Origin of the sequence: Hymenobacter sp. BT188 (assembly GCF_014333585.1) — a bacterium.
Lineage (GTDB): Bacteria > Bacteroidota > Bacteroidia > Cytophagales > Hymenobacteraceae > Hymenobacter.
This window is the reverse complement of the sequence record NZ_JACSCW010000005.1, coordinates 402,193-459,863: the sequence shown is the minus strand read 5'-3', so window position 1 is coordinate 459,863 and position 57,671 is coordinate 402,193. Positions and strand designations below refer to the sequence as shown.

48 protein-coding genes (1 of these 48 running past the window's edge) are annotated in these 57,671 nt (G+C 55.4%); 32 read left to right on the top strand and 16 right to left on the bottom strand.

Translation table 11 applies throughout. The features are described 5' to 3' along the window. The first annotated feature begins 290 nt into the window (after window positions 1-290). From ruvX to H8B13_RS21600, 11 genes are all read left to right on the top strand, one after another. On the top strand, window positions 291-701 hold the full coding sequence (gene ruvX / locus H8B13_RS16790) for a Holliday junction resolvase RuvX (protein WP_187311955.1): 411 nt from the start codon (window positions 291-293) through the stop codon (window positions 699-701). After that, window positions 698-1,321 (top strand): peptide deformylase, encoded by a 624-nt coding sequence (locus H8B13_RS16785; RefSeq protein ID WP_187311954.1) that lies wholly within the window; start codon window positions 698-700, stop codon window positions 1,319-1,321. The genes ruvX and H8B13_RS16785 overlap by 4 nt, the downstream gene beginning before the upstream one ends. A gap of 31 nt (window positions 1,322-1,352) precedes the next feature. After that, the gene (locus H8B13_RS16780) at window positions 1,353-2,321 is read left to right on the top strand and encodes a zinc dependent phospholipase C family protein (protein WP_187311953.1); all 969 of its coding nucleotides are present in this window, start codon (window positions 1,353-1,355) and stop codon (window positions 2,319-2,321) included. Window positions 2,322-2,343: 22 nt separating this feature from the next. Continuing rightward, window positions 2,344-2,715, top strand: coding sequence for a DMT family protein (locus tag H8B13_RS16775; RefSeq protein WP_187311952.1), 372 nt, complete (start codon window positions 2,344-2,346; stop codon window positions 2,713-2,715). 103 nt (window positions 2,716-2,818) lie between these two features. Next, complete coding sequence (locus H8B13_RS16770) at window positions 2,819-5,140, top strand: patatin-like phospholipase family protein (RefSeq protein WP_187311951.1); 2,322 nt, start codon at window positions 2,819-2,821, stop codon at window positions 5,138-5,140. A gap of 35 nt (window positions 5,141-5,175) precedes the next feature. Continuing rightward, entirely contained in the window at window positions 5,176-5,778 is a 603-nt protein-coding gene (locus tag H8B13_RS16765) for a pentapeptide repeat-containing protein (RefSeq protein ID WP_187311950.1), read from the top strand. A 496-nt stretch (window positions 5,779-6,274) separates the two neighbouring features. Further along, entirely contained in the window at window positions 6,275-6,700 is a 426-nt protein-coding gene (locus H8B13_RS16760) for a hypothetical protein (RefSeq protein ID WP_187311949.1), read from the top strand. 147 nt (window positions 6,701-6,847) lie between these two features. Beyond that, a complete protein-coding gene (locus H8B13_RS16755; protein WP_187311948.1) occupies window positions 6,848-7,231 on the top strand; it encodes a hypothetical protein in 384 nt (127 codons plus the stop codon). A gap of 84 nt (window positions 7,232-7,315) precedes the next feature. Next, complete coding sequence (locus H8B13_RS16750) at window positions 7,316-8,167, top strand: hypothetical protein (protein ID WP_187311947.1); 852 nt, start codon at window positions 7,316-7,318, stop codon at window positions 8,165-8,167. 20 nt (window positions 8,168-8,187) lie between these two features. Then, window positions 8,188-8,868, top strand: a complete 681-nt coding sequence (locus H8B13_RS16745) for a response regulator transcription factor (RefSeq protein WP_187311946.1) — start codon at window positions 8,188-8,190, stop codon at window positions 8,866-8,868. Between the two features lie 81 nt (window positions 8,869-8,949). Further along, window positions 8,950-10,326, top strand: coding sequence for a sensor histidine kinase (locus H8B13_RS21600; protein ID WP_187311945.1), 1,377 nt, complete (start codon window positions 8,950-8,952; stop codon window positions 10,324-10,326). Here H8B13_RS21600 and pulA read toward each other — a convergent pair. The 4 genes from pulA to H8B13_RS16720 form a co-directional block, all read right to left on the bottom strand. Beyond that, window positions 10,310-12,328 carry a type I pullulanase gene (pulA, locus tag H8B13_RS16735; RefSeq protein WP_187311944.1) on the bottom strand — a complete coding sequence of 673 codons (2,019 nt, stop codon included), beginning with the start codon at window positions 12,326-12,328 and terminating at the stop codon, window positions 10,310-10,312. The two genes, H8B13_RS21600 and pulA, sit on opposite strands and share 17 nt — an antisense overlap. A 128-nt stretch (window positions 12,329-12,456) precedes the next feature. Further along, window positions 12,457-13,479, bottom strand: coding sequence for a hypothetical protein (locus tag H8B13_RS16730; protein ID WP_315985156.1), 1,023 nt, complete (start codon window positions 13,477-13,479; stop codon window positions 12,457-12,459). Window positions 13,480-13,634: 155 nt separating this feature from the next. Continuing rightward, window positions 13,635-15,026, bottom strand: a complete 1,392-nt coding sequence (locus H8B13_RS16725; protein WP_187311943.1) for a TonB family protein — start codon at window positions 15,024-15,026, stop codon at window positions 13,635-13,637. After that, window positions 15,004-15,405: a BlaI/MecI/CopY family transcriptional regulator gene (locus H8B13_RS16720; RefSeq protein WP_187311942.1), complete on the bottom strand. Its 402-nt coding sequence runs from the start codon at window positions 15,403-15,405 to the stop codon at window positions 15,004-15,006. Before H8B13_RS16720 ends, H8B13_RS16725 begins: the two co-directional genes overlap by 23 nt. A 173-nt stretch (window positions 15,406-15,578) precedes the next feature. Here H8B13_RS16720 and H8B13_RS16715 point away from each other — a divergent pair, with 173 nt between their 5' ends. After that, complete coding sequence (locus H8B13_RS16715; RefSeq protein WP_187311941.1) at window positions 15,579-16,823, top strand: alpha/beta hydrolase family protein; 1,245 nt, start codon at window positions 15,579-15,581, stop codon at window positions 16,821-16,823. Between the two features lie 159 nt (window positions 16,824-16,982). Here H8B13_RS16715 and H8B13_RS16710 read toward each other — a convergent pair whose 3' ends face one another. Continuing rightward, window positions 16,983-17,357: a hypothetical protein gene (locus H8B13_RS16710; RefSeq protein ID WP_187311940.1), complete on the bottom strand. Its 375-nt coding sequence runs from the start codon at window positions 17,355-17,357 to the stop codon at window positions 16,983-16,985. A 188-nt stretch (window positions 17,358-17,545) separates the two neighbouring features. Continuing rightward, a complete protein-coding gene (locus H8B13_RS16705; RefSeq protein ID WP_187311939.1) occupies window positions 17,546-20,029 on the bottom strand; it encodes a M1 family aminopeptidase in 2,484 nt (827 codons plus the stop codon). A gap of 338 nt (window positions 20,030-20,367) precedes the next feature. On the opposite strand from H8B13_RS16705, the gene H8B13_RS16700 reads away from it, so the two are divergent. The 6 genes from H8B13_RS16700 to H8B13_RS16675 all read left to right on the top strand — a co-directional run bounded on the left by H8B13_RS16700 (window position 20,368) and on the right by H8B13_RS16675 (window position 29,111). Next, window positions 20,368-21,669 carry an AAA family ATPase gene (locus H8B13_RS16700; protein WP_187311938.1) on the top strand — a complete coding sequence of 434 codons (1,302 nt, stop codon included), beginning with the start codon at window positions 20,368-20,370 and terminating at the stop codon, window positions 21,667-21,669. A 9-nt stretch (window positions 21,670-21,678) separates the two neighbouring features. Then, window positions 21,679-22,710 (top strand): 5-methylcytosine restriction system specificity protein McrC, encoded by a 1,032-nt coding sequence (locus H8B13_RS16695; RefSeq protein ID WP_187311937.1) that lies wholly within the window; start codon window positions 21,679-21,681, stop codon window positions 22,708-22,710. A 206-nt stretch (window positions 22,711-22,916) separates the two neighbouring features. Further along, window positions 22,917-24,569: a TldD/PmbA family protein gene (locus H8B13_RS16690; RefSeq protein WP_187311936.1), complete on the top strand. Its 1,653-nt coding sequence runs from the start codon at window positions 22,917-22,919 to the stop codon at window positions 24,567-24,569. A 60-nt stretch (window positions 24,570-24,629) separates the two neighbouring features. After that, window positions 24,630-25,967, top strand: coding sequence for a TldD/PmbA family protein (locus H8B13_RS16685; protein WP_187311935.1), 1,338 nt, complete (start codon window positions 24,630-24,632; stop codon window positions 25,965-25,967). A gap of 81 nt (window positions 25,968-26,048) precedes the next feature. Beyond that, window positions 26,049-27,701: a TldD/PmbA family protein gene (locus H8B13_RS16680; RefSeq protein WP_187311934.1), complete on the top strand. Its 1,653-nt coding sequence runs from the start codon at window positions 26,049-26,051 to the stop codon at window positions 27,699-27,701. An 84-nt stretch (window positions 27,702-27,785) separates the two neighbouring features. Continuing rightward, on the top strand, window positions 27,786-29,111 hold the full coding sequence (locus H8B13_RS16675) for a TldD/PmbA family protein (protein ID WP_187311933.1): 1,326 nt from the start codon (window positions 27,786-27,788) through the stop codon (window positions 29,109-29,111). A 76-nt stretch (window positions 29,112-29,187) separates the two neighbouring features. Here H8B13_RS16675 and H8B13_RS16670 read toward each other — a convergent pair whose 3' ends face one another. Continuing rightward, the gene (locus H8B13_RS16670; protein ID WP_187311932.1) at window positions 29,188-29,832 is read right to left on the bottom strand and encodes a porin family protein; all 645 of its coding nucleotides are present in this window, start codon (window positions 29,830-29,832) and stop codon (window positions 29,188-29,190) included. A 244-nt stretch (window positions 29,833-30,076) separates the two neighbouring features. Between H8B13_RS16670 and H8B13_RS16665 the strand changes: the two genes are divergently transcribed. The 6 genes from H8B13_RS16665 (at window position 30,077) to H8B13_RS16640 (ending at window position 38,578) form a co-directional block, all read left to right on the top strand. Next, on the top strand, window positions 30,077-30,700 hold the full coding sequence (locus H8B13_RS16665) for a DUF4159 domain-containing protein (RefSeq protein ID WP_187311931.1): 624 nt from the start codon (window positions 30,077-30,079) through the stop codon (window positions 30,698-30,700). Window positions 30,701-30,817: 117 nt separating this feature from the next. Continuing rightward, complete coding sequence (locus H8B13_RS16660) at window positions 30,818-31,795, top strand: AAA family ATPase (protein WP_133271331.1); 978 nt, start codon at window positions 30,818-30,820, stop codon at window positions 31,793-31,795. An 11-nt stretch (window positions 31,796-31,806) separates the two neighbouring features. Next, on the top strand, window positions 31,807-32,682 hold the full coding sequence (locus H8B13_RS16655; protein ID WP_187311930.1) for a DUF58 domain-containing protein: 876 nt from the start codon (window positions 31,807-31,809) through the stop codon (window positions 32,680-32,682). A 215-nt stretch (window positions 32,683-32,897) separates the two neighbouring features. Then, window positions 32,898-34,475: a BatA domain-containing protein gene (locus tag H8B13_RS16650; RefSeq protein WP_187311929.1), complete on the top strand. Its 1,578-nt coding sequence runs from the start codon at window positions 32,898-32,900 to the stop codon at window positions 34,473-34,475. Then, window positions 34,472-36,754 (top strand): DUF4175 family protein, encoded by a 2,283-nt coding sequence (locus H8B13_RS16645; protein ID WP_187311928.1) that lies wholly within the window; start codon window positions 34,472-34,474, stop codon window positions 36,752-36,754. The genes H8B13_RS16650 and H8B13_RS16645 overlap by 4 nt, the downstream gene beginning before the upstream one ends. A 12-nt stretch (window positions 36,755-36,766) precedes the next feature. Further along, window positions 36,767-38,578: a hypothetical protein gene (locus tag H8B13_RS16640; protein ID WP_187311927.1), complete on the top strand. Its 1,812-nt coding sequence runs from the start codon at window positions 36,767-36,769 to the stop codon at window positions 38,576-38,578. A gap of 154 nt (window positions 38,579-38,732) precedes the next feature. Here H8B13_RS16640 and H8B13_RS16635 read toward each other — a convergent pair whose 3' ends face one another. Next, window positions 38,733-38,963, bottom strand: coding sequence for a hypothetical protein (locus H8B13_RS16635; protein ID WP_187311926.1), 231 nt, complete (start codon window positions 38,961-38,963; stop codon window positions 38,733-38,735). A gap of 133 nt (window positions 38,964-39,096) precedes the next feature. Here H8B13_RS16635 and H8B13_RS16630 point away from each other — a divergent pair, with 133 nt between their 5' ends. The 4 genes from H8B13_RS16630 to H8B13_RS16615 all read left to right on the top strand — a co-directional run bounded on the left by H8B13_RS16630 (window position 39,097) and on the right by H8B13_RS16615 (window position 41,926). Then, window positions 39,097-39,684, top strand: coding sequence for an RNA polymerase sigma factor (locus H8B13_RS16630; protein WP_187311925.1), 588 nt, complete (start codon window positions 39,097-39,099; stop codon window positions 39,682-39,684). Window positions 39,685-39,733: 49 nt separating this feature from the next. Beyond that, entirely contained in the window at window positions 39,734-40,891 is a 1,158-nt protein-coding gene (locus tag H8B13_RS16625) for a serine protease (RefSeq protein ID WP_187311924.1), read from the top strand. A gap of 236 nt (window positions 40,892-41,127) precedes the next feature. Next, window positions 41,128-41,469: a hypothetical protein gene (locus tag H8B13_RS16620; RefSeq protein ID WP_187311923.1), complete on the top strand. Its 342-nt coding sequence runs from the start codon at window positions 41,128-41,130 to the stop codon at window positions 41,467-41,469. A gap of 244 nt (window positions 41,470-41,713) precedes the next feature. Further along, a complete protein-coding gene (locus H8B13_RS16615) occupies window positions 41,714-41,926 on the top strand; it encodes a hypothetical protein (protein ID WP_187311922.1) in 213 nt (70 codons plus the stop codon). A gap of 128 nt (window positions 41,927-42,054) precedes the next feature. Here the strand turns inward: H8B13_RS16615 and H8B13_RS16610 are convergent, their stop codons facing one another. Next, window positions 42,055-42,741: an SOS response-associated peptidase gene (locus H8B13_RS16610; protein ID WP_187311921.1), complete on the bottom strand. Its 687-nt coding sequence runs from the start codon at window positions 42,739-42,741 to the stop codon at window positions 42,055-42,057. Window positions 42,742-42,954: 213 nt separating this feature from the next. Here H8B13_RS16610 and H8B13_RS16605 point away from each other — a divergent pair, with 213 nt between their 5' ends. Together H8B13_RS16605 and katG are read left to right on the top strand one after the other, a co-directional pair. Continuing rightward, window positions 42,955-43,983 (top strand): SMP-30/gluconolactonase/LRE family protein, encoded by a 1,029-nt coding sequence (locus H8B13_RS16605; RefSeq protein ID WP_187311920.1) that lies wholly within the window; start codon window positions 42,955-42,957, stop codon window positions 43,981-43,983. Between the two features lie 248 nt (window positions 43,984-44,231). Beyond that, window positions 44,232-46,487 carry a catalase/peroxidase HPI gene (gene katG, locus H8B13_RS16600; RefSeq protein ID WP_187311919.1) on the top strand — a complete coding sequence of 752 codons (2,256 nt, stop codon included), beginning with the start codon at window positions 44,232-44,234 and terminating at the stop codon, window positions 46,485-46,487. A gap of 289 nt (window positions 46,488-46,776) precedes the next feature. Here the strand turns inward: katG and treF are convergent, their stop codons facing one another. From treF to H8B13_RS16585, 3 genes are all read right to left on the bottom strand, one after another. Beyond that, on the bottom strand, window positions 46,777-48,363 hold the full coding sequence (gene treF, locus H8B13_RS16595; protein WP_187311918.1) for an alpha,alpha-trehalase TreF: 1,587 nt from the start codon (window positions 48,361-48,363) through the stop codon (window positions 46,777-46,779). 264 nt (window positions 48,364-48,627) lie between these two features. Beyond that, window positions 48,628-50,421 carry a serine hydrolase domain-containing protein gene (locus H8B13_RS16590; RefSeq protein WP_187311917.1) on the bottom strand — a complete coding sequence of 598 codons (1,794 nt, stop codon included), beginning with the start codon at window positions 50,419-50,421 and terminating at the stop codon, window positions 48,628-48,630. A 398-nt stretch (window positions 50,422-50,819) separates the two neighbouring features. Beyond that, a complete protein-coding gene (locus H8B13_RS16585; RefSeq protein WP_187311916.1) occupies window positions 50,820-51,833 on the bottom strand; it encodes a glycoside hydrolase family 43 protein in 1,014 nt (337 codons plus the stop codon). 214 nt (window positions 51,834-52,047) lie between these two features. Here H8B13_RS16585 and pta point away from each other — a divergent pair, with 214 nt between their 5' ends. Further along, complete coding sequence (gene pta, locus H8B13_RS16580) at window positions 52,048-54,138, top strand: phosphate acetyltransferase (protein ID WP_187311915.1); 2,091 nt, start codon at window positions 52,048-52,050, stop codon at window positions 54,136-54,138. A 128-nt stretch (window positions 54,139-54,266) separates the two neighbouring features. Here the strand turns inward: pta and H8B13_RS16575 are convergent, their stop codons facing one another. The 4 genes from H8B13_RS16575 to H8B13_RS21320 form a co-directional block, all read right to left on the bottom strand. Continuing rightward, window positions 54,267-54,836, bottom strand: coding sequence for a hypothetical protein (locus H8B13_RS16575; RefSeq protein WP_187311914.1), 570 nt, complete (start codon window positions 54,834-54,836; stop codon window positions 54,267-54,269). Window positions 54,837-55,247: 411 nt separating this feature from the next. Further along, a complete protein-coding gene (locus H8B13_RS16570) occupies window positions 55,248-55,535 on the bottom strand; it encodes a hypothetical protein (RefSeq protein ID WP_261990417.1) in 288 nt (95 codons plus the stop codon). A 94-nt stretch (window positions 55,536-55,629) separates the two neighbouring features. Beyond that, window positions 55,630-55,929: a hypothetical protein gene (locus H8B13_RS16565; RefSeq protein ID WP_187311913.1), complete on the bottom strand. Its 300-nt coding sequence runs from the start codon at window positions 55,927-55,929 to the stop codon at window positions 55,630-55,632. A gap of 378 nt (window positions 55,930-56,307) precedes the next feature. Beyond that, window positions 56,308-56,769 carry a hypothetical protein gene (locus H8B13_RS21320; RefSeq protein ID WP_261990416.1) on the bottom strand — a complete coding sequence of 154 codons (462 nt, stop codon included), beginning with the start codon at window positions 56,767-56,769 and terminating at the stop codon, window positions 56,308-56,310. 369 nt (window positions 56,770-57,138) lie between these two features. Between H8B13_RS21320 and H8B13_RS16555 the strand changes: the two genes are divergently transcribed. After that, window positions 57,139-57,671, top strand: the start of a protein-coding gene (locus H8B13_RS16555) for an acetate/propionate family kinase (RefSeq protein ID WP_187311912.1). Its footprint extends 670 nt past the window's final position; 533 of the gene's 1,203 nt are visible here — the first part of the coding sequence; it begins with the start codon at window positions 57,139-57,141; its stop codon lies off the right edge, out of view.

Sequence of the window (57,671 nt, the reverse complement as noted above, 5' to 3'; positions counted from 1 at the left end):
CGGGAAAACCATGCCTATTATTAGCTGTGTATTGATTTCAAATAACAATACAATTTTATATTTTGTAAGACATATTTATAATATAATAGGGCTAAACAGACGTATCTATGCTTCACAATGCTATCTTTCCTGAATGGTTTATTATATAAATTTTTCAATAAAAAGAATCACTAGTGATTCCAGCTTGTATTAGCTTAAATCAAGCGGACGCGCCCAGCATTACAGATGAGGGCTGTATCTTTGAGGCGGCTAGCGGGATTACTGCACGCCCTTTATTTTACCTTGAAGCGATGAGCCGAATTCTTGCCATTGATTACGGCAACAAGCGCGTGGGACTGGCCGTGACGGACCCGTTGCAGCTCATTGCGACGCCCCTCGAAACCATCCACAGTCAGGACCTGTTGGCTTACATACAGGCGTATCATCAGCGCGAGCCGTTGGCGGCCATTGTAGTAGGAATGCCGCGCACCTTGCTCAATGAGCCAACCGATGTGACAAGCGCTGTGGTTGGTTTGGTGCGGCGTTTGCGGCGCGAGTTGCCGGATGTGCCGGTGCACGAACTCGACGAGCGCTATACCTCCCGCATGGCGCACGCGGCCATGCTGGCTGGGGGGCTTTCTAAGAAAGACCGGCGCGACAAAGCCACGGTTGACCGCGTGAGTGCCACGCTTATTTTGCAATCTTTCCTTAATTCCCGATGATTTACCCCATCGTTGCCTTCGGCGACCCAGTATTAAAGACGCCTGCCAAAGACATATCAGTAGATGTTGATGCTCTGGAGCTGAAACAGCTCATTGCCGATATGTATGATACCATGTATCACGCTCGTGGCGTGGGCTTGGCCGCTCCGCAGATTGGACGCAGCGTGCGCTTATTCGTTATCGACTCGGCACCTATGCTGGACGACGAAGATGAGGACGACGAAGAAACTGCTGAAGCTCCGTCAGCCGACGAAAATGCCCCCCAGGATCAGCCCGTGAAGCGTGCTTTCATTAACCCCGTGATGGTAAGTGAAACCGGCGAGGAATGGGGCTTCGAAGAGGGCTGTCTGAGCATTCCGGGCGTGCGCGAGATGGTGTATCGGCCGGCCAATATCGTACTGCGCTACGAGGACGAAAACCGCGTGGTGCACGAAGAAGCCTTCTCCGGCATGACGGCCCGCGTTATTCAGCATGAGTACGACCATTTAGAGGGCATTCTGTTCACCGACCATTTATCGGGCTTCAAAAAGCAATTGCTGAAGGGTAAGCTTACGCGCATTAGCAAGGGCGATGTGAAGGCCGACTATCGGCTGCGCTTCGCGGGACAAGGGCGGCGCTAAGCCAATAGAAATTGCCCCCCAGCTACCGGTCATGAAGAAACTCCCGTTGCTTTTGTTGCTTTTGCTGCTGCCTTTGCAGCCGCGGGCATGGGGGTTCTTTGGGCATCGAATGATTAATCGGCTGGCGGTATTTACCCTGCCAACCGAACTGCTGAGCTTTTATAAAAAGCACATTGATTACCTCACCGACCATGCCACTCGGCCCGACCAACGTCGGGCCGTGGTGCCAGGCGAGGCGGCTCGTCACTTCCTAGATATAGATGCGTACAGCGACAGCGCCATCGTACGTTTGCCCCGCAACTGGGCCGACGCTGTAGCCAAGTATGGCGAAGACACCTTGCAGCGACACGGCATCGTGCCGTGGCATGTGGCGCGCATGCAACTCCAACTAACGGAAGCCTTCCGTACCCGCGACGCCAACCGCATTCTGCATCTTTCCGCTGACTTGGGTCACTACGTGGCTGACGCGTGTGTGCCGTTGCACAGCACCCGCAATTATAACGGCCAGCTAACCGGCCAGCGCGGCATTCATGGATTGTGGGAAAGCCGCCTGCCGGAGTTGCTGAGTGCCAACTATGATTTCTTTACCGGCCCGGCGCCTTACTTGGATAACCCCGCTTTTAGCATTTGGGAAGCGGTGGGCCGATCCAATGCTGCTGTAGACTCGGTGTTGCGGTTTGAGCAAGAGTTGACCGCTCGCTTTCCCAATGACAAGAAATACGGTTTTGAGGAGCGTGGTGCCCAGGGTGCCGTGCGGGTGTATTCGCGCGAGTTTAGCCGGGCTTACCACGAGCGCCTGCACGGACAAGTAGAACGGCAAATGCGGCGGGCGGTGCAGCTAGTGGGCGCGTTCTGGTACACCTGCTGGGTAAATGCCGGTCAGCCCGATCTGAAAAATTTGCCCCCCAGCATTTCCGCCGCCGAGCAGCGCCGCTTGGATAAGGAAAGCACGGAGCTAAAAAATACCCCCCAGCGCAGTATTCCGGGCCACGAGGACTAAACCGGAAACCCCTCCTACACCTATGAAAGCCCTATACACCATTCTGCTGCTCACCGTTTCCAACCTCTTTATGACGTTTGCCTGGTACGGACATTTGCAATTCAAGAAGATAACTTGGCTGCATGGGCTGGGGTTAGTTGGCGTGATTCTAGTGAGTTGGGGCTTAGCGTTTTTTGAATACGTGTTTCAGGTGCCGGCCAACCGCATTGGGTTTGAGGAAAATGGCGGACCATTCAACCTGTTTCAGCTTAAGGTTATTCAGGAGGTCATTTCGCTGAGCGTATTTGCGCTGTGCGCGGTGTACATTTTCAAAACCGATAAGCTGGCCTGGAACCACGTGGTGGGCTTCGGGCTGCTGGTGGCGGCGGTGTATGTCATCTTTCGCAAATGGTAAGCTGAACGGTGGTACCGTTGGAAAGCGGTAATTTGCTCACCAGTCGCGCCAAATGATGCCGACTCGCTGCCCCTAGGGGGCTTTTTTGTGCTACTTCCTATCTATGCTACGTAACTGGTTTCTTTTTTTCGGCCTTCTGATTATGGGGCTCGGCGGACCCACCCTGCCGGCTCAAGCGCAGAAAGTTGGCTTGGTGCTAAGCGGGGGCGGCGCCAAAGGTTTGGCACACGTGGGCGTACTGAAGGTTCTGGAAAAGAACAAGATACCGATTGATTACATCATCGGCACAAGCATGGGCTCGGTGGTAGGCGCTATGTACTCAGCTGGCTACTCGCCTGCTGAAATTGAGGAAATTGTGATGGACCCCGACTTTCAATACTGGGTGTCAGGCGAGCAACTCCAAGATAAAGCCTTCAACTACCTGAACGCTGATGCCTCACCGGCGGCCCTGCGCGTGGGCGTGGCCATCGACTCGTCGTTGAACACGCGCATCTCGCCCAATCTGATCAACGACGTTAACCTAAACTTTGCCCTGGCCAAGTTTCTGGCTCCGGCAGCCGCTGCCGCCAACTACGACTTCGACAATCTGTTTATTCCCTTCCGCTGCCTCGCCGCCGAGGTATTTACCCGTCGTCAGGTAGTACAGGAAAACGGCTCGCTCGCTGACGCGGTGCGCAATTCGATGGCTGTACCACTGGTGTTTCGGCCCATCCGCAACCCCGATGGCCGCTACCTTTTCGATGGAGGCATTTATAACAACTTCCCCACCGACGTGATGCGGTCTGCGTTTCAGCCCGATATTATTATTGGGGTGAACGTGGGCGACGTAGCCTACAAAAAATACCCGTTTGAGAAGGACGATGAGCTTTTGCTGGGCTCCATCGTGTTTTTGGGCGCCGACGTGGCCGATACGCTGGCCGTAGGGCCGAACGGGGTATTCATTCAGCCCGACCTGGAAGGCTACGGCGCCACCGACTTCGACAAAGTGCGCGAGCTGATCGAGCTGGGCGAAAAGGCGGCGCAGGATAAGCTCACGCAGATGCTGCGCCGCATTCCGCGCCGCGTGGATACGCTGGCGCTGGCCCGCCGCCGCCGCGAGTTTCAGAATTCGGCCCCTGGTCCGGTTTTTAAACGCATCACGGTGCAAGGTCTGGCCGAAAAGCAAAACACCTACGTAAGTCGGTTTTTTCGGCGAGAGGGCCGCAGCTATACAATCGACGAGATTGAGGAAGGCTACTATCGCCTCGCGGCCGACGACTTTTTTCGCAATATCTACCCGCGCATTCGCTATGATCAGGACCGGCAGGGCTATGTATTCAACATCGATGCCCGCCAGAATAATAACCTCTCGGCCGAAGCAGGTTTCGTATTGGCTACGCGAGCTGTGGATAATATTTATGTGGGTCTGGAATACCGTTGGCTGACCAAATACCTGTACTCTGCGGCCGCAAATGCCAATTTGGGGCGCTTCTACAATGCCGTGCAGGGCCGGTTCCGGGTCAGTATTCCAGAGAAGCTGCCCTTCTTCGTGGAGCCCAGCGTGACCTACAACAACTGGAGCTACCAGCAGACTGGCGGTCTGCTTGGCCGTGACATTCAGAATACGCTTATCGAGCAGAGCGACCTGGCATTGGGCGTACAGATCGGGATTAGTCCCCGCTACCGCAGCCGTGTTTCGTTGGAGGCTGGCTACTTTGGCAACCAGGATAACTACGCCAATACGCGGGAAGTATCATCCAGCGACGTGCTGGACCGCACCAGCTTCCGCGGCCTGACGGCGGCAGTGCGCTATAGCCGCAACTCCCTGAACCGCAAGCAGTACCCTACAGCCGGACGTCGGGCTTTGGCTAGTATACGCGGCGTGCAAGGCACCGAAATATATAGCCCGGGCTCTACCTCGGTGTTTGAGAACGAGTACCGCGACGACCACCAATGGCTGCAGTTTTCAGCTACCGCAGAGCAGTACTTTATGCTGCCCAGCAAAAAGCAGATCTGGGGTTATTTTGGAGAAGTAGTAATCAGTGGGCAGGCCCGCTTCGCCAACTTCCGCTCGTCTCAGACGACCTCCCCGGTATTCTCGCCGCTGGTTGATTCGCGTACGCTGTTTCTGGACAACTACCGTTCGCCGCGCTACGCTGCTGCTGGTCTGCGCTTCTCGCAAAGCCTGCTGGCCAGCAAGTTGGAGTGGCGTTCCGAAGCCTTCGCCCACCTTGTGTACAAGCCCTTGCGTGACAGCGAAGGTCAGCGGGCCATCCAAAAATCCGGTTTCGACCGGCCTCGCTTGACGGCTAGCACGGGTTTCGTGTATCAAACGCCCGTTGGGCCGCTAGCCTTGCACGGTATTTACTACGACGACTCAGCTAAGCGCTTTGGGGTGTTCGGCCATATCGGCTACCTGCTGTTTCACGGCCGTTCGCTGGACTAAGATATTCAACGAACTGTCCTCCTATTCCGAGTACCATGAAACCACGGCGTACCACTCCAGCGCTCAAACACACGCTCGTTTTTTCACCTGAGCGTGTGTTTGAGCGCTGGACGGCGGCTGAAATTGCCCCCCAGCAGGAGATGGAGCAATGCCGGTTCGTGGCCTGCGACTTCTCGAGGGCCAACCTGACCGATAAGCGCTTCATTGACTGCGTGTTTGAGCGTTGTAACCTATCATTGGCTACGCTGGCGGGTGCGGGCTTGCAGAACGTAATGTTTCGGGAGTGCAAGCTTTCAGGCGTGCAGTTTTCGGCCTGTCGGGATATGTGGTTTGAGGTGGAGTTTGCTCATTGCCAACTTCCATACGCTTCCTTCCACGGCAAGCGCATGCGCGGCGCCCGCTTCGCAAACTGCGTTCTGACGGAGGCAGATTTTTCCTACACCGACCTCGCAGAAGCTGTGTTTCAGGAGTGCAATCTGACGGGGGCGATATTCGAGCAAACGCAGCTCACCGCCACTGATTTTACCACCGCTTCCGGCTTCCTCATCGACCCTGATATGAACGTTGTGAAGCGGGCCCGCTTCAGTCTGGAGGGCTTGCCCGGCCTGCTCAGCAAGCACGAAATCATTGTTGCGTAACGGCAATCTGCTTGCTTGGTAAATCCTTATTTCTCCACTAAAATCGTGGCGGTACAGGGGGGCATTTTAGCGTGAATGGCTTGCGGCTGGGCTTAATGTGAGTACCACTGAAACTGTGGGGTAAACAGAGAAATAGAGAAGCTAAGCGTTTCTACTTCAGGTCCCTCCTTCCATTATAAGTAAACTAAGTAGTCAGTCTGACACAAAGTTTGCTAAGGCGCTAGGCGTTCTTTATAAAGTCTTAAAATACTTATGTGAGTCGGCATAATGACAGCCCGGAAATAAGCAAATACTACTGGCGACAAACAGTAACAACGGTTGTTCTTGGTAGCGAATTTGCTGACTGTACAAAAATTTAAGTCAGCAGAATCACAATCGAATTTATATAGGTGGGGGGCTTTTTCCGAATACGGCACTTATCATTTTCACATCATCTTGCCGTGATAGGTTTACAGCACACTTTGACACTTACCCCACTTCTAACCCATTAGTACTTATGAAAAAGTTTCTGTTTTCCGCCGCTCTGCTAGCCACTACTGTACTGCTTACGCCTGCTACTGCCTCGGCCCAGGGTGAGCGCCCCGACAAAGCCCAGCGCCCTGCCAAAACGGAGCGTCCTGAGAAAAAAGAGAAGAAGAACACAAAAGATGCAAGCGCAACGGCTCCCGTTAACCACGGACAAACGGTAAGCGATGTAGCCCAAAATACCACCCTCACCGGCGCCGACAAAGGAGCCGGTGTAAGCGCAGTGGCCAGCGAAGGCCGCTCAGCCAGCAAAGGCAAGAGCACCGCCCGTCCTGAGCGTATTACCCGTGGCAAGCAAAGCGCACGCGGCAATGCCAACCGTGCTGCTCACTCGGGTGGTCGCGGTCCGGCAGCCGGTAGCCACCAGACAGGTGCCAGCCATCAGGGTGGTAACTAGTCGTCACGGCTTGCCCAAGCGCCACGTCACCGGCCCGAAGACGGTGGTTAACTCCATCGGCTTCGGGCTGGGTCTGTGGACCAACTTAACCGAGGTCCGAACCCTTCAATAATTACTTTCCCGCGCCCACCAGGCAGTATAGCAACGATGAAATCTCTCCTTTCTCTACTCGTAGTAGCTTCCTTGTCGCTGCTGATAAATCAGGCGCAGGCGCAGGCACCCGTGATCGGGAAGCTTAGCCGTTCGGATACTCCTACGCTGCTGGCTTCCGCTGTAGTGCCGGGGCAGGGCGATAAGTCTGCTACAGCCCAGGGGGCGGGCTCTTCAGCGCCGATCAAAGCGGTGCCCCAGACAGAGGCTAAGCGTAAGCCCAAGCGGGTAACCGACGCCACTGCACCAGAGCAGCGTGCTACCAGCCGCTCGGCCCGCGGAGCTCGGCCCGAGCACAGTGCCCGTAGCGCCCGGGGTGGTACCGAAGCAGGTCGTGGCGCTAGCCGGGCAGCAGGCGCCGGGCGCGGGCGTGGCAACTAGCATCTTCATCTTCTTTCTTCACGTTCTATGATGTGGTTGCATAAGCCGTATGCTTGGCTTATCGGAGGCGTACTGACAATAGGCATGAGTTTTCCCCAAATTTCCTGCGCCCAGGATGTAGGCAGTGGGCAACCCACCGGGGGCGCTACAGTGGCTCCCGCCATCGACAATAATGCCCCCCGTCGGGGCAGCATCACAGCCACCTTAAGTGCTGGCAACAACTCTTCCTTTTTTGGGCGTACCCAAACGGAGCGCTACCCGTATGCTGCCGCCGAGCTAATCTACAAAAGCCGCTTTGGCGTGTGGGGTTCGGCCGTGAGCTACAATCTGTTTTCTACCAGCAGCTTCGTGGATGAAACGGACTTGTCGGTGGGTTGGGACGTTGATCTGACCAAGAAAATAGACGCCTCCATCAGCTACTCCCGTTTTTTGTTCGCCGCTAACAGCCCGTTGGTAAAGTCCAGCGTCAATAATTCGCTCGATGGCTACCTGGGCTGGGACTGGGGATATGTATACTCACGCCTGAATACAAGCTACGTGTTTGGGGAGTCCAGCGACCTGTTTCTTATTCTCGACAATTCCCGCTACTTCGAGATTGACAAAGTGCTGGGGGGCTATATTGCAATAGAGCCCCGGCTGAGCGCCACTATAGGGACGCAGCGCTTTGCCCAAACCAGCCTGGTACAGCAACGGCAGCGTGGCAATGGTGGTCCGCCGGCCGGCCGTGGCCCTGGCACGGGAAGCCCCACCACTGAGACGAGCGAAACAACGCGCTTTCGCCTCCTCAACTACGAACTGCGCCTCCCCGTAACCTACGCCCGCGGCAAGGTATCGGTGCAGGCAGCCTGGCGCTACACCGTGCCAGTCAACCTGGTGCCCGATGATGTCTCAGTAGCCCGATCTTACCTGACCGCCAGCGTGTCGCTGACCTTATAAAAGCCCCCCAGTACTTTAGCATGACTGTCCTGATTGTCGAAGACGAACGTACGCTGGCCCGGGAGCTGGGCTTGTTTCTGCACCAGCAAAACTTCAACTGCACCGTGGCTCGCACCGCGCGCGAAGCCCGCGAACAATTGGCTGACACACCCTTCGACTTTGTGCTGCTGGACCTTGGTTTGCCTGATGGTGATGGGCTGCAGGTGTTGGCGGAAGCCAAGCAGAACGACCTGACGGCGGCCGTCATCATCCTCACCGCGCGTGGAGCCGTGGAAGACCGCATCCGGGGCCTGGAGCTGGGCGCCGATGACTACTTGGCCAAACCCTTTTCGCTGCCGGAACTGCTGGCCCGCATGCATGCCATTACCCGGCGGCGCTTTGGTCTGCACAAGCCCCACGTTGCCTGTCATGCCTTTGAGCTGGATCTGCAAACTCGCCGACTGCTGCACGCGGGCTTAGCGGTTCCTTTATCTACTAAGGAATTTGATGTGCTGAGCTACCTGGTCCTGAACCGTAACCGGGTGCTCACCCGGCTTCAGCTTACCGAGCATATCTGGGGCAACTTACCCGAAATGGGCTTCGACTCCAATTACATTGATGCCCATATAAAGAATCTGCGCAAAAAGCTCGGTCGCTACGCCAACGCCGATTGGATAGAGACTGTCCGGGGCCTGGGTTACCGGGTTACCTTGCAGCACTAACTAAGTGGTAAAACCGCAGAACACCACCCGGCCTCAGCCCTGACGGCGTAATTGTACCAGTGATTTTACCTGTTTAGAAGCGTGAAGCTCGGCACCAAGTTTTCTTTGTTTAATGCGTTGTCGCGGGTGGCTATTCTGCTGCTGCTGGTAGGCGTGCTGCCTCCTGTTATGAGCCGCCTGGCGCTACACAGCACAGATCAGCGTCTGCAGCAGAAGAAAGAAAAGGTTCTGCGCCTGATTCGGCGCACGGGTATTTCCACGTTTCTGGAGGACGACCAGTCGTCGTATGGCAGCTACAACCTGTTGAAGGAAGAATTTATATCGCTTGAGGAAATTCCAGCCGGCCCGACCATCAACCTTATTGAAGATTCGAAACGGGCCGTGGAAGATGAGATAGTGGAGTATCGGGTACTCAGCTATTCATTTGCTCAAAACGGGCAGAACTATCTGCTGGAAGTGGGCCGCAGCACGGGCAGCATCGGCGAGACGGAGCGCAACTTCCGCCAGTATGCGTTTTATATTCTGCTGCTGGCCATCGGCCTAACGACGCTGGCGGACTTAGCCTTTTTTCGCTATCTGCTGGAGCCGCTGAGTACCATCATCAGCCGACGCCTGCGCAACGTGCGCCACCCGGCGTCTTTTAACCTGGAGCCTCTGGCCACGAGCACCGACGACTTCCGGCACCTCGACGAGAGTTTGCTCACTATGATGCGCACCCTGCAGGAATCCTTTACCAAGGAGCGCAAGTTTATTGCCGATGCCTCGCACGAGTTGCTCACGCCGCTGGCCGCCTTGCAATACCGCTTCGATAATATGCTCGCCGACGATACTTTGTCGGAGGAAAACCTGCTGCGGGTAGTGGAGTCGCAGCGCACGGTGCATCGCCTGCGCACTATTATCAAGTCGCTGTTGATGATTTCTAAAATTGAGAATGACCAGTTCGCCCGCACCGATGAAGTGTCGCTTCAAGAGCTAACGGGCGAAGTAGCCGAAGAACTCTACGAACGATTGGAAGTCTACGGTCTCACCCTTCACCGCGTGGTGCAGCCCGATTTTGTCGTGCACCAGTGTAACCGCGGGCTGCTGTTCACGCTCTTGTCCAACTTAGTGAGCAACGCAGTGAAATATAACCGCGAAGGCGGGCAAATTCACTTACTGGGGCGGCCCGCGCCTGCTGGGATGGGCTATATTCTGGAAGTGCGCGACACGGGGCAGGGTATCCCCAAGGAACAGGTCGCGCGCCTATTTCATCCCTTCGATAAAGGTCCTAGTGCCACCCAAGACAGTTACGGACTGGGCTTATCCATCGTCAAAACGATTGCCGATTTGCACGGTATTCACGTTGAGGTCAGCTCCATTGAGGGCTTAGGATCGTCTTTTCAACTCATTTTCCCCACCGTAGCATCATCTGCTCCAGCACTTTCGGTGCTCCCAAGCTCGGTTAGGGCTCCACTATAATTGTGGCGGTGCTGGGGGGCATTTTTAGCGCGAATGGCTCACGGCTGGGGGGCATTTTCTCGATGCCAGTCGGCATGAGTTGGTCGCCGCGCAATACGACCGTGTAGCTACCAGCCGGCACCGTGACGGAAGCAGGGGCTAGGTTGCCATTGAAAATCACTACGATATTCCGCCACGTGTCGCCGCCAGCGTGGTCGCGCAGACGGTAAGCAATGGTGCCGGGGGGCAAATCTGGCAGAAACTCAAGGTGCTGCTGAATTAGCTCATGGGTGGGCAGGCGAAAAGCCGGGTGAGCCCGACGTAAGGCCAGCAACTTCTGATAAAACGCATATACCGGCGCATAGCGGGCTTTGCGGCCCCAGTCAATTTGATTAACGCTGTCAGGCTGGTTGAAGGAATTGTGGGAGCCGCCTTTCGTGCGCAAAAACTCATCGCCAATAGGCAAAAACGGGATTCCCTGCGAAGTAAACACAATGGTATTGCTGAGGATATCGCGCTGAATCAATTCAGCTTCGGTCGCGCCCGGGTTCGATGATTTTAGCTTATCCCAGAGCAGCTGGTCGTCGTGGCAGGCTACGTAATTGATGGTTTGGGCGGGTGTGCCGGCCCAGGGCGCTTTGCTGTAATTTACCTTCAAGTAATCGACCTGCGGGTGCTCGGTGGCCGCCACAATGCCGAATTTTACGCTCTCCTCCAACCCCGGATGCCCGCTGGCGAAGCCCGGCTCCGTGCGCCGCGATACGTGTCCACGCACGCCGTCGCGCAGCTCGTCGCTGAAGGCGGCAATACGTTCCAGCCGCTGTACATTGGCTTTCACCGCCCGTGCCGTCTCGGGCAAGGGACTGGGGCCTGCGGTCCAGCCTTCCCCATACAGCAAAATACTGTGATCCTGCTGATCGAGGGCCACGCGCACGGCGCGCATGGTTTCGATATCCAGTACGCCCATCAGGTCAAACCGAAACCCATCGGCGTGATACTCGCGGGCCCAGTACGCCACCGATTCCACAATGAGCTTGCGCACCATAGGCCGCTCTGAGGCTATTTCGTTGCCGCAGGCGGTAGCGTTGGAGTAGCTGCCATCGTCATTGTGTCGGTAATAATAGCCCGGTACGAGCTGCTCGAAACTGGTGCGGGACGCATCGGTGGTGTGGTTATACACCACGTCGAGCACCAGGCGCAGGCCGCGCCGGTGTAAGGCCTGCGCCACCTGCTTCAGCTCCCGGATGCGGGCGGCAGGGTCGGTGGGGTCAGTAGCAAAAGAGCCTTCGGGCACGGAGAAGTGCAGCGGCTCGTAGCCCCAATTGTAGTGGTTTTCACTCAGCTTGCTTTCATCGATGGAAGCAAGGTCATTGGTGGGCAGCAGATGTACATGGCTGATACCCAGTTCCACCAGATGATCGAGGCCCGTGCTTACACCATCAGGCCCATGCGTGCCGTGCTCCGTTAGTCCCAGGTATTTACCCTTATGCTCAATCCCGGATTTCGGGTGCATGGACAGGTCGCGCAGATGTAATTCCCCGATTATTACGTCGGTGGGCTTGGCCAGCGTAGGGCGTTGGTCATCAAGCCAACCCATTGGGTTCACCGAGGCCGGATCGAGCAAAACGCCACGCTGTCCGTTGAGCCCCACGGCATGCACATAGGGGTCAGGTACTTCGGCCATTTTTTGCCCCCCAATGGTTGCCTGCACCACATAAAAGCGGCCAGCCGGCTGCGCGGGCAACGTAAAGGTCCAGGTGCCGCTTTCGGCCTTTCGCATAGCAAAGTCGGCCACCGACTCCCCTCCTATGCCATTAGTGTAAAGCTTGAGGTGCAGCGCTTCTGCCGTGGGGGCCCACACCCGCAACGTGGCGCGCCCCGCTTGGAATGTAAGGCCCAGATCCGGCCCGTAGTACACCGGATAACTGGTGAAGTCGGGGAGTGCGGGCAGGGCAATAGTGGCTGACCTTACGGCGCAGGCATTCAGCAATACTAGCACCGGCAACAATCTAAAAAGTTTCATAGAGCTAAACCGAAGGATCTAAGTTCGGTTTTCGCTCGCATTTAGTAAGATGAAACCAACTGTTTCTCAATAAAAAAAGCCCCCCGACATAAGGTTGGGGGGCTTTTTTATAAGCAAGTATTGCTGCTTTATTGATACTGAATATATAATGGCTTTGGCGTGAGGGCTAGTACTTCTGCCGGCGTCATGATGTGGTGCGGAGCGGGGCGGTTGTCGTACTCGTAGAACAGCTTGAAGCCGGTGTACTGCACGGGCTCTTTCTGAATGTACGCCTTATAGGAGTCCTTCTTCAGGGTTGGGTCGCCCCAGCCGTCCATATGCATCACGATCTGCACGCGGGGGTCGAGCTTGATATTTTTGTAGTTCGTAATCATGCCTTGGGTGAAGCGGTGCACGGTGAGCACCTTGGGGGGCAAATTGTTCTCGCTCACGATGCGAGCCAGAAACTTCACGGCGTAGTTCACGTCCTTGGCGTCGAAGGTACCGATTTTGCGGCCGGGCTTCACACCTTTGGTTTCCATCGCGAACTCCGGGTCGATGCCCATGTGCACGATAGGATCTTTCAAGTAAGGCTCCAGCTTGTGCAGTTCGTTTTCCAGGTTGCTCAGGCCCACCTGCACGTCCAGAAACACGATGCAGTTGTGCTCTTTGCCCCATTGAATAACTTCTTCAATAGTCGCTTTGGAGTTCATCAAACGGTATTTGCCGTCTTTGCCGGGCGCGGCCTGGGCCGTAATAGTCACGTTGTGTATAGCTGCCTGCACAGGAATGCTAGGGTCAGCGGCCTGCCACTCGGCCAGCACTTTGTCGAACTTGCGGAACATCTGATCCTTGGGCTCACGGCCCAAGATACCCATGCCTTTCGCCCGGATGTTGCCATAGAAAGCCACAATACGCTTGCCGGGCAAAATGGCCCCTGGTAGCTGGCCATTGGCTTTTACAATAGAGTCGGCCTTGAGTGAGTCGCGGCGCATGGCGGCAACTTTCAGCGCCGCAGAGTCAACGACAACTGGCTTAGCAGCCTCAACAGAAGCTTTGGCGGCGGGAGTTTCTCCATCGGTGCGGGTGCCGCAACCGGGTAAGGCAGACAGAGAAAAGAGGCTTAAGGTGGCGGCCACTACGGCGTGACGCGGCGAAAACGGTAACAACACTGAATAAATCTTGATTAGAAGGCCAAAACTATCTGCAAGTTAGGCCATTTCGGGCAGTTAGCGGTGACCTAAACGCAGAAAGGCCCCGACAAAATTCGGAGCTTTTCCAGCGGTTCCTCCTTATGTATAGGACTATAGAGCCCAGGGCTTACACTTTAGCACTTTGGCAAACTAACCAAGCCGCCAAATAAATTGCTGATCGGGACGGAGTAGGGTGCGAATTGAATAGGTACTACAAATCGCACTGCTACCGGCTCGCCATTCTGCTTGCCAGGCGTAAACCGTGGAAGCTGACGAACAGCATTCAGTGCCGCTTCGTCGCAGCCCGAGCCTATTCCCTTCTCAACGGACGCATCAGTTACGTTCCCCTCTTTATCTACTATAAAAGCGATAATGACTCTGCCCTTCACCTTGCTGCGCACGGCCTCGGCGGGGTACTTGAGCTTACTCTGAATGAAGGCGACAATATCATTATTGTTGCCCGTGCGAAACAGCGGCATTTCCTCTACACTATTATAAACACTGTTGGCTGTAGGAGGGGGCGGAGGTGGGGGCGCAGGCTCAGCATCGGGAGCTGGGGGTGGCGGCGGAGGCGGGGGTGACATTTCGGCATTCTGAGAAGAAGCGCGCTTAGATGGAGCAACTGGCTCCGTGTGTCGCTCACAGGCGACGGTAAACGCTAGTAAAGCCACTAGTGGCAGGGCAAGCCACTGTTTCCAGCGGCGGATGGGGGAAGTTTGGTGAATCATGGCAATGCGACGTAAGGTTTGGGAATGAGAAAACGAGTGCGCAAGCGGAAGGGAGAAACCAAGGCGGGTGGCTACTTGCCGGGCCAGTAGGTGAGTATATGAATGTGAAGGTGAGGTAATAGTAGTGTCGGCACTCAGCGCCGCCGCGTCGGCCAGATACTCGTGAGTGAGCGTAAGCGCCCGGGCGCACAGGTGCACAAATGGATTGAACCAGAGCACGGCACTCAGCACTTCCAGCAGCAGCCGGTCGTAGGTGTGGCCTTGCTGCACATGCGCCAACTCGTGCTGTAGCACTTGGTGGGCTTCCGCATCGCTAAGTGGTAACGATTCATCCCAAAACACGACCCGCCCAAATGAGCTGGATGGCAGCTGACCACCGGTACGCACCAGCGTGTAGCCAGCCTGTTTTTCGCACGGCCGATGACGAGTAGTCAGCCAAAGCCTGGCCAGCCCAAAACACAGCCGCGCCAACGTGGCCAGCACACCAATTATGTAGCCCACCATTACCCATTGCGACCAATGAAGTCCAACTTGGCTACTGGATGCGCCTACCTGGGCAGTTGGCAGCAGTACCGTTGCTATGCCTGGCACCAGTACCGTCGGGCCTGCTGCCCAACTGCTTGGCCAACCTAGCGGGAGCAACGGCAAGCTCGCCGCCAGCAGCGGCCCCAGCACCAGGAACGTCCGGTTGTAGCCAAAGCTCCGCTCACGGCGCAAGGCGAGGTGGTAACAGAGCCACCACACGCTCAACAGTACCGTGCTGAGCATCATCCATTTAAGCAGGCTGATTGGGTTCATCGGAGTCGGTGGTTGGAGGTTGGGTGGCATGGCGCAGCAGCTCATCGAGCTGAGCGGCATCGAGGTTTTCTTCCTTCGCAAAAAAGGACACCAGCTGCGGAAACGAATTCCCGAAATAGCCCCCCAGCAGCTTGCGCAGCGAGAAGCGACGGTACTCATCCTGCGCGACCAAAGCCTCATAGCGGTGCGTGCGGCCGAATGCTTCGTGCCCCACAAACCCCTTTTGCTCCAATATGCGGATGATGGTGGACACAGTATTGTAAGCAGGTGGTGGCGCTGGCATTTCGGCAACTACTTCTTTCACGAAAGAGGGGCCGCGCTGCCACAGCACCTGCATCACTTGCTCCTCGGCACGGGTTAGTTCAGGGAAGGTTTGCATGGGGGGCTTTTTTGTTAAGATGAATCTACAACTAATAAATTAGTTGAAAGTGATTATTGGTTCTGTTTTTTCTCAAAAGCTAATTAGGTAAGCCTTCCTGTTATCTCTGTAGCAGCACGAAATCTTTTGAGCAGATTGGTGTTATGAAGGCAGCTTGCCCCAACAACTTCCTAATGTCTTTGAAAATCAATAGTCGCCGCTTGCCTTACTTCACCTTCCTTTTCTGGCTGAGCCTGCTAGTGGCGCCCGGCCTGAGCTGCACCAAAGAACCGGCCTTAGAAGCCGCTGCGTCCGCCATTCCGGCAGCACCCATCACGCCGGTAGCGAGCAGCCGCCTGCTGAGCAGCACCCTGATTGGTGAGTACACGCCGAGTACGCTCGCTGGCCGCGTGCCCGATCTGCCCATCGTCAGTGCCCTGACCCAATATTCGATTCGGGTGTATAAGCTGACCTATACTACGCCCAATACAGATGGGCAGCCTGTGACGGCATCCGGTGCGGTATTGGTGCCCATGGCATCGCAGCCGCTGCCGCTGCTGAGCTATCAGCATGGCACTATTTCGCCCAAAGATGAAGCGCGAGCTCCCTCCTACTACCGCTCCGGCGGGGAAGTATGGACGGCCATATCGGTGCTGGCTTCTTCGGGCTACATGGTGGTGGCTCCCGACTATATTGGCTATGGCGCTTCCAAGAGCTTACCGCACCCGTATGAGCACGCGACTTCGCTGGCTTCGGCCTCGCTGGATATGATGCGGGCAGCGCGGGAGTTTTGCAAGCAGGAAAAGATTGAGCTGAACGATAAGAACTTCCTGCTGGGCTACTCAGAGGGCGGCTTTGCCACATTGGCTTTGCACAAGCTGATTGAGGAAAAGCACGCGTCGGAATTTACCGTTACGGCCAGCGCCCCCGGTGCGGGAGCGTACAATAAGTCAGCCTTCGCCGACTATATATTGAAGTCGGATCAGCCACTGAATTTTCTCAGCTCCTATGTCTGGGTGCTGGACACGTATAATCGGGTGTACAACATCAACCGGCCTTATACTACTTATTTCCAAGAGCCCTGGGCCACACATCTGCAAGCCAATCCGTTTGCGAAAGTACCTGAACAGCCCAAAGAGCTATTCACGGAACCCTTCCGGGCGGGTGTGCTAAACAAAACCGACCAGCCCATAACGGCCGCCTTCCGCGACAACGACATCTACGATTGGCGCCCGCGTGCTCCGCTGGCGCTATTCCACGGCACCGCCGATGATTACGTGCCCTTTTTCAACTCTGAACATGCTTACAAGGCCATGCGCGCCCGCGGTGCTACGCAAGTAGAATTGCGCCCCATCAAGGACGGCAATCACTTCTCTTCCGTGCCCCAATACACGCTGGAGGCGCTGGCCTTTTTTGGCGAGTTTCAGGAAATTAATTAACCTGCTTTCTTTGAGGATGGAAAAGAAGTATTGCAATGGCTGTCAATCATAGAAGTTTGCCACTACCAATTGATTGCACCAAAAAAGCCCCCCAGCCTTCCTCAATTGAGAGGCTGGGGGGCTTTTTGTGATGTTATGCCTATGTCTAGAATTGAAGTTTTAAGTCGAAGGGGATTGTCTGCTCTTTACGAAGGCTTGGCGCAGCCAAACGCCCGCCAGCGCAGCTAGTCCGCCAACCACTCCGCCCAGCACGGCCGTCACCAGCACCAGCAGCCAGCCGCGCCCCCCCAGCGGAATTAGCTCGGCTACGCGGTGACTGAGGTGGCCTTCGTTCTGCAAGTTCAGCCAGCTGGCTAGCACCAGCCAACCCAGCCCAACCCCAGCGAAACCTGCCCAAAAGGCCCCCCAGCCGGTGCGCGCTAGTACCATAGCGAGCACGAAGGCCACCGGCGTGATAACCCACCACGGGAGCACCAGTTGGGCAGCAGTAGCTACGATGAGAATCAGTAAGAATAGCTTTAAAGAACTGTTCATAAAAGAATATTCGAGGGTAGGCAAGGTACTTAGGTTGCTGGTTACACAACCAGAAACCAGCTACTTTGACGGTCATGTAGAGCGGCAGCGAAGCATCTCGCGTGCTGATGTTGCCAAGCTAAATAACTAAACACGCAAGATGCTTCGCTGCCGCTCTACATGACCACCTTTTGGTTCAGCACTGTTTTCTACTGCGCTTGCTCAATTTCCTGGACGGCTTTGTCTACTGCTTGTTGAGCCTGTGTGGCACTGGCCCCTTTTTTCTTCTCCTTTACAGCTTGCAGCAGAGGAATTATGGCTTTGTCGGCGCCTTGGCTTTTGAACTGGATGGCAACAGCTTTAATACGGTCGAGGCTTTCATTGAAAGCTGTTGGGTCATCTAGGCGTGTCATCATCCCGAGCATGCTTTCAAAAAGCATGGCTTTGGTGCGGGGGCTTCCCGCATCGAATTTGTCGCGGATATAGGGCCACTGGGCCGCGCCACCGTGGGCCGCATACACCTCAGTTATAGCAGTGGTGAGGCCATCTTCCTTGTTGGTTTCAAACGCTTTGGCCTGCACCAATGCTTTGGCTGGCCTCACTTCCGCTAACGCCCGAAGCGCAGCACCCTGCACGGCATAGGACTCGCTTTTGAGCTTCTGCGCAAACAGCTTTTCATCGCGCTTTTCCTTGAGCTTGCCCAGTGTCATCAAGGCCTCGGCTTGCACCACGGTTTCTTTATCGGAATTAGCCAGCTTGCGCAAAACAGGCGCCGCAGCTTTGCGCAAGGCTGCATTTTCGAGGTCTAATGACTGAATAGCCAACATGCGCAGGCCGTAGAACTTGTCGTTGAGACCGGCCAGCAATACGCCACGCGCGGCTGCTTCAGTGGGCTTAGCTTTAGCGGCCACAATGGCTTCGTGACGATCTACGAGTAGGGGGGCACTTTTGTACTGATAGGCATAAGCGGCCAATGGCTTGTTGTCCGTTTTTTGCCAAACCATCGTTTTGGTGGCGTCCACGTTTACCAGATCGGGCTGGGCGGCGAGCGGAAACTCCAGCGTTTCAGTGGCTTTGCGCAGCACTACGTTTCGGCGCTGCGATTTGCCCCCCACATACATATCAATGGCGAGCGGAAGCGTAAAAGGCTCGCCCGCCTGGGTTTGCTTTACGGTCACGGACTGCACTTTGCGAGCTGCGTCCCAGGAGTAATCGATTGTCACGACGGGGTGGCCGGGCGCGAAATACCATTGGTTGAAAAACCAGTTTAGATCCTGCCCAGATGCCGCTTCCAGCGCCAGGCGTAGCTGGTGAGCCTCGCCATTACCCAGCGCGTTTTGCTTCAGATATTGGTTCAAACCAGCAAAGAAAACTGGGTCGCCGAGGTGGGTGCGCAGCATTTGCAGGATGGCCCCACCCTTCTGGTACGACACGAGGTCAAACATCTCCTCTTTGTCTTCATAATTGAAGCGCACGAGAGGTTTCGCGGCGTCGCGGGGGCTGCTGAGGTAGCGGCGCAGGTAACGGTAGTTGTGCGCGTCGGCGGCATCCTGGCCATATTTGTGTTCGGCCCAAAGGCCTTCGCTGAAGTCAGCAAACGACTCGTTTACAGTCAGATTGCTCCAGCTTTCGGCCGTCACGTAGTCGCCAAACCACTGGTGAAACAGCTCGTGCGCAATCACAGAAAGCCCCCCAGCGTAGTCGCGGTCAATCATTTGGCGGGGGGTCTGCTGCACGAAGTCGCCGTGGAGGGTGGCGGTGGTGTTTTCCATGGCGCCGCTCACATAGTCACGCACCACAATTTGGGCGTACTTATTCCAGGGGTAAGCCACGCCGAGCTTCTTGGAGAAAAACTCCATCATCTCAGGTGTGTCGCCAAAAATCTGCTTGGCGTAGGGCGCGTAAGCAGGCTCGAGGTAATAATCGACGGCCTTACCCTGCCACTTATCCTTATAAATCTTGAAGTCACCGACGGCTAACATAAACAGATAGGGCGCGTGGGGCTGCTCCATCTTCCAGGTATCGGTGCGCAGACCCGCGCCGGCGGGCTTTTGGTTTACCAAGGCTCCGTTGCTCAGCGTGACATACTTACTCGGCACAGTCAGGCTGATTTCCGAAGTCGTTTTTTGGTTGGGCCGGTCGATGGTCGGAAACCACACCGACGAGGCTTCCGTCTCGCCCTGGGTCCAGATCTGGACGGGCTTGCCGGCCACGGCACTGTCGGGGTTGATGAAATACAGGCCTTTGGCGTCGGTGATGGCGGCGCTGCCTTTGGTTTTTAGCTCGTCGGGCTTAGCCGTGTACTCAATGTAAATAGTGTACTCAGCGCCGGGCTGGTACGCCTTACCCAAATTTACACGCAGGTTTTGCTGATCGGCGTAGGTGTATTTCAACGGCTGCTGATTGCCGCCATTCACCAAGGCCACGGTCTTGATATCCATGCCTTTGGCATCGAGACGTAGCGAATCGGTGACGTAGGCGTAGGGCTTCAAGGTTAGCCAGGCTTTGCCGTAAGCGTAGCGCTTTTTATAGTCAAACTGTAAGTCGAGCTTGGTGTGCACCAAGGCGTTGATTTTGCGGTCTGTTTCCCGGTATTTGGCGGGCGCGGCAGCCTGGGGCGAAGGGGCGGGAGTTTGGGCCAAGGCAACGGCGGTAAGTAATAGAGCCGCTGCGGTGGTGTACTGTTTTTTCATGAAAGAGAAACGAGCGAGTGGGAATAAGCAAAGAGTTAGTGTTGGGTATTCTGTATTAAGAACAATATGATTTCGGCCGTCATGCAGAGCAACGCGAAGCATCTCGCGTGTTTAGCATGAATGCTAACCTCACGACAGCACGCGAGATGCTTCGCGTTGCTCTGCATGCGTTCTTATAAGGTAAAGTGCTGCTATAGGCACCCTAGTTACTTAAAAGTTGCTTGCTTTCGGCTCCGAATACTCTTTTGCGCAAGCCCATCATTTTCAAAATTTGGTTTTGCCTCCTCACCGAACCCTTTCTGGTGTTGCATTCGTTTTGCTCCTACCTTTAAAACCGGATGTCCACCCCTTCTTTCGATCCTTCTCAACTCACCCGCGACCATGTGCTGCGCGCGCTCCGGCACATCGACCGGCAAGGGCTGAATTTGCCCCCCAGCACCGTTTACGACCTGGTGTATCGGGGCCGTCGCTACCCGCCCCGACCAGTGGCTCAGCTGGCCTACCGCTTAGCTACCGGCCAGACCGACGCCAAGTGGCCGCTGCCCGCTGGTGGCCCGACGAATGGTTTGCTCGAACACCTCGATTTTACGGTGGCCACCAAGCGCCCTAGTCTGGCCAACTCTCCTTTAGATAATGACGTGGCCACCCAGCAGGCCATGCAGGATTTATACACCGGTCGGCCCAGCGACACGGCTCCCATCGAAAAGGCGAAGGGGCAAAAACTAGAAGTACAGGAGCCCGTTTCCAGCTACAATTTGCCCCCCATAACGCCCTACGACCGCGCCACGGCCTTGCAGGAGCTGTTCGTGTCAGAGCAAAAACTTGATGACACGTTATCAGCGTTGCGGCGCCGACGCAATCTTATTTTATATGGCCCGCCCGGCACGGGCAAAACCTTTCTGGCCCGACGCCTGGCTTGGCTGGAGCTAGGCTCCACGGATATCACCCGCGTGGAGCTGGTGCAGTTTCATCCCAGCTACAGCTACGAGGATTTTGTGCAGGGCTTCCGGCCCGATGCCCAGGGTAATTTTCGGCTGACGCTGGGCGTGCTTTTGGAGTTTTGCCACCGAGCCACCCAGGAGCCCGACAAGCCTTATTTTCTGCTGATTGATGAAATCAACCGAGGCAATCTGAGCCGGATTTTTGGCGAGCTGTTTCTGTTGCTGGAAGCCGATAAACGTGGCCCTGCGCACGCGGTGCGTCTCCCGTATTCGCCCCCGCATGTGCCCCGGTTCTTCGTGCCCGAAAACCTGTACGTTATTGGCACGATGAACACCGCCGACCGGTCCTTGGCACCGCTCGATTATGCTCTGCGACGCCGGTTTGCGTTCGTGAAAATGCAGCCAGAATTTGGCGCGCCTTTACAAAGTTTTCTAACGCAAAAGGGTGTGCCGGCCGCTGTCATTACGCGGCTTGTGACGCGGCTCACGGAGCTTAATCAGGCCATCAGCGACGATCCCGATTTAGGTGAAGATTTTCAGCTGGGCCACAGCTATTTCTGCCAGCCACCCACTAATTCGGCGGCCGCTGATAGTTGGTTGACGCTTGTTCTGGAACAGGAAATTGCGCCGCTGTTGGATGAATACTGGCTAGATCAGCCCGCAAAAGCGGCGGCTCATAAAAAGCGACTGTTGCGGTAGTGTTGTGCCATGATTCCGATTCAGAACCTTTATTACCTGCTCTGCTACGCGTGGAACCGTTTGCCCGAGCAGGAGGAGTGGCTGACTTCGGAAGCGACGGCTTTTCATCGACCCGTGGAGTTGCTGGGGCGAGTACTGCTCATGGGCACGCGACGACTGTTGAGCCAGGGATTGCGGTCGGCCTACGTGGCGCGCGAGGAAGATCTGGCTGAGTTGCGCGGGCGCGTGTTGCTGGATGCTTCTCTATCGCGCGACTTGCTGCGGCGGGGCCGGGCCGTGTGCGCTTACGATGAGTTGGGGCCCGATACCCCTTTCGTTCGGCTATTGCTGGGAGCCTTGGATCAGATGAGCAGAGCGCGGCAAGTATCGGCTACTCTCCGCCAGGAGTTGCGCGCGGTGCGGCGGCGCTTTCCCACCGATTTGCCCCCCACGACACTCAGCAGCCATGCCTTGCGGACTGTGCGTCGCACCCGGCCGACGGGCCACGAAGCTTTACTGCTGAACGTGTGTGAGCTTTTGTACCGAAGCGCACTTCCTGAACCTGCCGCCGACGGCCGCACCCGCTTCATGGATTTTCGGCGCGATGAACGGCTGATGGCTCAGGTTTTTGAGGCGTTTGTGCGCAACTTCTACCGCTTGGAGCAGCGCCGGTTTCGGGTGCTATCAGAAACGATTAGCTGGCAAGCCGCCGCCGTTGAGCCCGAAGACCTGAGCATGCTGCCCGCCATGATTACTGACACTACACTGGAGTCTGCGGAGCGCAAGATCATTCTCGATACCAAATACTACCGCGCCGCGCTGCGCCCGCGCTACGACCGGCAGCGGCTAATCTCGCCGCATCTGTACCAACTGTACGCCTACTTGCAGAACCAAGATTTGTCCCCCATCCAACTGCTGGAAGGCATTCTGCTTTACCCTGCCGCTACTCGTGAAGTGGATTTGCGCTATACCCTCGGCGGCCACCCCGTTCGCGTCGTGACCCTTGATTTAAACCAGCCCTGGCCCGGCATTGCCGCTGACTTATTAAAACTGATTGAATAAGATGGAACGTCACTACCTCTCTCCATCTGTCATCCTTGAGCTAGCGGTGAAGGAGAGCAGCGGTGCGGACTATTTGTATCAATTCAATAGTGTATAACATTCTGTTCAATGCAGCCCCGGGGGGCATTCTTTGTCCTTGAAATTGAGTTTCTCCCGATTTCTCTCTAAACTTAAATCTTCACTCATCTTCCCAAAACCTTACCCTCTTGAAAAGACGTGATTTTGTAGGACTCTCGGCCCTGGCGGCGGGGGCTGTGTTCCTGCCCAATTTTCCCGGTTTCGGTGGCACGCTGGTTAGCCCAGAGCGGTTGCTCGAATCAGTTATGGATGCCGCGGTGAACAAGCGTTTGGCCGATGCGGCGCTCAATGCTGCTAAGTCAGCAGGTGCTTCGTACGCCGATGTGCGTATTGGCCGATATTTGAACCAGAGCATTTTCACCCGTGAAAAGCAGGTGCAAAACATTGCCAGCGGTGAGAGTTTTGGCGCCGGGGTGCGGGTGCTCGCAAATGGCACCTGGGGCTTCGCGGCTACCAATACGGTCACGGAAGCCGGCTTAGCTAAAGCTGCTCAGCTGGCCGTGCAGATTGCCAAAGCCAACTCCAAAGTGCAGAAAGAGCAGGTCAAACTGGCGCCCGTCAAAGGCCACGGTGAAGTGAGCTGGAAAACGCCGATTCAGCAGAACGCCTTTGAGGTACCTATTGCCCAGAAAGTAGAGTTGCTGCTGGCCGCTAATGCCAAGGCCTTAGATAACAGCGCCAACTTCGTGAACTCAGCGCTCTTCCAGATTAACGAGCAGAAGTACTTTGCCAGCACCGACGGCTCTTACATTGACCAAGATGTTCATCGCATTTGGCCAACGTTTGACGTAACGGCCATCGACCGCGCCTCCGGTAAGTTCCGGACGCGGCAGGCGCTAAGCGCGCCGATGGGCATGGGCTATGAATATATGACTCCAAAGGCCGCCGGCAAGATTGCTGGTCCTGCGGGCACCGGCCTTATCGGCTACAAAGACAGCTACGACATTCTGGAAGATGCTGCCTTGGCAGCAAAGCAGGCCAAGGAGAAAATCACCGCTAAATCGGTGGTGCCAGGCAAGTATGATTTGGTGCTCGACCCAAACCATTTGGGCCTGACCATCCACGAAAGCGTGGGTCACCCGACGGAGCTTGACCGCGTGCTCGGTTACGAAGCTAACTACGCCGGCACCAGCTTTGCTACCCTGGAGTGGAAAGCCAAAAAGCAGCCCTACGGCTCCAAGCTAGTGAACATTGTAGCTGACAAGCTACAACCAGGCTCATTGGGTGCGGTTGGGTACGATGATGAAGGGGTGAAGACCAAGAGGTGGGATATCATTAAAGACGGCGTACTCGTTGATTACCAGAAGATTCGCGACCAGGCCGCCATGGTGGGTCAGAACGAGTCGGACGGCTGCTGCTATGCCGATTCCTGGAGCTCCGTTCAATTCCAGCGCATGCCCAATGTGAGCTTGCAGCCTGGCAAAGCCAAGCTGAGCGTAGATGAGATGATCAAGAACGTCGACAAAGGCATTTATATCGCCGGTCGTGGTTCCTTCTCCATCGACCAGCAGCGCTATAACTCGCAGTTTGGCGGCACGGTGTTCTATGCCATCAATAAGGGTAAGATTGACGGCATGTTGGAAGACGTGGCTTACCAGACCAACACGCTAGAGTTCTGGAACTCGTGCGCCGCTATCTGCGACGAGTCCGACTACCGTCTGTTCGGGTCGTTCTTTGATGGCAAAGGACAGCCTTCGCAGGTGTCAGCTGTGAGTCACGGTAGCGCCACCACCCGCTTCAACGGCGTGAACGTCATCAACACCGCCCGCAAAATCGGGTAATGATTGCTTCCACCGCTGGGAGGCAAATTCACACATAAATAATCAGTACAACCACATATAATGGCCATACTTTCCAAAGAAGAAGCTCAGGCAATCCTGACCAAAGTGCTGAGCTACAGCAAAGCCGATGAGTGTGAAGTCACGCTTAACGGTAGAACGGGCGGCAACGTGCGCTCCGCACGTAATGCTATTTCAACCGCCGGTGCTGTTGACAACGTATCGCTAGCCGTAGAGTCGCGCTTCGGCAAACGTGCGGGCGTCGCTACCTGCAATGAGTTTGATGAAGCCACACTGCGTCGCTGCGTACAGCGGGCCGAAGAGATTGCTCGTCTCGCTCCCGAAAGCCCTGAATATGTCCCCTACCTCGGCGCTCAGAAATACTTGGCTCCGTCGCCAGCGGCGTTTGCAGCGGCTACTGCCAACATTACCCCCGACTATCGCGCTCAGCAAACGGCCGCCAGCATGAAGCTGTGTGAGCAGAAGAAACTCAGCTCTGCCGGCTTCCTGAATGACGAGGCTGGCTTCATTGCCAAGCGCAACAGCAAGGGCCTCGAGGCCTATCAGCAAATCACCAATCTGGAGTACTCCGTAACGGTGCGCACGCCCGACGGCACCGGCTCGGGCTACGCTACGGCCGACTATAACGACGCCAGTAAGTTCGACGCTGCCCGCCTCACCCAGATTGCTGCCGATAAAGCCGCTGCCTCAGTAGGTGCTAAAGCCATTGAGCCCGGCAAATACACCGTGATTCTGGAGCCCGCTGCGCTGGTAGCTAATACCGATGCTTCCCTCCTCGCCGCTCTGATGAACGCCCTCGACGCCCGCAACGCCGACGAAGGCCGCTCTTTCCTGAGCAAAAAAGGTGGTGGAAATAAGAAGGGCGAAAAGCTATTCGATGAGCGCGTCACCATCTATTCCGACCCGCTGAACGCTGAGATTCCGACCCTCACCTTCTCCGGTGACGGCCGCCCGCAGCAGAAAATGACCTGGATTGAGAAGGGTGTCGTGAAGAACCTTTACACCTCCCGCTTCTGGGCTCAGAAATCGGGTGTGCCCGATATCCCTCGCCCCAGCGGCTGGATTATGGAAGGCGGTACGCAGTCAGTACAGGACATGATTAAGGGTACCGAAAAAGGTATTCTGGTGACGCGCTTGTGGTATATCCGCCCTGTTGATCCGCAAACGCTCCTGTACACGGGTCTGACGCGCGACGGCACCTTCTACATCGAGAACGGCAAGATCAAGCACCCCGTGAAGAACTTCCGTTTCAACGAGTCGCCCATCATTATGCTCAACAACCTGGAGGCTATCGGTAAGCCCCAGCGCGTGGGGGGCAATTTGGTGCCGCCGCTCAAGATTCGCGACTTTACCTTCACCAGTCTCTCCGACGCCGTCTAGCGTTGGTCACTACGAAACCCGTCGGCCTTGTCCGGCGGGTTTTGTACTTACATTCTACTCCTCACTCAAACTTCTACTTTCTTGAAACGACGCGATTTTGTCGGGCTGTCGGGCTTAGCGGCCGGCGCCCTGTTTTTGCCCAGCTTCCCAGGCCTGGGGGGCAATTTGGTTACGCCCGAGCAATTGCTGATACCCGCCGCCGACGTAGCGCTGAAAAAGCGTTTAGCCGATGCAGCGCTCAACGCCGCTAAGTCAGCAGGCGCTTCCTACGCCGACGTGCGCATTGGTCGTTCCCTGAACCAAGGCATTTTCACCCGTGAAAAGCAGGTGCAGAACATTCAAAGCACAGAAAGCTACGGCGCTGGCGTACGCGTACTGGCCAACGGTACTTGGGGATTTGCCGCCACTAACACCGTAAGTGAGGCCGGTCTAGCCAAAGCTGCCCAGCTAGCCGTGCAGATTGCCAAAGCCAACTCCAAAGTGCAGAAAGAGCAGGTCAAACTGGCGCCCGTCAAAGGCCACGGTGAAGTAGCTTGGAAAACGCCGATTCAGCAGAATGCATTTGAAGTACCGATTGCCCAGAAAGTGGAGTTGCTGTTAGGTGCCAATGCGAAAGCCATGGACAACGGTGCGAGCTTCGTGAACTCAGCTTTGTTTCAAGTAAATGAGCAGAAGTACTTTGCTTCCACTGACGGCTCCTATATCGACCAAGATATTCACCGTATCTGGCCAACATTCAGTGTAACGGCCATTGACCGCGCTTCGGGCAAGTTCCGCAGCCGTCAGGCGTTGAGCGCGCCAATGGGCATGGGCTACGAGTACCTCACGCCGAAAGCGGCTGATAAAGTAGCTGGCCCCGCTGGCTCTGACTTAGTAGGCTACAAAAACAGCTACGACATCCTCGAAGATGCTACGGCTGCTACCAAACAGGTAAAGCAAAAGCTGACGGCCAAATCGGTAACGCCCGGCAAATACGACCTCGTACTGGACCCTCATCACTTGGGCCTAACCATTCACGAAAGCGTAGGTCACCCGACCGAGCTGGACCGTGTATTGGGCTACGAAGCCAACTACGCCGGTACCTCGTTCGCCACCTTGGAGTGGCGCGCCAAAAAGCAGCCCTATGGCTCGAAGCTGGTAAATATTGTAGCCGATAAGCAGCAGGCAAATTCGCTCGGTGCCGTTGGTTTCGACGACGAAGGTGTGAAAACCAAGAAGTGGGACCTGATTAAAGACGGTATGCTCATCGACTACCAGAAGATTCGGGACCAAGCCGCGATGGTAGGTCAGAACGAGTCGGATGGGTGCTGCTATGCGCAGTCGTGGGCTGATGTGCAGTTCCAGCGCATGCCGAACGTGAGCTTGCAGCCTGGCAAAACCAAGTTGAGCGTGGACGATATGGTAAAAGGCGTAGACAAAGGCATTTACATTGCCGGCCACGGTTCCTTCTCGATCGACCAGCAGCGCTACAACTCGCAGTTTGGCGGTCAGGTGTTCTACGAGATTAACAAAGGCAAAATCACGGGTATGCTGGAAGACGTAGCCTACCAGACCAACACCTTGGAGTTCTGGAACAGCTGCGCCGCCATCTGCGACGAGTCCGACTACCGTTTCTCGGGCTTCTTCAACGACGGCAAAGGTCAGCCTTCGCAGAGCAGCGCCGTAAGCCACGGTAGCTCGACTACGCGCTTCAACGGCGTAAACGTCATCAACACTGCCCGTAAGATTGGATAATGGGAACTCCCGTTCTAGCTCTCCATCAGGAACAGGCTAGAGCGGAGGCCAATTGTTGCATAACTACCATATAATCAGCTAGCAATGCCCATTCTCTCTAAAGACGAAGCTCAGACTATTCTTAAGAAAGTTCTGAGCTATAGCAAGGCCGACGAGTGCACCGTAACCTTGCAAGGACGCACCCGGGGCAACATCCGCTACGCCCGCAACAACGTGAGTACCGCCGGCGCCACCGACAACGTGTCGCTGGTGGTGGAGTCAGGCTTTGGCAAACGCTCGGGCGTCGCCACATGCAACGAGTTCGACGAAGCTACGCTGCGTCGCTGCGTACAGCGGGCCGAAGAAATTGCCCGCCTCGCCCCCGAAGACCCTGACTATGTGCCGCTGCTGGGTCCGCAGCAGTACCTCACGCCAGTGTCGTTTGCTCAGACGACTGCCAGTATAACACCTGATTTCCGGGCCAAGGCTGCCGCCGATAGTATTGCTTTATGCCAAGAGCGCAAGCTTACGGCGGCAGGCTACTTAGAGGATGGCGCCAGTTTCTTAGCCATGCGCAACAGCAAAGGCCTCGAAGCTTATCAGCAGGACACGAATGTTGATTTCTCCGTCACCGTCCGCACACCTGATGGTACCGGTTCGGGCTACGCAGTAGCTGACTTTACCGATGCCAACAAGCTCGACGCCAAGGCTCTGACCAAAATTGCGGCCGATAAAGCGGCTGGTTCGGTGGGCGCCAAAGCCATTGAGCCCGGCAAGTACACCGTGATTTTGGAGCCGGCCGCGCTTGTTTCCGACGAAGGGTTGCTCAACAACCTGATGTACTCGCTCGACGCCCGCTCAGCGGATGAGGGGCGCAGCTTTTTGAGCAAAAAGGGGGGCGGAAACAAGCTCGGTCAGAAGCTATTCGACGAGCGTGTTACTATCTACTCCGATCCGCTCAATGCGGAAGCGCCGGGCAGCGTGTTCGATGGTAACGGCTTGCCCGTGAAGCGCACGGTCTGGATCGAGAAAGGCGTGATGAAGAATATGTACTATTCACGCTTCTGGGCCCAGAAGAATAACGTTGCGCCCACCGCTTTCCCCAGTGGCTTCATCATGGAAGGCGGCACCCAAACGGTGCAGGACATGATTAAGGGTACCGAAAAAGGTATTCTGGTGACGCGCCTGTGGTACATCCGCGACGTAGACCCTCAAACCTTACTCTTTACGGGTCTGACGCGCGACGGTACCTTCTACATCGAGAACGGTAAGATCAAGCACCCCGTGAAGAACTTCCGCTTCAATGAGTCGCCCATTATTATGCTGAATAATATTGAGGCAATAGGCAAGCCGCAACGTCTGGGGGGCAATTTGGTGCCGCCGCTCAAGATTCGCGACTTCACCTTCACCAGCTTATCGGACGCTGTGTAATCGGCAACTTATTAATATAAAAAGCCCCCCAGACAATCTCTGGGGGGCTTTTTTATGAAGCTGTGGAAATTTAGGGTTAGTTATTTCGACCTAGCTGGAAGCTCACATAGGCCTGAAACACGCGGTTCTTTAACTCCGGGTCGTTGACACCGCTGATGTTGCGGTAGTCGCTGATGTTGTTGAGGCTGGTGGTAAAGCGGCCACCGACGGCCAAGCCCAGCGGCAGCTTGATGCCTGCGCCAACCGCCACACCCAAGTCGCTTTTCTTAAAATCACCACTCGAATCGCGGTCAAAATCAAGGTATTCCTGTGGGCCGGAGCTGGTCATATCTACCTGTAAGCGGCCATTATCTTGAGCCGAAACCAAGTAGCTGAACTGCGGACCAGCCTCCACGAAGACGGGCCCCAGGTTCACCTTCGCTAATACGGGCAGGGTGAGGTAGTGCAGTTTGGTATCAAACTCCTCCAACGACTGGTTACGAACGAGGCTACGGGCTTGGGCGCCTTGCATCGAATAGAGCAACTCGGGCTGCAATGAAATGGGGCCGAGGATCTTCTGTTCATAAAAAATACCGGCATGATAGGAGGTTTGATACTCGGCATCGTCGCCGACGTTGCCGCTGAGTACAGCGCGGTTAATTCCGCCTTTCAAACCAAATTGGGCATGTGCGCTGAGCGCTAGAGAAAATAAGCTAAACAGCAATAGGACAGTGCGTTTCATAGTAGTTGCGGGTTGGAGTAAAAACCTAATACGCTGAAATACCAAATTGTATTGTAGGCATTGGTGTATTATTTATACATGATTTATTTGCATTAATTGGGCCAGAATAAATTCACAAGCCAAGAATAGGTTCTTCAAGTCCTGCGGATGAGTCGATAGGAGGTTGTATTTTCCGACCGGAATTTGCCCCCCAGGCAACTTTGTTGGCTCCGCGCCGTCTCTTTTCCGTCGCTTACCTGCTTCTATGCCCGCTCCCTTTACCTTCGTGCGCCTCCAATACCGTTCCGGCGACTGGGATTCTGTGGATGAGCGAATGCCCACCAACCTGCTACACTCTCTGATTCAGTACACTACGGTGCCCGTCAATCAGAAGGAAAAAGTGGTAGCCCTAGACAGCCCCGATTTATTCAGCTATCCGTTCTGCTACTTGTCAGGGCACCGCTTGGTGCAGTTTTCGGCGGCCGAAAAACAGAATTTCACCCAGTACGTGCGCAATGGTGGCTTCGTATTCGTAGACGACTGCAACCACGACATCGACGGCCTGTTTGCCCGCTCTTTTGAGGAGCAGATGCGCCAGTGCTTTGGGGCCGGGGCGCTCAAGAAAATCCCCAAAACGCACCCCATCTATAAGTCGTTTTTCACTTTCAAAGATGGCCCACCGCCCACTGCCTTCGAGCTCAATGGCTGGGGCGACGACCTCATCCACGACTATCTGAAAGCGGTGGAAATCAACGGCCGCATTGGGGTCTTGTATTCCAACAAAGACTACGGCTGCGAGTGGGACTACGACTACCGCAACAAGCGCTGGCTGGCCGAAGACAACACGAAGTTCGGCGTCAACATTTTGATGTATGCGCTGACCGCTTAACCTTGACAGAACACTGCGACCCGAAGGAGGGCGCAAGCCAAATACTGCGCCTTCCCTCTGCGAAACTCTGCGGGAAATGGCGCCAGAACGAAACCATTGCCCGAAAAAGCCCCCTGCATGACCGAACAAGAAGTACACCGCCTGCTTGCTAAACTACCGCCGCTCAAAGAAGAAATTGCCAAAGTCATTGTCGGTCAAAGCGAAGTGCTCGATGAGGTACTCGTGGCGCTGCTGGCGGGCGGCCACGCCCTGCTGGAAGGCGTGCCGGGCCTGGCCAAAACCTTGCTGGTGCGCACCTTAGCCGCCGCCACCGACATGTCGTTTCGGCGCATTCAGTTCACCCCCGATCTGATGCCTACCGATATTCTGGGCACCGAAGTACTGGAGGAAGACCACGGTACGGGCCACCGCTCCTTTAAATTTAACGAGGGGCCGATTTTCGCCAGCTTAGTATTGGCTGACGAGATAAACCGGACGCCGCCCAAAACCCAGGCTGCCCTGCTCGAAGCCATGCAGGAAGGCCATGTAACCTACGCTGGTCAGGAGCACGCCTTGCCGAAGCCCTTCTTTCTGCTGGCTACCCAAAACCCCATTGAGCAGGCCGGCACTTATCCGTTGCCCGAAGCTCAGCTCGACCGGTTTCTACTTTACGTGCGCATTGGCTACCCATCGGAACAGGAAGAATTAGCGGTACTCAGCGGCACTACCGGCACCGCCCGCGCCGAGGTGAAACCAGTGCTGGGCAGTGCCGATATTCGTCAGTTGCAGCAGCTTGTACGCCAGGTGAGCCTAAGCCCGGAGTTGCTCGATTTTGTGAATCGCTTGGTGCGCGCCACGCGGCCGGCTACTACGCAGGTGAAGTTTATTCAGGATTACGGCCGTTGGGGTGCGGGTCCGCGGGCCGGGCAGGCCCTGATTCTGTGTGCCAAAGCACGGGCTTTGCTCCAAGGCCGCTTCGCCGTGACGCTGGATGACCTGCGGACGCTGGCGCCGCCGGTGCTACGGCACCGGGTGCTGTTAAACTTTAATGCCGAAGCTGAGAATATTACGGCCGATGACGCCGTAGCCGAATTGCTGAAAGCCGTAGCCGTTTAGCCAAGAACTATATGCTGGCTCCAGAAACCCTTCACGCCCTGCGCAACTTGCCTTTGGCTGCCAAACTGGCGGCGGAGGGTTTTCTGGCTGGTCAGCACCGGAGTCGGCGGCGAGGCGTGGGCCTGGAGTTCAGCCAATACCGCCCCTACCAGCCCGGCGACGACCTTCGCCGCCTCGACTGGCGCTTGGCCGCCCGCTCCGACCGATACTACATCCGCGAGTCGGAGGTGGAGACGAGTCTGATGATTCATTTGCTGCTCGACGCGAGTGCCAGCATGAATCACCGCGACGATAACGGCCTGACCAAGCTGGATTATGCCCGGCTGGTGCTGGCAAGTATGGCGTATCTGGCCACTAATCAGGGCGACGCGGTAGCGCTCAGCATTCTAAAGCCAGAAGGGCTCCAACATTTGCCCCCCAGGGCTGAATCGCGGCAGTTGCCTCGTCTTTATCATATGCTGGAGAAGACTGAGGCAATAGGGCGTTTTCCGAGTACGGCTACGTTGGCTCCCCTTACCTCCCGGCGCCAGCGGGCTCTGACGGTTTTTGTGAGCGACTTATATGAGGAGGAAGCCGAGATGGAACGCCTGCTCACTCGCTTGCAGGCCGTAGCCGGCGAGGTATTGGTACTGCACTTGGTGGCTCAAAACGAGCTGATGTTTTCCTACCAGGGCTCCATCACGTTTGAAGACTTGGAAACCGGTCAGATTCTCCAGCTTGATGCCGATCAGCAGCGGGTCGCTTATCAGCAGAACCACCAGGAATGGCTGCGTACCACGGCGCAATCGGCCCGACGCCACGGCTTTGACTATCATCAACTTAGCACCACTGATCCGCTAGATCAGGCAATGCGCGAGTTTCTGCGCCGCCGCGAGGCACAGATGTGAGCCGTGGGGGGCTTTTTCGATCTACTTTGTGCTTTTAAATGAGTGATGTTTTATTCATTATATATCAACCCAATAGATGGTCATGCAGAGCGGAGCAAAGCATCTCGCGTGCTGACACAGGATTACTAACCTTAACTAAACACGCGAGATACTTCGCTCCGCTCTGCATGACGGTCGATTAGATAAGTCTTTCATTACTAATTCTTAAATCAATCTTGTTCACCCTACTCACTCCATCTGCGTTGCTGGCATTGCTGGGGCTGCTAATACCCTTGGCTATCCACCTTTGGAACCGGCGGCCGGGCCGCACGGTGCAAGTGGGCAGCGTAAGGTGGCTGGCGGCAGCGGCCAACCGGCGCCTGCGCAGCCTGAAGCTGGAGCAACTCCTATTGCTGCTGTTGCGGGCGGCTGTGGTTGCGATATTGGCGGTGGCATTGGCTGGGCCTGCCTGGCAACGGCCCGCACCGCCGGCCCGTGGTCAGGTACTGGTAAGCCCCGAGCTGCTGACCTCCGCTGCGCTACCAAGCGTACGCCCGCTAGTTGATTCGCTCCGGCGCCGCGGGTACGAGGTAAGTCGTTTAGAGAAAGGACTCCCGTCAATCTCACCAGAAGAGTGGACTGCGCTAGTAGCGAATCCAGCGCCCTCTGACTCTGTAGGCTATTCAACCAAACCAGATTTTTTATGGGCGCGCGCAGCCCAGGCCGCGCAGCGTTTTGCAGATCGGCCCGTGCATTTACTCACACCAGCTAAGCTAGCCGACTTGCAAGGCACCCGCCCTAATTTGCCCCCCAACCTAACCTGGCAGCTTATCCCTACTCCCGACTCAAGTGCGTGGGTGCAAGCTGCGAGCCTTAGTGATATAGATAAGCTACGCCTACTAATTGGGCGTAGCGATGAAGAAAAAACCACTTTTCAGGCGGTTACGGTGGCGCGGCCAACTACGGCTGGAACTCTGCTAGTGCCGGGTTTGCCCGCCTTGCAGTATGAAACACGCGCTAACAATCAGGCGGCTGTGCACCTCGTACCTGATCCCGTAGCTACACCTGTGCAGGCCCCCATGCGTCTGCGCGTGTATTATACCCCAGACCAAGCCGAGGATGCGCGCTATTTAGCAGCGGCATTACGAGCGGTGAGTAGCGGCCTGTTAGTGCCGCCAGTCATTACCGTTTCGGCCACCGCGCCCTCCCCTTCCGACTCGCTGACTTGGGTTTTCTGGCTGAGCAAAGCACCTATGCCAGCAGCCTGGAAACTGCGTGTGGGCAAAGGGGTAAACTGGTGGCAACAGGCAGCAGGAACGGGCACCCCCGTTGCGGCTTCATTTGGACCTGTTGGAGCAGAGACACTTATTCCAATTTTGCGCCGCGATACGGCCGCTATTTTGCCCCCCGCCACTGCTATTTGGGCAGATGGCTCAGGCCAGCCTGTACTGTCACGGCGGGCGGAAGGGCGCGGCCAGGTATACACGCTGCACACGCGCTTGAATCCAACGTGGAGTGGCCTCCCGGATAGTCCAGAATTGCCGGCTTTGCTGCTTGGGTTGCTACAGCCACCTATACCAATTCCTGCTTTAGCCCGTAATGACCAGCGGGTAGTTGCTCCGAGCCAAGTTCAAGCAGCTATTCAGCGTAGCCCCGATCTTGCCCAAAAAGCCCCCCAGAAAGCAGTTCAGCCAGCTCCTGATACGTTCACTGATTTGCGGGCTTGGGCAGTACTGTTAGCGGCTTTGCTTTTTGGATTGGAGCGCCTACTGGCCCGTCGGCGGCCCACTTCTTCTCCCGTTTCTCCTACATGACACCCACTACCCAAGCTGCTGTAGCGCCTTCTTTGGTCGCCTCGCCCGCACTCAGGGCCGAGTGGCGCCGCTATGCTTTGCGCCGAACGGGCGCGCTGCTGTTGCCCATCGTGGCGGGGGGCATTTGGCTGGCGGTAATTGCCCGCTATTGGCCGGTACCGATGTGGGCCGTAGGAGGTGCTGCGCTGCTGTTGGCTGCTTACGCCATTATCCAGCTACGGCGCTTCTGGAACCCTGACTTGGCGCCCATAGCGCGGCAGCTCGACCGGCGTTTTGCCCAACTGGAGGATAGCACTGGCCTATTGCTTCGCGAGCCGTCCGAATTGAATTTGCTTGAAAGCCTGCAGCATCAGCGGGTGAGTAGTCGCTTGCAGGAATTGCAAGCAGCGGACAAGACCTTACTGCCGTTTGATGTTCGGTCGGCGCTGGGCTGGGCTGGGCTGCTACTTGCTCTGGCGGGAGCGGCCTGGTGGCTGCGACCAACTTCGCAGGCCATAGCACCAACTGTAGCCCCCGCCGTAGCGCTGAATTTTCCCGAAGAAAAGATTAACCCTGCGGCGCAAGCCGCGCCGCGAGTTATTGATACGCGCATCAATGTGACGCCGCCGGCCTATACCCGCCGCCCTGCTACGAGCGCCGCTATGGCTTCTTTCCGCTGTCCTAGTGGGTCGCGAGTGCGGTGGACGGTGCGCGTAAACCGAGCCGCCGACGCTCCGCCTCAACTGGAGTTGGGCACGCGGCGGGTGGCTTTTCGGGCTGTGTTAGGGCAAGCTAATACCTTCGTAGCTGAGCAAGTACTGACGGCATCTGTGCTTTATCGAGTACGTTTTGCGGGCAAAGCCTCCGATGACTATGCTATTGACGTGCAGCCCGACCAAGCGCCCGTGGTTCAGATTCAGAACCCGAAGCCGTATACTCTCATCGAGTTTGGCGACAAGCCGCAAATAGCGATTCGGGTAGCCCTGCGCGACGACTACGGCCTGAGTCGGGCCCGTTTGGTAACGACGGTTGCGCAAGGGCAGGGCGAAGCAGTGAAGTTTACGGAAGTTGTGACGGACTTAAGCGGCCCACTGCGCGGACAGCCCGCGCAAGCCACCGCTACCCATCTACTTAGCTTGCCAAAGCTCGGTCTGACGTATGGGGATGAGGTATATTTCTACGTGCAAGCCTGGGACAACGCCCGTGGCAGCACCCGCTCCGACACCTACTTAGTGCAATGGGAAGACACGGCTGTAGTTGATGGCACTTCCGACTTATCGTTGGGTGTAAATGTGGTACCAGCCTACTTTAGGAGCCAGCGTCAGATCATTATTGACACCGAAAAGCTGATTGCCGAGCAGCCTCGCTTGCCTGCCACTACGGTTGCGGAGCGCGGCAATAACCTAGGCTTCGACCAGAAGATTCTGCGTATGCGCTATGGCAAGTTTTTGGGCGAAGAGTTTGAGCAAGGCATTGGTGAAACAGCCACTCGTCCGCCCGCAGCGAAAAAGGAGGAAGATAACCCCGCCACCGCCGAGCAAGAACAAAGCACCGAGCAGGAAGAGCATTCGGCCGACGATGGCCACGACCACAGCGGCGACAAATTTTCGTCCGCCACCGACGTTCCCGGTGAGGCTGCCACCGCTGCCCTTATGGAGCCTTACATGCACTTGCACGACGACAGCGAAACGGCCGACTTTCTGGAGCCAGAGGTGAAAGCCAAGCTGCGTGGCGTGCTGGCTCAAATGTGGGAAGCGGAGTTGCGGCTGCGCACCAGTCGTTTAAAGGAAGCGTTGCCATATGAGTACCGCGCCCTGCGCCTGCTCAAGCAAGTGCAGCAGCAAACGCGCGCTTACGTGAAAAAATCGGGCTTTACGCCGCCGGTATTGCCGGAGGCTACGCTCCGGCTTACGGGGGAGATGGGTAATGCCGCCGCCCCGCGTCGGGAGCAGAAAATTGCCGCCCCGCCTACGCAGCCAGCCGTGCGCACCGCGTTGCGTTGGCTGGGCGCTACCCGCCGCGGCCAAGTCGCCAAACCGGCTAACGCCTTGCTACTTGAACAAGCTGGTCAAGCCTTGGCGCAAGCCGCGCTGGAGCGTCCGGGGGCCTACCTCACCGCCTTGCGTGACCTGCGTGGCCTAGTGGCCGATGTGCGCGCCGGCCGGCCGCTGCGCCTTGAGCTTGTGCCGTCGGTGGAGCGGGCGCTTACCGGTTTGCTGCCACCACCGGCAGCAGCACCTACACGGGTGCTGACTGCCAACCCGCTGGCCCAGCGGTATTTCCAGGAACTAAGCCGGTAAGTTTTGTCTAAAATGCCCCCCACGTTTCTTTATTACGCCCTGCTTACACTGTGTGTGCTGCTGGTTGTTGGCTTGACTTGGAGCGCCCTGCGCCGGCCCAACCAACAGCGGCTTGCCTTGCGTCTATTGGCGGGCTTACTAGTCGGAGTGGGATTGTGGTTTACAGCTTTCCCGCCTACCCGCAGCGTAACAGGCTCGCAGTACGAGACCATTTTACTTACCGAAGGCTTCCAGCCAGATACACTGCAAACCCTATTGCGTCGCTTAGGACCAGCCACCCGCCTGTGGCGCACCGGTTCTGTAGTCGGAGCTGATACGGTTAGAATAGCTAACCTTCTACAGATCAGAGAGCAACAACCCAACCTGCGCCGCTTGCACGTGCTGGGCCAAGGTTTACCGGCCGCTGACTTGCCCATGCTCGGTCCGGTCCGGCTGGTTCGGTATGCGCCCCCGGCTCGCGCGGGTTTTCGGACAGCTAATTGGACGCCGCGGGTGGAGCTAGGCCAGCCGTTGCAGATAGCGGGCGCCTTCGATAATTTGCCCTCCAGCGCCAATAACATCACACCAACGTGGGTACACTTGCGAGCGGCGGGTGCACCCCGCGATTCGGTGCGCTTAACAGGCGGCCGGGGAGCTTTTCAGCTGAGCTATGTGCCGAAGGCAGCCGGATTGGCTGTGTACGAGTTGGTAGCGCGGCGTGGGGGGCAAATGTTGGCCTCCGAACCCGTACCCGTAGAGATAGTGCCCACCCGCACGTTGCGGGTGTTACTGCTGGCAAGCACCCCATCGTTTGAATTCAAATTCCTGAAAAACCAGCTTGGCACGCGACAGCACGCGGTAGCCTTGCGCGTAGGCATCAGTCGGGGCCTGACGCAAACTGAATTTCTCAACCAGTCTACCCACGATATTTTCCGGCTTACACCCGCTTTGCTAGCGCGCTACGATGCCATCATAGCCGATGTGGGTACGCTGGCCACGCTTTCCGGGGGCGAAGTTCAACAGCTCACTACCGCGCTGCGCACTGGGGGGCCGGGACTTATCGTGCTGGCCGATGCTGCTCCGCTGCCGCGCCTCACGCCTGCTCGGGCCGCCTTTAGTATTGTGCCTGTCGCTACGGCCGCATCTGCGAAGCCTCAGCCTGTACTGTGGCCGGGGGCTCCCGGCCGCACCACTGCTACAGTGCCGGCTACCTTGCGGCCATCGGCCCGCTTGCGACCCCTCATCACAACTGGGCAGGGGCAAACTGTGGTAGCATCTCAGCGCTTGGGGGCCGGAACAATGGTCGTATCGGTACTGCCCGAAACCTTCCGGTGGGCCCTGCAAAATGATTCGCTGACCTATAATGCCTATTGGAGCCGTCTGCTGACTGCCGTAGCGCGACCCGAACCGGCAACGGCCGCTTGGTGCGTAACAACAGCCTGGCCTCACCCCAATACGCCCGTAGAGGCACAGCTAACGGCGGCCAGCTTTCCTACTACCGCGCCCACCGTGCAAGGGGCTGCGGCCCAGCCTATACCCCTGGCTATACGTCAGGATACGCGTCTACCTGAGTGGAGCACCGGTCAGTTTTGGCCCGACTCAGCGGGGTGGCACCGCGTGGCGCTGGCCGAGAAGGCGGTGCATTCATTTTACGTGTTTGGGGCGCAAAATTGGCTCGGCCCCGAAACCGAGCTGCGCCAGCAGGCGGCCCAAGCTTGGCTAGCCGACGCATCTGCTTCCGCTGCGGCTTCACCTGTGCTCACTCGTCAGGCGTGGCCGGCGACTTGGTTCTTCGGCTTGTTTTTGCTGGGAGCAGGCTTTTTATGGCTGGAAGAGAAACTCTAGTCCTAGAGCTACAGCCTTCCTAACTATTATGCCTACTACTTTATAGCTAAAGCAGTTACAGAAGATTACCTACACAAAAAAACGGCCCAGCTTCCTTTCACAGGAGGCCGGGCCGTTTGGCAACTTACCAGTTTAAGCCGGTAGCTGCTTACTTTTACTCTTGAGTCGTAGTAGTGGTAGTCGAGGTCGAAGTGCCGTCAGCAGGAGCAGTCATAGCAGCAGAGTCTGCAGGAGCAGCCATCGTAGTGTCGGTAGTAGCCGGAACGGTAGTCTCAGTGCTCACTTCGGTGGTAGTAGTTTCAGTCTCAGCAGGCTTCGACTCGCAAGAAGTCAGGGCAGCAGCGAATACAAAAGCCAAGGCAGATACTTTCAGGAAGTTCTTCATTTTGGTGTTAGGTTTGAAAAGTTGTCTAAAAAACGTCCTTCATACCCATTCGACTGAAAGGTAACCCAGCAGTAGAAAATAATTTTTGGGGAGGGTTACTAAGTCATCCTCTTTGTATTAAAGACCAAAGCGAATGGGTAAGGGTCAACCTTCCTACACTGATGAAGAGTTCGTGGCTGCCATCCAGGGCGGCGACGACCGGGCATTGGCACAACTTTACCGCCTGCATCTGCCCATGATTTCGCACTTGGTGCTGCAAAATAGTGGCACCGAGGACGAGGCCAAGGACGTGTATCAGGAGGGCGTAATGGTGTTTTATGAAAAGGTGCGCGAGGGCTCTTTGGAGCTGAGCTGCCAGATCAAAACCTACCTCTACGCGGTGTGTCGGCGACTGTGGCTCAAACGGTTAGCTGAGAAAAACCGTTTTGGCGGTCGTCTCGAAGACCATGAGCCCTACCTCGAAACCGGTGCGGAAGCGGATGTCGACCAAGCGGAAGAGCGCGATCAGCGCTTCGCTACGATGGCCGAAGCCCTCAACCACTTGGGAGAGCCTTGCCGGTCGCTGCTTGAAGGTTTTTACCTGCAGGAGAAATCCATGCAGCAACTCACGGCTGAGTTTGGCTATACCAATGCCGACAACGCCAAAAATCAAAAATACAAGTGCCTGGTGCGTCTTAAAAAGCTGTTTTTCACCCATTATAAGGAAGAAGAATCTTTTTAGCGACAAGCTCGGTTCCCAGTATAGAGGAAGCTCGCTTCCGACCAGTCCTATGAAAACTGAAGCTGATTACTACGCTTTATTTGACGCTTACCAGAGCGGACAGCTGCCCCCCGAGGAACACGCTGCTCTGGAGCGCCGCTTGGCCGCCGAACCGGATTTAGCCCAGCAGCTTGCTGATTTCAACGAGCTGACTGCTACGCTCCATGGCTACGGCCGGCGCCTGACTACGCGGCGTAAGCTACGGGCCATGCAGGCTGCGCTTGATGTGGAGAAAGCCGCCACGGAAGCTATTATCGAAACTGGCTACCCCACCATGCCGGTCATGCGCATTTCGCGCACGGAGCAGCATCTGCGGGAGTTTTGGAGCAGCCACCGCGCCACTATCGCGGTAGCAGCCTCCGTGGCTATACTGGCGGTGTTTGCCACTTTGCTTGGGCTGGAGATGTGGCGTACCGCTCAGCAAAAGCCTTCGCTATACGGCTACACCGTGTTGCGGCGGGAGGTAGAGCGCATCAAGCGCAACCAGCGCGCGATGAACAAGGCCCTCACCTTGATGGATGAGCCGCGCCCCACCGAGGAAGCAAATCCGGGTAAATTCAGCGGAACGGGCTTTGCCTTGACTACCGATGGCTACTTGGTAACGAGCTACCACGTCATTCAAGGAGCCGATTCGGTCCTGATTGAGAGCCGGGACCGGCAGCGCTTCCGCGCCGAACCTGTTTTCTCGGATGTCGCCCACGACTTAGCTATTCTGCGCATCACTGATCCAAAGTTTAATGGCTTTGGCCGCTTGCCTTATTCCTTCAAGCGTGGCTTGGCCGAGCTAGGCGAGCGAGTATATACATTAGGATATCCACGTGAAGATCTGGTATTTAACGATGGTTCGCTGAGCGCCCGCTCGGGTTTTGAAGGTGATACCGGGTTTTATCAGATTTCCATTCCCGTGAATCCAGGCAATAGCGGTGGGCCGCTGCTTGATGACCGCGGCAACCTGATCGGTATCATCAGTGGTCGACAGACGGATGTACAAAGCGCCGCTTTTGCTACTAAGTCGTCATACCTGATGCGCTTAGTCGATTCGCTGGCCACGGCGAAGCCTGCTCAGCCTTATAACCTACCCCGCTTCAACCAGTTAACCGGCAACACGCGTCCGCAGCAGCTGCGTAAGCTACAGGATTTCGTTTTTGTGGTAAAGGTCTACGAATAAGCGCTGTTATTTCTTACCCCAAAAAGCCCCCCAGACAGACTCTGGGGGGCTTTTTTGTTGGTTGGCAATCTGGATGCTGGGTTATGGCTACTGTATACCTGAAGCTTTGGTTATACAGGCTTATCCAAGGTTAATTGAAAAAAGGACAGCCCGCGAATGAGTTTTTGCGTACACGCTTCCCGGTGGCTTAGCCACTATTCTGTATCGACTTTTCACTCGTTTCGCTAACCTCCGCTATGGACAACCAAACACAACTAGAAACTCAATTAGAGAAAATTCTGCCTGAAGACGTAACCCGTACGCTCGAAAGTGCCTACCACGTTATCTTTCAGGGCAACCACGACCGTATTGACGACCTGCTCCTTCATGGTGGCACGCTACTGAAAAAGACAGCTCAGCGTTTGACGACTACCCAGCTGATTCTGGGAATCGCCGCTATTGCTGCCATCGCGGTAGTCGTAGTGAACAAGGCCATCGATGCCGCTGACGACAACGATACGTCGGCTGAGCCGGTGAATGAGCAAAAAGATAAAAAGCCGAACAACGGTCCGAAGCCGCAAGCGAACCAAGCTTCGTAAGCTTTTAGCCTGCCAATAAAGCTTCTTAAGGCTTTCTAGTATTACTTAAAAAAGCCCCCAGATAGTGTCTGGGGGCTTTTTTAAGTAATACTAGGCCAAGCTTTGCAATTCAGCAAAACGGTCAGCAATAATTCGATCATATTATATATAAATAAGAAAGTATTTTTTATGATACATATAAGTTCATATGTTTAGCATACCCGATCCACCTAAACCAATCTCTTTCACCTTTTTTCCACCTCCTATGCCGCACAAATACTTTCTACTTTTTGGCACTCTGTTGTTTATGGCTTTGGGCGAGACAGTTGGCACAGTGGCTGCTGAAATAAGACCTTTGGCCGCAACAGCACCTATGGCCATCGGGCCCTATGCCAAGCGCAAGCCCATTAAAGCGCAGTACAAATACAAAAAAGCCCCGCGCCAGAAAGGCCGTCCACTTGTTCGCGCCATCTACTAAATAGCCAACAAAAAGCCCCCCAGAGTCTGTCTGGGGGGCTTTTTGTTGATACTGCGTTCAAAATTTCAGTGCTTACTAACTAAAGCAGCAACAGCTTAACAGTCATTGTAGCTCAAACCCGGCTAAACTTAAGCGGCCTCCAGCACATCAGGAGAGTTATGCGCCGGCGAATTGACGAGGGTGCTGACGGTATATTCCTGCATCAGCTCGGTGGCATATGGGCGCAACAAGTGTTGGTGCTCATCCACCGATACGCCGTCGTCGAGCCAGGCCAGCTCCGCTTTTCGGTCTGGCAGTATCACGGGCATGCGGTTGTGCAGGCTGGCCATCAGGTCGTTAGGCTCCGTGGTGATGATGGTGAAAGTAGGCAGCACTTCGCCCGTTTCGCGGTCGGCCCACTCATCCCAGAGGCCGGCAAAGGCAAACGGCTGCTCGTTGCGCAGCAGAATACGGTGGGGTACCTTGGCTTTTTTACCCTTGCTTCCGGCTGGCGGCGCCACTTGCTGCCACTCGTAAAAGCTGTCGGCCAGCACCAGGCAGCGCTTGCGTTGGAGCAGCTGCCGAAACGAGGGCTTCTCGGCCAGGGTCTCGGCGCGGGCGTTTATAGGCTTCAGCGCCGTTTTAATATCCTTCACCCACCCCGGCACCAAGCCCCATTGCACCAGCTGAATCTGGCTGGGGGCGCTGTTGGTAATGATGGGCAGATGCTGCGAAGGCGCCGCATTATAGTTGGGGGGCATTTCTTCCATAAACTGGGCATCAAAACGCTCCTCAATGGCGGGAGCCGGCGAGATAAATGTATAGCGGCCACACATAAGCTGACTGGAAAATCAGTGAAAGAAAAGGCTTCTTAAGGCACTAAAAGCACGTATCTGGTTACGCCGGCCCGCCAGTAGAAGTTGTGGGCGAAACGCCCCTCTTAGCCAGGCGCGGGACCAGTATAGCTGCTGGGGGCTTTTTGCCGCTGTTCCATCCGAACACGATACCGCGGCTGCCGTAACGACTAGGGTAGCATTTTCCTTCCGCTTATGGATCAGCCGTTTCTGCTTTGCTTACTAGGGGTCGCGTCTTTGATGCTGGCTCACGTTGCGCCCGCCCGGGCGCAACGCACGCCGCCCGTATACCCCACGTTAGGCAGCATTATCCGCGACCAGCCAGCCATAGATCAGTTGGTCGCGCCCGATGCCAAAATCGAAGTACTGGCGTCGGGTTTTACCTGGCCCGAAGGTCCGGTGTGGTCGAAGCAGGAAGGTGCGCTGCTGTTTTCTCATGCGCCCCAAAACGTGATTTACCGCTGGAAAGAAGGCGAGCCCTTGGCCGAACATCTCAAACCCGCCGGCTACACGGGTTTGGGCACCTACAGTAAGGAGTCGGGCAGCAACGGCCTTGCCTTCGATAAGCAGGGCCAGCTGGTAGCCTGTGAGCACGGTGACCGGCGTATATCGGTACTGCTAAAAGATGGTGGCAAGCGCACCCTAGCCGATAGCTACGAAGGAAAGCGCCTGAACAGCCCCAATGATCTGGTTATCAAATCGAACGGCGACATCTACTTCACCGATCCGCCCTACGGCCTGCCCGAGCAGGAAAAAGACCCACGGCGCGAACTGGATTTCAGTGGGGTGTATCGGGTAGCGAAGTCGGGGCAAGTAACGCTAGTGATTCAGGATCTGACGCGCCCCAATGGTGTGGCTTTCTCCCCCGACGAAAAAACGCTGTACGTCACCCAATCGGACCCGAAGCGGGCGGTAGTGATAGCCTATCCGGTGCGCGCGGATGGCAGCTTAGGAAAAGGCCGCGTTTTTTTCGATGCCACGCCACTTACCAAAGAATTAAAAGGTATGCCCGATGGCATTAAGGTAGATCAGCAGGGTAACGTCTTCACCACGGGTCCCGGCGGCGTGCACGTATTAGCCCCCGATGGCACTCATTTGGGGCGCATTGGCCTGCCCGTAGCGGTTGCCAACCTGGCTTGGGGCGACGACGGCAGCACGCTCTATCTGACGGCCAGCAACTATCTGTGCCGTATTCGCACCAAAACAAAAGGGGCTGGCTGGTAAGCAAAACAGTAAACTGGTAAAGCTGGTTATGAGGTTGGTTTGAGGCTAATTTATAAGCCCTTCGCTTCTGCGGACGCCCTACTCGACTAGTAGGCCTCACATCTATCCTATACTGACTTTTTTACAAGATAGTCGGATAGATATATCCCAAATGACTAGTGCGTTGCGAGCAAGCTCCACTGGTATAAGTCCAAACTTTTTGGCGAGCTGTGTATTATACTTCCATAACACAGCAACCCAATTCCAAGATGGACAACAGTCAGCATGCACACCCCACGGGTGATTCAATTCTTGAAGAGGTAAATGGCCCGGCAGCCGCCCAATGCCCCTTCAGCAGCGGCGCGCTGCAACGCAGCGCCGGCGGGGGGCGCACCAACCGCGAATGGTGGCCCAATCAGCTCAAGCTCAATATTCTGCGTCAGCACGCCAGCATTTCCAATCCGCTGGGGGGCAATTTTAACTACGCCGAGGAGTTCAAGAAGCTCGACCTGGCGGCCGTGAAGCAGGATCTTTTTGCCCTAATGACGGATTCGCAGGACTGGTGGCCGGCCGACTACGGACATTACGGCCCCTTGTTTATCCGGCTGGCCTGGCACAGCGCCGGCACCTACCGCATCGGCGACGGGCGCGGCGGCTCCGGCTCGGGCGCCCAGCGCTTCGCTCCCCTCAACAGCTGGCCCGACAACGCTAACCTCGACAAGGCTCGCCTGCTGCTGTGGCCCATCAAACAGAAGTACGGCCAGCAGATCTCCTGGGGCGACTTGATGGTGCTCGTCGGCAACTGCGCCCTGGAGTCGATGGGGTTCAAAACTTTTGGCTTCGCTGGTGGCCGGGAAGACGTGTGGGAGCCCGAGCAGGACATCTATTGGGGCTCGGAGGCCGAGTGGCTGGGCGATGAGCGCTACACCAACAACCGCCAACTGGAAAACCCGCTTGCCGCCGTGCAGATGGGCTTGGTATACGTGAACCCGGAAGGCCCAAACGGCAATCCTGACCCAGCCTTGTCTGCCCGTGACATTCGCGAAACCTTCGGCCGTATGGCCATGAACGACGAAGAAACGGTTGCTCTGATTGCCGGCGGCCACACCTTCGGCAAAACCCACGGCGCCGCCGATCCCGGCAAGTATGTAGGCATGGAGCCCGCCGGGGCCAGTATGGAAGAAATGAGTCTGGGCTGGCGCAACAGCTACGGCACCGGCAACGCCGGCGACACCATCACCAGCGGCCTCGAAGGCGCCTGGACCAGCACGCCCGCTAAGTGGAGCAATGACTACTTCAACAACTTGTTTGGTTACGAGTGGGAGCTGACCAAGAGCCCCGCCGGGGCGCACCAGTGGCGGCCCGTGAATGGCGGCGGCGCTGGCACCATCCCCGATGCCCACGACCCGGCCAAAAAGCACGCCCCCTTCATGCTCACCACCGACATCGCCCTGCGGGTAGATCCGGCGTATGAGACGATTTCGCGGCGCTTCCATGAACACCCCGACCAGTTTGCCGATGCTTTCGCCCGCGCCTGGTTTAAGCTGACCCACCGCGACATGGGCCCGATTGAGCGCTACCTCGGCCCGGAAGTACCCACAGAAGAGCTGATCTGGCAAGATCCGGTACCAGCCGTTACTCATGCTCTGGTGGATGACCAAGACGCCGCTATCCTGAAAGGCAGGATTCTGGCCTCCGGCCTGTCGGTGCCCGAATTAGTGTCTACCGCCTGGGCATCAGCCTTTACTTACCGCGACTCTGACAAGCGCGGCGGCACCAACGGCGGCCGTTTGCGTTTGGCTCCCCAGAAAGACTGGGAGGTGAATAATCCGGCGCAGCTGGCGCAAGTGCTGCAAGTGCTAGAAGGCGTGCAGCGCGAGTTCAACGGTGCCCAGACCGACGGCAAGCAGGTATCAATAGCCGATCTGATAGTGCTGGCGGGCAATGCCGGCATCGAAGAGGCCGCGCGCAACGCCGGCCACGAGGTGACGGTTCCGTTCGCGCCCGGCCGCACGGATGCCTCACAGGAGCAAACCGACGTGGCCTCGTTCCGGGCCCTGGAGCCAGCCGCCGACGGGTTCCGCAACTACCAGAAGTCGCATCACAAAGCTTCGGCCGAGGAAATGCTGGTGGATAAAGCCCAACTGCTGACGCTCACTGCACCCGAGCTGACAGTATTGTTTGGGGGCCTGCGGGCCATCAATATCAACTTCGACCACTCGCAGCACGGCGTGTTTACTGACCGGCCGGGCGCTCTTACCAACGACTACTTTATCAATCTCCTCGACATGGGCACTACCTGGAAAAGCACGTCGGACGCGCAGACGGCCTTCGAGGGTCGTGACCGCAAGACTGGCACCGTAAAATGGACCGGCACCCGCGTAGACCTGATTTTCGGCTCGAACTCCGAGCTACGGGCCCTAGCCGAAGTGTACGGCTATGCAAATGCCCAGGAGAAATTCTTGCGTGATTTCGTAGCTGTGTGGACCAAAATGATGAACCTTGGCCGCTTCGATTTAGCCTAACGATGACGCAGCCAGACAGGCTGCACTAGCTACTGCACTGCGTTGAAAAAAGGTGGCCTTGCAAAAGGCCACCTTTTTTTGTTCAGGCTATAGGCTGTATGATGCCCGAAACGTTTGCACCAATTCCTGAACAGACTCCTTCCGCTATTTATAGCAATACGTCTTCCACAGACTGAATAGATGTTGGCAGCTTTAACTCGGTGGCAACTATCTGTGCCGCGTGCGCACTCTTACCAAAAGGGTTGGTTGGCAGCGTAACCTCCGTTCCTATTATCTATGACATTATTTCTTATCTAAACTTTCGCGCTGCATCTTTTTCCGTCATCTTGTATTGATTCATTACCTTGAGCAGCACCCCATTGGTCCAGCCGAAGCCATCCTGCAACGGGTACTCGCCACCGCCGGCCTCCAGAGTTGTGTTCACTACATTATACTTCTCCAGTAGCTTACCCGTCTGCTGAAATACATTGCTGTTAAGCGCTACCCAACGACTGGCAATCGTGCTGGCCAGCTCCTTTTGACGGTAGTTTTCCAGCCCCCGGATGGACATGTATTGCAAGGGAGCCCAGGCGTTGGGCGCGTCCCACTGCTGCCCGCTGGTGTTGAGGGTGGTTAATAAGCCCCCCTGCTTCAAAAAATCTTTCTTTAATCCGGCGGCTACCTGCCGGGCCTGCTTGGGCGTGGCTAATTCAAAAGTCAGCGGAAAAACGCCCGCCAGCGTGCGGATAGTCGAGCGCTGCCCCAGCACCCAATTGTAGTCCTGAAACCAGCTGGTTTTCTTATCCCAGCAATACGCCAGAATGGCTTCTTTACGCCCGGCTGCTTTCTCCTGATAGCTACGCGCCTGCTCCGCGTTGCCTTGCAGCTCGTAAGTGCGCGACAGAGTCTTTTCGAGGTTATACAGCAGACAATTTAAATCGACGGGCACCAGATTGGTCGTTTGGATAGAGGCCAGCTTCCCCGATTCATCGAACCAGCGCGTGCTGAAATCCCAGCCGGAAGCTGCCGCCGCGCGCACATTGCGGTAAAACGTGGCTGCTGGCTGGGAGCTGAGCTTGGCGGCCGTCACATCTTCCACGTACGATTCCTCGCGGGGCTGGTCGCTGGCATCCCAGTAGCGGTTGAGCACTTGGCCGGAGGGCATTTTCACCACTGTGCGGTCGGCTTGCCCAACGGCCAGCGAGTCGGCGCCGGCCATCCAATAGGCGTACTCCCGCAGCAGGGGTTCCTGGTAGCGCACCAGCACCGTATCGCCCTGGCTCTGCGCCAACAGGCCCACCATCAGCGAAAAAAACGGCGGCTGCGAGCGGGTCAGGTAGTACGTCCGGTTGCCATTAGGCACAAATCCATACTTGCCAATCAGGTAGCTGAAGTTGTTCAGAATTTGCCGTATAAGCGCGAATTGCCCATCTTCCTGCAAGCCCAGCATGGTAAAGTAGGAATCCCAGTAATACACCTCCCGAAAACGCCCCCCAGGCACAATGTAAGGGTGAGGCAAGGGCACTAAGGACGAAATTTGCTCCCCAGCATCAGCCGGGCGCGCCAGCACCGACCACAGCGTATCGATATGAGCCCGCAGCCCGGCCGCTACATTGCTTTGGTAGAGCGTAGTAGAAGCGGTGGGGGGCAAAAAGTGAGCGTCGACAAAGGCCTTAAGCTGAAAGCCCGGCGTATTCTTTTGCTGCGCATACGCCTGCATGATAGCCTCCGGGGACTCTTTGGGCAGGGCATCCACGAAGGTTTTGTTGTCGGGGTATATGCGGCCCAACTGCACTTCCTCAAACAGCCCCGGATACAGCTGTCGGGGCGTGAGTTGTTGGGCGTGGACGCTGATAATCAGCGGAAATAGCAGAAACAGGAGCAACCGTCTTTTCATACGTAGTGGGCTTGGATGGGGCAGGTTCTGAAAAAGTACGTAAACTCTCCCACTTCCGCCGGGACAGGCAGGCATTCTCTCCGGCAGGCAGCAGAGCAATGTGCAGTCTGTTACTCTTTCTGCATCTAATAGTCATACAAAAAAGCCCCCTAGATGTCTACTGGGGGGCTTTTTTGTTATTGATTACAATAGCCGTAATCAACAGGCTAGCGAGACGCTGTCAGCGGTTGAGTGCAGTACTACGTCAGCTATGCGCAGCCGGCACTACTTCGTAAACAAACGCAGCACCGCGCGTCCTGATTCGCGGATTCGGCTCGGTTGATTGCTTAGTGACTCTAGCGCAGGAGAGGCAGCGCCGGGGGACAAAATTCCGTTTGCCAGGTACTGAGCATCGGGGGCAAGAGAGGCGGGCACTAGTTGCAGCGCAAGCTCAGTGTAAGCTGAATTAGGCTCCAGTTGCAACTCGGTATGGGCAGCCACCAGGTAAGGTTCAGCTAAATGTTCATTCAAAATCATCGTGGCATTCTCCTCTAGCGCATAAAGTGCCTGATGGCTGGTCGTCTCCGATTTGGCATACTCCACGACGCGCACGAAATAAGCCCGGTTCGGGTCCAGGTTTTTAACCATCACCGTATCCACTTCGCCATTGGCTACCACGAAGCTACCGCCGGACAATGCCTGTCCTTTACCAAAGCGGGCATTAGCCACATAGTCGGCGCCATCGAGGGGAAAGTCATCAACGGGGCTATCGGCTTTCATGAGTACCAACCGACGGTTGCCGGTACCATTGGCCCACTTAAGCAGAGCACTCGTTTTCGTGAAGGAAGTACCCGTAAGCTGGGCGGCGTTTTGATCAGGCACAACCAGGTTATGAGCAGGCCACTTGGAAGCACCACGAATGCAGGTCCAGCCCAAGCGGTCAAGCTCGGTCCAGAAGGCAGCGTCATCGCGCCGGGTATTCAGCAGGATAGTCCAGGTATAGCCTTTTGCCGCCCGCACCAGATAGGTGGCCGTGCCATCGAGGCAGCCACTGTGCCAGCGGTTGCCCTTGTTTACCTGCCACCCTTTCGCATACCGCGCATTTACGGCCGAGGGTTCTACCATTGTAGCTATAGTAGCCGCGTTTAGCAACTCTGGCTGCCCCGGAGCGCCATCCACAGCCATGAGCAGGCGCGTAAGGTCGCGGGCGGTGAATATCCAACCGCCGTGGGCGTTCATGGCTTCTACGTTGCAGCCGCCGTAGGCCGCCGGCACCGTTTCGCCGGTGCCGTAGCACGACGATTGTTGGAAATGGCTGTCGTACTCGGCTTCACGCTCCTGCTTATCTACCAACAAGTTGCGTCCGAGGTGAGCTTCGCGCACGCCGCTGGGCAGCAACAGGTGGTCGCGCACCCAGCCTTCGTACGATTGCAGGGTTACGGCCTCAATTATCTTACCCAGCACTAGGTAGCCAATATTAGAATAGGCGTAGCGAGCGCCGGGCCGGAAGTGCAGACCTTTACTCAGCATAAAGCGCACTAGTGTAGAGTCGCCCACGGGATTGGGCACGTTCATTACCTGGGCCACATGCTCAGGAAAATCGATGGGGTCGCAGCTGGCAAAACCGTCGCAGCTTTTCTCCCGGTCCCAGCCGGCGCTGTGTTCCAGCAATTGCTGCACCGTGATATCATAGATGCGGCGGTCGTCGATAACCTCCGTGTAGTAAGCAGCTGACAGATAGCCCTCCGGCCCGAAGGCTTTGTGAGCGAGGTCGAGGCGCCCTTCCTCCACCAGCTTCATAATGGCCATCGCCGTGATGGGCTTCGATAAGCTGGCTACCCGCATCAGATGGTGGGGTTGCAACGGAATGGTGCGGGCATGATCGGCGTAGCCAAAAGCACGAGCGTACACGAGCTTATCGCCGCGGCTAAGCGCTACCGACGCGCCCAGCACGTCCCACCGCTGCACAAACTGTTGGATGGCGGTATCGAAGTGGGCAAGTTCTGGAACTGAGACTCCCGTTTGGGCACTAGCCCGTAAGGAAAGCAGCAGTAAAACGAGCGTGTAGAGTTTCTTCAAAAATGGGAGATAAAAATGGCGTAACAACAAGCTCGCTTCTGCTTTAGCGCAGCGCTTGTTGTTACGCCATTTTTATTCCACAATTCCAATATTAGCGGGTCAATAATCTGATGATTATTATAAATTTTTCATGAGCCAAAACATCCTATTAGACTGAAAACGTGATAGTATATATCTAAATAAAGACCACTGTGTACATATAAAAATTATATTATTCTATGCTTAGCAACTCAAGTAAGAAGTGGTGTTTCCTTATGTTTCACCCATGGCACTAGGGCACTGGTTTTTAGCTCAATTAAAGGCGACAAAAAGCCCCACACCCCACCTGCTTTGTGCGTCATCCATCTACCTAATAAGGGGCGCAGAAGAAAGGCTTGGGAGGCTTTTTTTCGGACCATTTATTCGGTAATCGGAGCCGGTTGAGCTTTATGCGAAGGAGTGCCACCGCTGACCAAACGTGGCCAGCCATCCTGGTATTCCAGCCGGTCGAGGAGCATGATGCGGCGGGAGTAGCCCTGCTCAGCGTCGACGGCGTCGAAGGTAGGCTGGCGCGGGTCGATGGCGTGGTAGGCCAGCCAATCCTGCCCGGCCGCATCGGTCACCACGCAGTTGTGGCCGGGAGCGTGCCAGTGCTCATTGCCTTCGAGCAGCATACTATTTGGGTTGCCGGTGGCCTGGGGCAAGGTTTCGAAAGGGCCGGTGGCACTGCGCGAGCGGGCGACCAGCACGCCGTAATGAGCATCGGGGCCGCAGCAGTTGTTGCCGGAGTAAAACAAGTAATACCACCCATCGCGCAGAATAACCCACGCACCTTCTACCAAGCGCTGATAGTTGGTCGGCGCCTTATCCGGTACTGGGTGAATCAGTTCAATACTAGCACTCTGGGGGGCAAAAGACACGCGGTCGGGGGCTAGTTCCCGCACTTTAATCGGCCCGAAGCCCGAGCCCCAGTACAGCAAGCGCTTGCCCGTAGCAAGGTCGTCGAAGCTCATGGGATCAATGTTAATGAAGCTTTTGCCGCAAAGCAGCGGCTGACCAATATCCACAAACGGGCCAGCTGGCGCCTCAGCCACCGCTACAGCCAAGCACAGATCTTCCTTTTTAGCAACGTTTGGCAACGCCGAAAAGTACAAGTAATAGAGGCCGTCATGCTCGCTCACATGGGGCGCCCACAGCTTTTGGGTCGTGTCGGCCCAAGTGGGCTTTTGCGGCAGCGCATCACCCAGCAGTTCCCAATCAATGAGATTAGCGGATCGCGCCACTTGGATATTGATGATGAGCTGCTTACGCCATTTTGTTTGGGTGCCGTAGGCGTAATAATAACCATCGGCGGCCCGTATAATGGTTGGATCGGGAAAGTCCTCGTTGAGAATGGGATTGATATACGTGCTGGGGGGCTTTTTTGCAGACATACGGCTAATACTTAGGTAAAAAGCTTGTGCATCAGGGCGGTAGCTGACGAGTTACACATGGTTAAATACGTTGGAAACGCAACAGTAGCTGTTGCTTTGGGTTAGGAGGTATTACTTGTGAAACGAAGCATGCCATTCGCTCCGTAACCACAATTCTGTTCCGCCTCACCTCGCTTCCAAACCGTACAGCAGTACCTACCCTCGTTTTCGCATCATGACCAAAACCGTTTTCATTGCCGCCGCTGAGCCGTACAGCGGCAAGTCGCTCGTGTCGTTGGGCTTAATTAACATGCTGCTGCGCAAAACGCCCAGAGTCGGCTACTTTAAGCCCATCATCAACTTTGAGCCCGCCGAAAAAAGGGACACCCACATCGAAACAATAATCGGCCATTTCAGGCTGCCCATCACCTATGATGGTGCCTACGCCTACACCCGCGCGGCGGCCATGCACCTGGTGGAAACGGACACGCAAGGCGATATCATTGATACTATTATACACAAGTTCAAGGCTTTAGAGGAGCACTACGACTTCATCGTGGTGGAGGGCAGCGACTTTCTGGGAGCGGGAACAGCGTTTGAATTTGACGCCAATATTTCCATTGCCAAGAATCTGGGTGCACCGGCTATTCTCATGATTTCGGGCGAGGCAAAAACGACTAATCAAATAGTGAATGCTGCCCTCACGATGCTGCGCAGCTTCGAAGCCCGGGAGGTACCAGTGTTGGCTATTATGGTTAACAAAATGCCCCCCAGCGAAGCCGATACCGTGCGCGAGCTGCTTAGAGGGCAATTACCGGCAGGCATCGTCCTGACTGTTATTCCCGAAAACCAAAGCCTGCGCAGCCCCAGCATGAAGGAGATTCAGGAGCAGCTGGGGGGAAAATTATTGCTCGGCGAACACCTTTTGAGCAACCAGGTCGACAATTTCATCACCGGGGCCATGCAGGTACCTAACTTCCTGCGGCGCATTAAGGAAAACGTGCTCATCGTCACGCCCGGCGACCGCGCCGACATTATTCTGGGCGCTTTGCAGGCCAATGCCTCGGCCAACTTCCCGAAAGTAGCGGGCATCGTGCTCACCGGCGACATCGGCCCCGACGAGTACGTGGTACGTCTCCTCGAAGGCCTCGAAACCGTGATACCCATCCTGTCCGTCTCCACTGGCACCTTCCTCACTACCACCCAGATAGGCGCTATCCAGTCGCGCATTTCGCCCGATAACCCGAAGAAAATTGAGCTAGCCATCAGCACCTTCGAGCAGTATGTAGATGTGGCCGCGCTGGAGGAAAAGCTGGTCACGTTCAAGGCGGAGGGCATCACGCCGCACATGTTTCAGTACCAGCTCATGCAGTGGGCCAAAAGCCAGCGCCGCCACATTGTGCTGCCCGAAGGCAACGACGACCGGATTCTGCGCGCCGCTGCCCGCCTCCAGCAGATGGACGTGGTAGACCTGACCATTCTCGGCGACCCCACGGCCATCACGGCCGCCGTCAACCGCCTGGGTTTAAGCCTCGATCTGACCCGAATCCAGCTGCTTGACCCGGCTCACGCGCCCCGCTTCGCCGAGTATGCCGAAACCCTCTACGAGCTGCGCAAAGCCAAAAACGTGAACCTCGACATGGCCCGCGACATGATGACGGATGTCTCCTACTTCGGCACCATGATGGTTTACCAGGGCCACGCCGACGGCATGGTATCGGGGGCGGTGCACACTACCCAGCACACCATCCGGCCGGCCCTGCAGTTTATTAAAACCAAGCCCGGCATGTCAGTGGTGTCGTCCGTGTTTTTTATGTGCCTCCCCGACCGTGTGGCCGTGTTCGGCGACTGCGCCGTGAACCCCAACCCCACTGCCGAGCAGCTAGCCGAAATTGCTATTTCCTCGGCCGAAAGCAGCCTGCGTTTCGGCATCGAGCCCCGCGTGGCCATGCTCTCCTACTCCTCGGGCACCTCCGGCGAAGGCGCGGAAGTAGAGAAAGTGCGCCGCGCCACCCAGCTCGTGCACCAGCTCCGCCCCGACCTGCAAGTGGAAGGCCCTATCCAGTACGACGCCGCCGTCGACCCCATCGTGGGCCGCCAGAAGCTCCCCGACTCCACGGTAGCCGGCCAGGCCAGCGTGCTCATTTTTCCCGATCTGAACACCGGCAATAACACATACAAAGCCGTGCAGCGCGAAACCGGCGCCTTAGCCATCGGCCCGGTATTACAAGGGCTGAATAAGCCGGTAAACGACTTGAGCCGAGGCTGTACCGTGGAAGACGTAGTGAATACGGTGATTATCACCGCTATACAGGCGCAGGGGTAATTAGTAGCATAGGGCGGAATCTGCCACAATACAGGTAGGTCGTGCGGCCATAAATTTAAAATCAAATAAGAGGTCCCGCCTATAGCAAATACTGTAGGCGGGACTTTTTATTTGAACCTGACGAATCGTTACTTAGCCACCGCAGCGGCGGGAGGTGCCAGCTTGTAGCCCAGGGTTTGGTACACAGACAACCTGTCAAAGTAGATATAGTCCCGGTCGATCTTCCCGTTTGTTACGTGAGCGTTGTAGTGAACAGGGAATGTGACATTTTTGCCACTTTGAGTGAAGCTGTAATTGCCCCACAATGACACCCAATTACCTTTGAAATTCCCCGATTTAACACGAAACGTCGCCTTTACAAAGTCGAATTTTCGGTTTGATTGCACCTTATAGTCCTGCTTCCATCCGCTCACTACTTTCTCAGCAGTAGATGAGTCGGCTGCAGAAGGACCATACCCTTTGTAATTGCTTGCCAAAAGCATTTTTGCCTTATCTGCATTTCCTCCTACTAACGTATTCACATACTCAGTCACAATATTGATATCCGCATCCGCACTGAGGTTTTCCTCCACCGTGTCTTTATAGCGCGCCAGTGTAGCGGGTTTTGTTTGTGCTTGCACTGAATTTGTTGCGACCGTGAGCAAGAGGGCAGCAAAAAGCATCGTTGATGTAATTGTTTTTTTCATTTTATTTTTCAAAAAAATGTTGAAGGGTAAGTGAGGTATAGGATTATGTGGACCTAAAGTATATAAATGTATTACATTTTTTAATTATTTTGATTTTATTTAATAATAAACTTAGGCGCCGAGAAAATTATGGTTGGTGAAATTTGATACAGGTCACTTTGCCGGATCCGCGCATGAAAAGTAACACTTGGATAATCTACTCATTTTACCCATCGTCAATTGTGCTACGTACAGAACTTTTCTATCCTGTTTCGATCTTGCCTCCAACTCATTACTATGCTCCTCCCTCCCAGAAAGTAGAGTTAAGGGTATTATTTTATTCTATGAACATCTTCGTCGTCAACTACAGTAATAGTCCCATCAAATGTCAACTGTTTCGCTAGCCCGTCGAACGCATTGATCTGAGAAATGCAAGCCGCAGATCTATAAATCATCAATCATATCCCCAAGATCACTCACGCCTAAGGTGAATTGTATAATAATTATGCCCAAGATTATTTTTATAACTCCAGGAATATAAAAACCAGTTTTTTCCTTGAGAAAAGCATTGACCGGAGGAAAATATATTAATGATAGAAACAGGTAAACAATCCCCGGAACGGGGTGCACTAAGAATACATTTGCTACGCCAATAGCAAAAACAATTATACCAAATACCCAACCGATAATACTTGATGGGGTGGTTTTCCTTTGCATTGCATTTTCTTTCATGGTCCTTGTGGATGTTTTGAGAAACAGCCAAGTAACAGATTTAAACAATTAGTTTTCAACTCTCTACATTTGCCGCAAGGGCATTGCTCAAGGATTAGAAAGATGCCATCATCAGGTCAATCTTATCAAAGAGTTCACCCACACCTAACGATGCCCAAAGAATAAAGAAGCCCAAGAGCCATTTTACTATTCTAGGAATTGCAAACCCAGCTTTTGCCTTAATGAAGGCGTTCACTGGAGGAAAAAAAGCAAGAGATAATGCGATGATAAAGAGTCCGAATCCGGGATCATTGCCCCAAAAGGTATTCACGATGCCGATGGCCAAAGCCAGCAGGCCAAACAGCCAGCCTATTAAACTTGAAATAGGTGTCGAAGCATTTGAAGTAGCATTCATGACAGTTTTCTTTTTAAATGAAAGTGAAAATTAAAAATAAAATGGGTTATTATTAATTTTGAGGGCCGCTCAACTATTTAAATAAATCCAAAACTGCAGAAACAGCAAATCAAACCTAAGGCTTTCCAATATTATCTTTTGCAGCCTTATCATATGCAGCTAAACAAGTATCCAGCGGTTGGCAGTTGTTGTGAATACAATCACAGAACTCGTAGCATGCTCTAGATTTATCACTGTCTTTACATTGCTTCCTACAATCTATTAAACTATTGGCGGGCATAATTTCGCAAGCAGCTGTAAATAGCAATGTAGCAACAAGCATGAATAACATTTTTTTCATTCTCCTTTCTGTATTTATAATAATTTCTTTTCTTATTATTAGCTTATCAGATCTGTTTGTTTATTGAACGGAAGGATAAATTTTAATTTGTCATAGTCCCAGCAAAGCAGGTATAAATTAGCCAGTACCATTAAAGGGGCAGTCACCCACGATCCTACAAAACGCACTGCAAACGTCAGGATACAAATGTTTAAAATGATGGGGAAATAAAGGACTGCACCTAAGGTTGCGGTGCGCGGAATCAGCAATAAACAGGCTGCCGTTACCTGCACCACTCCCACGAACGTGTAGTAAAACCCAGTGCGATGAAATGCCTCCAGATAATGACCCATTGGATGACAAATGGGCAAATCGGTGAACCGCTCACCCACAATTTTAACGTAACCTGAAGGCAAAAAACCCATAGCCAAAACTATCCGAGTGAAAACGGTGAAATCCCGGAGCCATCTAGTTTGCCTTACCCTACTATGAAGACGATCAAGTGCGGAAGAGATACTCATGGTTTTTCAGTTAAAAGCTTCTACACCCTTTAGGAACAGGCTGTTAGGTTAGCCATTGACGCAATTGCTCTGAGGTTTTTTCCGATGATCCTTTCCTTATATCGAACGACAATTCAAAAGTACTTTGTTTTTCAAAGTTACCAAACAAAAAGGAGATTATTAATTCATACTTTATCTATCTAACTCATTACAAGTAGTTTAAAAACAATTCATCGAATCCAGCTGCCTTCTATTGGCGGGCGAAGGCTCATGAGTTGAGGCCTTGGTCGAATGGTAAAGCGAGTGCTTTATCGGCTTAGATAAGTTTAGGCGATGACTTCAGGGAATTCAAGTGAACTAGAAGTGGGGGCCAGTACGTAAGCGACTTCTATGTACTTATTCGTCATCAATTCCGGCAGCAGCTCTATTAAGTATCAACTCTTCCGCTGGCCCGCCGAGCAGCCCGTGTGCAGCGGTCTGGTGGAGCGCATCGGCCTGCCCGATGCCAGTATCACCCACAACGTTTTCACCAGCGACGCCGGGGCTGTTATCCAGCGCAGCCTGCCCCTGCCCGACCACGAGGCTGGGTTGCGGGAAGTTGTCGGCTTGCTCACCGACCCAACAGAAGGCGTACTCCGCGACCCACAGGAAATTGAAGTGGTGGGGCATCGGGTGGTGCACGGCGGCGAGGCTTTCGCTGCTACGGCGCTCATTACCCCGGCAGTGAAGGCTGAAATCAAGCGACTATTCTCCCTGGCTCCCTTACACAATCCGGCCAATTATCTGGGTATTGAGGTGGCCGAAAACCTGTTTCCTCAGGCCCAGCAAGTAGCGGTGTTTGATACGGCTTTTCACCAAACTTTGCCCCCCAGAGCCTTCCGTTACGCGCTGCCTACGTCATTCTACACCGAGTTCGGCATTCG

Coding starts and splice junctions, on each gene's coding strand:
- ruvX (WP_187311955.1), top strand. CDS start 291: ATGAGCCGAATTCTTGCCATTGATTACGGCAACAAGCGCGTGGGACTG.
- H8B13_RS16785 (WP_187311954.1), top strand. CDS start 698: ATGATTTACCCCATCGTTGCCTTCGGCGACCCAGTATTAAAGACGCCT.
- H8B13_RS16780 (WP_187311953.1), top strand. CDS start 1,353: ATGAAGAAACTCCCGTTGCTTTTGTTGCTTTTGCTGCTGCCTTTGCAG.
- H8B13_RS16775 (WP_187311952.1), top strand. CDS start 2,344: ATGAAAGCCCTATACACCATTCTGCTGCTCACCGTTTCCAACCTCTTT.
- H8B13_RS16770 (WP_187311951.1), top strand. CDS start 2,819: ATGCTACGTAACTGGTTTCTTTTTTTCGGCCTTCTGATTATGGGGCTC.
- H8B13_RS16765 (WP_187311950.1), top strand. CDS start 5,176: ATGAAACCACGGCGTACCACTCCAGCGCTCAAACACACGCTCGTTTTT.
- H8B13_RS16760 (WP_187311949.1), top strand. CDS start 6,275: ATGAAAAAGTTTCTGTTTTCCGCCGCTCTGCTAGCCACTACTGTACTG.
- H8B13_RS16755 (WP_187311948.1), top strand. CDS start 6,848: ATGAAATCTCTCCTTTCTCTACTCGTAGTAGCTTCCTTGTCGCTGCTG.
- H8B13_RS16750 (WP_187311947.1), top strand. CDS start 7,316: ATGAGTTTTCCCCAAATTTCCTGCGCCCAGGATGTAGGCAGTGGGCAA.
- H8B13_RS16745 (WP_187311946.1), top strand. CDS start 8,188: ATGACTGTCCTGATTGTCGAAGACGAACGTACGCTGGCCCGGGAGCTG.
- pulA (WP_187311944.1), bottom strand. CDS start 12,328: ATGAAACTTTTTAGATTGTTGCCGGTGCTAGTATTGCTGAATGCCTGC.
- H8B13_RS16725 (WP_187311943.1), bottom strand. CDS start 15,026: ATGAACCCAATCAGCCTGCTTAAATGGATGATGCTCAGCACGGTACTG.
- H8B13_RS16720 (WP_187311942.1), bottom strand. CDS start 15,405: ATGCAAACCTTCCCTGAACTAACCCGTGCCGAGGAGCAAGTGATGCAG.
- H8B13_RS16715 (WP_187311941.1), top strand. CDS start 15,579: ATGTCTTTGAAAATCAATAGTCGCCGCTTGCCTTACTTCACCTTCCTT.
- H8B13_RS16710 (WP_187311940.1), bottom strand. CDS start 17,357: ATGAACAGTTCTTTAAAGCTATTCTTACTGATTCTCATCGTAGCTACT.
- H8B13_RS16705 (WP_187311939.1), bottom strand. CDS start 20,029: ATGAAAAAACAGTACACCACCGCAGCGGCTCTATTACTTACCGCCGTT.
- H8B13_RS16700 (WP_187311938.1), top strand. CDS start 20,368: ATGTCCACCCCTTCTTTCGATCCTTCTCAACTCACCCGCGACCATGTG.
- H8B13_RS16695 (WP_187311937.1), top strand. CDS start 21,679: ATGATTCCGATTCAGAACCTTTATTACCTGCTCTGCTACGCGTGGAAC.
- H8B13_RS16685 (WP_187311935.1), top strand. CDS start 24,630: ATGGCCATACTTTCCAAAGAAGAAGCTCAGGCAATCCTGACCAAAGTG.
- H8B13_RS16675 (WP_187311933.1), top strand. CDS start 27,786: ATGCCCATTCTCTCTAAAGACGAAGCTCAGACTATTCTTAAGAAAGTT.
- H8B13_RS16670 (WP_187311932.1), bottom strand. CDS start 29,832: ATGAAACGCACTGTCCTATTGCTGTTTAGCTTATTTTCTCTAGCGCTC.
- H8B13_RS16665 (WP_187311931.1), top strand. CDS start 30,077: ATGCCCGCTCCCTTTACCTTCGTGCGCCTCCAATACCGTTCCGGCGAC.
- H8B13_RS16660 (WP_133271331.1), top strand. CDS start 30,818: ATGACCGAACAAGAAGTACACCGCCTGCTTGCTAAACTACCGCCGCTC.
- H8B13_RS16655 (WP_187311930.1), top strand. CDS start 31,807: ATGCTGGCTCCAGAAACCCTTCACGCCCTGCGCAACTTGCCTTTGGCT.
- H8B13_RS16645 (WP_187311928.1), top strand. CDS start 34,472: ATGACACCCACTACCCAAGCTGCTGTAGCGCCTTCTTTGGTCGCCTCG.
- H8B13_RS16640 (WP_187311927.1), top strand. CDS start 36,767: ATGCCCCCCACGTTTCTTTATTACGCCCTGCTTACACTGTGTGTGCTG.
- H8B13_RS16635 (WP_187311926.1), bottom strand. CDS start 38,963: ATGAAGAACTTCCTGAAAGTATCTGCCTTGGCTTTTGTATTCGCTGCT.
- H8B13_RS16630 (WP_187311925.1), top strand. CDS start 39,097: ATGGGTAAGGGTCAACCTTCCTACACTGATGAAGAGTTCGTGGCTGCC.
- H8B13_RS16625 (WP_187311924.1), top strand. CDS start 39,734: ATGAAAACTGAAGCTGATTACTACGCTTTATTTGACGCTTACCAGAGC.
- H8B13_RS16620 (WP_187311923.1), top strand. CDS start 41,128: ATGGACAACCAAACACAACTAGAAACTCAATTAGAGAAAATTCTGCCT.
- H8B13_RS16615 (WP_187311922.1), top strand. CDS start 41,714: ATGCCGCACAAATACTTTCTACTTTTTGGCACTCTGTTGTTTATGGCT.
- H8B13_RS16610 (WP_187311921.1), bottom strand. CDS start 42,741: ATGTGTGGCCGCTATACATTTATCTCGCCGGCTCCCGCCATTGAGGAG.
- H8B13_RS16605 (WP_187311920.1), top strand. CDS start 42,955: ATGGATCAGCCGTTTCTGCTTTGCTTACTAGGGGTCGCGTCTTTGATG.
- katG (WP_187311919.1), top strand. CDS start 44,232: ATGGACAACAGTCAGCATGCACACCCCACGGGTGATTCAATTCTTGAA.
- treF (WP_187311918.1), bottom strand. CDS start 48,363: ATGAAAAGACGGTTGCTCCTGTTTCTGCTATTTCCGCTGATTATCAGC.
- H8B13_RS16585 (WP_187311916.1), bottom strand. CDS start 51,833: ATGTCTGCAAAAAAGCCCCCCAGCACGTATATCAATCCCATTCTCAAC.
- pta (WP_187311915.1), top strand. CDS start 52,048: ATGACCAAAACCGTTTTCATTGCCGCCGCTGAGCCGTACAGCGGCAAG.
- H8B13_RS16570 (WP_261990417.1), bottom strand. CDS start 55,535: ATGAAAGAAAATGCAATGCAAAGGAAAACCACCCCATCAAGTATTATC.
- H8B13_RS16565 (WP_187311913.1), bottom strand. CDS start 55,929: ATGAATGCTACTTCAAATGCTTCGACACCTATTTCAAGTTTAATAGGC.
- H8B13_RS21320 (WP_261990416.1), bottom strand. CDS start 56,769: ATGAGTATCTCTTCCGCACTTGATCGTCTTCATAGTAGGGTAAGGCAA.